51 protein-coding genes and 2 pseudogenes (2 of these 53 only partly in view) are annotated in these 56,861 nt (G+C 64.2%); 22 read left to right on the forward strand and 31 right to left on the reverse strand.

The genetic code is table 11. From position 1 onward, the window contains the following. A protein-coding gene (locus AC3WON_RS07135; protein WP_492318011.1) for an ABC-F family ATP-binding cassette domain-containing protein crosses the window boundary here: on the reverse strand, positions 1-396 show its start. The gene continues 1,269 nt to the left of window position 1, outside the view; only the first 396 of its 1,665 coding nucleotides appear in the window; it begins with the start codon at positions 394-396; its stop codon lies off the left edge, out of view. Between the two features lie 1,023 nt (positions 397-1,419). Between AC3WON_RS07135 and AC3WON_RS07140 the strand changes: the two genes are divergently transcribed. Then, positions 1,420-2,688, forward strand: a complete 1,269-nt coding sequence (locus AC3WON_RS07140) for a patatin-like phospholipase family protein (RefSeq protein WP_492351502.1) — start codon at positions 1,420-1,422, stop codon at positions 2,686-2,688. A 102-nt stretch (positions 2,689-2,790) separates the two neighbouring features. On the opposite strand, the gene AC3WON_RS07145 is transcribed toward AC3WON_RS07140, so the two are convergent. From AC3WON_RS07145 to AC3WON_RS07165, 5 genes are all read right to left on the reverse strand, one after another. Next, positions 2,791-3,714, reverse strand: coding sequence for an SMP-30/gluconolactonase/LRE family protein (locus tag AC3WON_RS07145; protein WP_492351503.1), 924 nt, complete (start codon positions 3,712-3,714; stop codon positions 2,791-2,793). Positions 3,715-3,726: 12 nt separating this feature from the next. Continuing rightward, positions 3,727-4,692 carry a Bug family tripartite tricarboxylate transporter substrate binding protein gene (locus AC3WON_RS07150; RefSeq protein WP_492351504.1) on the reverse strand — a complete coding sequence of 322 codons (966 nt, stop codon included), beginning with the start codon at positions 4,690-4,692 and terminating at the stop codon, positions 3,727-3,729. A 92-nt stretch (positions 4,693-4,784) separates the two neighbouring features. Further along, a complete protein-coding gene (locus tag AC3WON_RS07155; RefSeq protein WP_492318007.1) occupies positions 4,785-5,720 on the reverse strand; it encodes a hydroxyacid dehydrogenase in 936 nt (311 codons plus the stop codon). Continuing rightward, positions 5,717-6,400, reverse strand: coding sequence for an RraA family protein (locus AC3WON_RS07160; RefSeq protein WP_492351505.1), 684 nt, complete (start codon positions 6,398-6,400; stop codon positions 5,717-5,719). Before AC3WON_RS07160 ends, AC3WON_RS07155 begins: the two co-directional genes overlap by 4 nt. A 42-nt stretch (positions 6,401-6,442) precedes the next feature. After that, positions 6,443-7,423 carry a Bug family tripartite tricarboxylate transporter substrate binding protein gene (locus tag AC3WON_RS07165; RefSeq protein ID WP_492351506.1) on the reverse strand — a complete coding sequence of 327 codons (981 nt, stop codon included), beginning with the start codon at positions 7,421-7,423 and terminating at the stop codon, positions 6,443-6,445. 97 nt (positions 7,424-7,520) lie between these two features. Here AC3WON_RS07165 and AC3WON_RS07170 point away from each other — a divergent pair, with 97 nt between their 5' ends. Further along, positions 7,521-8,291: an IclR family transcriptional regulator gene (locus AC3WON_RS07170; RefSeq protein ID WP_492351507.1), complete on the forward strand. Its 771-nt coding sequence runs from the start codon at positions 7,521-7,523 to the stop codon at positions 8,289-8,291. Positions 8,292-8,579: 288 nt separating this feature from the next. On the opposite strand, the pseudogene gstA reads toward AC3WON_RS07170, so the two are convergent. Further along, positions 8,580-9,212 (reverse strand): annotated as a pseudogene (gstA, locus tag AC3WON_RS07175) (glutathione transferase GstA). A gap of 137 nt (positions 9,213-9,349) precedes the next feature. Here gstA and AC3WON_RS07180 point away from each other — a divergent pair. After that, entirely contained in the window at positions 9,350-9,742 is a 393-nt protein-coding gene (locus AC3WON_RS07180) for a winged helix-turn-helix transcriptional regulator (RefSeq protein WP_492351508.1), read from the forward strand. A gap of 217 nt (positions 9,743-9,959) precedes the next feature. On the opposite strand, the pseudogene yfcF reads toward AC3WON_RS07180, so the two are convergent. The 4 genes and pseudogenes from yfcF to AC3WON_RS07200 all read right to left on the reverse strand — a co-directional run bounded on the left by yfcF (position 9,960) and on the right by AC3WON_RS07200 (position 13,445). Continuing rightward, a pseudogene (yfcF, locus tag AC3WON_RS07185) lies at positions 9,960-10,592 on the reverse strand (glutathione transferase). Positions 10,593-10,654: 62 nt separating this feature from the next. Beyond that, positions 10,655-11,476, reverse strand: coding sequence for an ABC transporter permease (locus tag AC3WON_RS07190; protein ID WP_492317994.1), 822 nt, complete (start codon positions 11,474-11,476; stop codon positions 10,655-10,657). A gap of 1 nt (position 11,477) precedes the next feature. Continuing rightward, positions 11,478-12,326, reverse strand: coding sequence for an ABC transporter permease (locus AC3WON_RS07195; RefSeq protein WP_026163914.1), 849 nt, complete (start codon positions 12,324-12,326; stop codon positions 11,478-11,480). A 93-nt stretch (positions 12,327-12,419) separates the two neighbouring features. After that, positions 12,420-13,445 carry an ABC transporter substrate-binding protein gene (locus tag AC3WON_RS07200; RefSeq protein WP_354681836.1) on the reverse strand — a complete coding sequence of 342 codons (1,026 nt, stop codon included), beginning with the start codon at positions 13,443-13,445 and terminating at the stop codon, positions 12,420-12,422. 390 nt (positions 13,446-13,835) lie between these two features. On the opposite strand from AC3WON_RS07200, the gene AC3WON_RS07205 reads away from it, so the two are divergent. From AC3WON_RS07205 to argE, 4 genes are all read left to right on the forward strand, one after another. After that, the gene (locus AC3WON_RS07205) at positions 13,836-14,249 is read left to right on the forward strand and encodes a RidA family protein (protein ID WP_010812548.1); all 414 of its coding nucleotides are present in this window, start codon (positions 13,836-13,838) and stop codon (positions 14,247-14,249) included. A 6-nt stretch (positions 14,250-14,255) separates the two neighbouring features. Beyond that, positions 14,256-14,927 (forward strand): DUF1028 domain-containing protein, encoded by a 672-nt coding sequence (locus AC3WON_RS07210; RefSeq protein WP_492317993.1) that lies wholly within the window; start codon positions 14,256-14,258, stop codon positions 14,925-14,927. Positions 14,928-15,036: 109 nt separating this feature from the next. After that, on the forward strand, positions 15,037-16,011 hold the full coding sequence (locus AC3WON_RS07215) for a LysR family transcriptional regulator (RefSeq protein ID WP_492351509.1): 975 nt from the start codon (positions 15,037-15,039) through the stop codon (positions 16,009-16,011). 59 nt (positions 16,012-16,070) lie between these two features. Next, positions 16,071-17,246, forward strand: coding sequence for an acetylornithine deacetylase (gene argE / locus AC3WON_RS07220; RefSeq protein ID WP_492351510.1), 1,176 nt, complete (start codon positions 16,071-16,073; stop codon positions 17,244-17,246). Between the two features lie 46 nt (positions 17,247-17,292). On the opposite strand, the gene AC3WON_RS07225 is transcribed toward argE, so the two are convergent. Both AC3WON_RS07225 and AC3WON_RS07230 read right to left on the reverse strand, forming a co-directional pair. Beyond that, the gene (locus AC3WON_RS07225) at positions 17,293-18,438 is read right to left on the reverse strand and encodes an alpha-hydroxy acid oxidase (RefSeq protein WP_492351511.1); all 1,146 of its coding nucleotides are present in this window, start codon (positions 18,436-18,438) and stop codon (positions 17,293-17,295) included. 108 nt (positions 18,439-18,546) lie between these two features. Beyond that, on the reverse strand, positions 18,547-19,800 hold the full coding sequence (locus tag AC3WON_RS07230) for a flavin-containing monooxygenase (RefSeq protein WP_427309073.1): 1,254 nt from the start codon (positions 19,798-19,800) through the stop codon (positions 18,547-18,549). Between the two features lie 411 nt (positions 19,801-20,211). Between AC3WON_RS07230 and AC3WON_RS07235 the strand changes: the two genes are divergently transcribed. The 5 genes from AC3WON_RS07235 to AC3WON_RS07255 all read left to right on the forward strand — a co-directional run bounded on the left by AC3WON_RS07235 (position 20,212) and on the right by AC3WON_RS07255 (position 24,579). After that, entirely contained in the window at positions 20,212-21,360 is a 1,149-nt protein-coding gene (locus tag AC3WON_RS07235) for an ABC transporter ATP-binding protein (protein ID WP_492351512.1), read from the forward strand. A gap of 72 nt (positions 21,361-21,432) precedes the next feature. After that, on the forward strand, positions 21,433-22,431 hold the full coding sequence (locus AC3WON_RS07240; RefSeq protein WP_492351513.1) for an NAD(P)H-quinone oxidoreductase: 999 nt from the start codon (positions 21,433-21,435) through the stop codon (positions 22,429-22,431). A gap of 13 nt (positions 22,432-22,444) precedes the next feature. Beyond that, on the forward strand, positions 22,445-23,065 hold the full coding sequence (locus AC3WON_RS07245; protein WP_492351514.1) for a glutathione S-transferase: 621 nt from the start codon (positions 22,445-22,447) through the stop codon (positions 23,063-23,065). A gap of 16 nt (positions 23,066-23,081) precedes the next feature. Beyond that, entirely contained in the window at positions 23,082-23,543 is a 462-nt protein-coding gene (locus AC3WON_RS07250; RefSeq protein ID WP_492317988.1) for a type II 3-dehydroquinate dehydratase, read from the forward strand. A 79-nt stretch (positions 23,544-23,622) separates the two neighbouring features. Next, complete coding sequence (locus AC3WON_RS07255) at positions 23,623-24,579, forward strand: 2-hydroxyacid dehydrogenase (RefSeq protein ID WP_492351515.1); 957 nt, start codon at positions 23,623-23,625, stop codon at positions 24,577-24,579. A gap of 226 nt (positions 24,580-24,805) precedes the next feature. Here AC3WON_RS07255 and AC3WON_RS07260 read toward each other — a convergent pair whose 3' ends face one another. Then, the gene (locus AC3WON_RS07260; RefSeq protein ID WP_492351516.1) at positions 24,806-26,224 is read right to left on the reverse strand and encodes a DUF1254 domain-containing protein; all 1,419 of its coding nucleotides are present in this window, start codon (positions 26,222-26,224) and stop codon (positions 24,806-24,808) included. A gap of 793 nt (positions 26,225-27,017) precedes the next feature. On the opposite strand from AC3WON_RS07260, the gene AC3WON_RS07265 reads away from it, so the two are divergent. Beyond that, positions 27,018-27,974 (forward strand): hypothetical protein, encoded by a 957-nt coding sequence (locus AC3WON_RS07265; RefSeq protein WP_492317985.1) that lies wholly within the window; start codon positions 27,018-27,020, stop codon positions 27,972-27,974. A gap of 247 nt (positions 27,975-28,221) precedes the next feature. Here the strand turns inward: AC3WON_RS07265 and AC3WON_RS07270 are convergent, their stop codons facing one another. The 11 genes from AC3WON_RS07270 to AC3WON_RS07320 all read right to left on the reverse strand — a co-directional run bounded on the left by AC3WON_RS07270 (position 28,222) and on the right by AC3WON_RS07320 (position 40,531). Then, on the reverse strand, positions 28,222-28,452 hold the full coding sequence (locus AC3WON_RS07270) for a hypothetical protein (protein ID WP_492317984.1): 231 nt from the start codon (positions 28,450-28,452) through the stop codon (positions 28,222-28,224). Positions 28,453-28,769: 317 nt separating this feature from the next. Further along, positions 28,770-29,267, reverse strand: coding sequence for a hypothetical protein (locus AC3WON_RS07275; protein ID WP_492317983.1), 498 nt, complete (start codon positions 29,265-29,267; stop codon positions 28,770-28,772). Positions 29,268-29,498: 231 nt separating this feature from the next. Continuing rightward, positions 29,499-30,185 carry a hypothetical protein gene (locus AC3WON_RS07280; protein ID WP_492317982.1) on the reverse strand — a complete coding sequence of 229 codons (687 nt, stop codon included), beginning with the start codon at positions 30,183-30,185 and terminating at the stop codon, positions 29,499-29,501. A gap of 192 nt (positions 30,186-30,377) precedes the next feature. Further along, entirely contained in the window at positions 30,378-32,741 is a 2,364-nt protein-coding gene (locus AC3WON_RS07285) for an acetamidase/formamidase family protein (RefSeq protein ID WP_492351517.1), read from the reverse strand. Between the two features lie 97 nt (positions 32,742-32,838). Further along, positions 32,839-33,030: a DUF1427 family protein gene (locus tag AC3WON_RS07290; protein ID WP_010812533.1), complete on the reverse strand. Its 192-nt coding sequence runs from the start codon at positions 33,028-33,030 to the stop codon at positions 32,839-32,841. 32 nt (positions 33,031-33,062) lie between these two features. Next, positions 33,063-33,272, reverse strand: a complete 210-nt coding sequence (locus tag AC3WON_RS07295; RefSeq protein WP_492317980.1) for a XapX domain-containing protein — start codon at positions 33,270-33,272, stop codon at positions 33,063-33,065. A 32-nt stretch (positions 33,273-33,304) separates the two neighbouring features. Next, positions 33,305-34,330: an acetamidase/formamidase family protein gene (locus AC3WON_RS07300; RefSeq protein ID WP_035827381.1), complete on the reverse strand. Its 1,026-nt coding sequence runs from the start codon at positions 34,328-34,330 to the stop codon at positions 33,305-33,307. Positions 34,331-34,786: 456 nt separating this feature from the next. Next, a complete protein-coding gene (locus AC3WON_RS07305) occupies positions 34,787-36,121 on the reverse strand; it encodes a sensor histidine kinase (RefSeq protein ID WP_492317979.1) in 1,335 nt (444 codons plus the stop codon). A gap of 8 nt (positions 36,122-36,129) precedes the next feature. Next, a complete protein-coding gene (cqsA, locus tag AC3WON_RS07310) occupies positions 36,130-37,422 on the reverse strand; it encodes an alpha-hydroxyketone-type quorum-sensing autoinducer synthase (RefSeq protein WP_492317978.1) in 1,293 nt (430 codons plus the stop codon). 723 nt (positions 37,423-38,145) lie between these two features. After that, on the reverse strand, positions 38,146-39,441 hold the full coding sequence (locus tag AC3WON_RS07315) for a hypothetical protein (RefSeq protein WP_492351518.1): 1,296 nt from the start codon (positions 39,439-39,441) through the stop codon (positions 38,146-38,148). Positions 39,442-39,541: 100 nt separating this feature from the next. Further along, positions 39,542-40,531 (reverse strand): Bug family tripartite tricarboxylate transporter substrate binding protein, encoded by a 990-nt coding sequence (locus AC3WON_RS07320; protein ID WP_492351519.1) that lies wholly within the window; start codon positions 40,529-40,531, stop codon positions 39,542-39,544. A 153-nt stretch (positions 40,532-40,684) separates the two neighbouring features. Between AC3WON_RS07320 and AC3WON_RS07325 the strand changes: the two genes are divergently transcribed. Beyond that, entirely contained in the window at positions 40,685-41,614 is a 930-nt protein-coding gene (locus AC3WON_RS07325) for a LysR substrate-binding domain-containing protein (protein WP_492317976.1), read from the forward strand. Positions 41,615-41,631: 17 nt separating this feature from the next. Here AC3WON_RS07325 and AC3WON_RS07330 read toward each other — a convergent pair whose 3' ends face one another. Beyond that, on the reverse strand, positions 41,632-42,600 hold the full coding sequence (locus AC3WON_RS07330; RefSeq protein WP_492351520.1) for a Bug family tripartite tricarboxylate transporter substrate binding protein: 969 nt from the start codon (positions 42,598-42,600) through the stop codon (positions 41,632-41,634). Between the two features lie 62 nt (positions 42,601-42,662). Then, positions 42,663-44,276, reverse strand: coding sequence for a sulfatase family protein (locus AC3WON_RS07335; protein WP_492317974.1), 1,614 nt, complete (start codon positions 44,274-44,276; stop codon positions 42,663-42,665). A gap of 98 nt (positions 44,277-44,374) precedes the next feature. Between AC3WON_RS07335 and AC3WON_RS07340 the strand changes: the two genes are divergently transcribed. Next, positions 44,375-45,286 carry a LysR family transcriptional regulator gene (locus AC3WON_RS07340; protein WP_492351521.1) on the forward strand — a complete coding sequence of 304 codons (912 nt, stop codon included), beginning with the start codon at positions 44,375-44,377 and terminating at the stop codon, positions 45,284-45,286. A gap of 28 nt (positions 45,287-45,314) precedes the next feature. Here the strand turns inward: AC3WON_RS07340 and AC3WON_RS07345 are convergent, their stop codons facing one another. The 3 genes from AC3WON_RS07345 to AC3WON_RS07355 all read right to left on the reverse strand — a co-directional run bounded on the left by AC3WON_RS07345 (position 45,315) and on the right by AC3WON_RS07355 (position 48,521). Continuing rightward, positions 45,315-46,517: an acyl-CoA dehydrogenase family protein gene (locus tag AC3WON_RS07345; protein ID WP_492317972.1), complete on the reverse strand. Its 1,203-nt coding sequence runs from the start codon at positions 46,515-46,517 to the stop codon at positions 45,315-45,317. A gap of 35 nt (positions 46,518-46,552) precedes the next feature. Beyond that, a complete protein-coding gene (locus AC3WON_RS07350; protein ID WP_492351522.1) occupies positions 46,553-47,551 on the reverse strand; it encodes a Bug family tripartite tricarboxylate transporter substrate binding protein in 999 nt (332 codons plus the stop codon). 124 nt (positions 47,552-47,675) lie between these two features. Further along, complete coding sequence (locus tag AC3WON_RS07355; protein ID WP_013952140.1) at positions 47,676-48,521, reverse strand: IclR family transcriptional regulator; 846 nt, start codon at positions 48,519-48,521, stop codon at positions 47,676-47,678. A 125-nt stretch (positions 48,522-48,646) separates the two neighbouring features. Here AC3WON_RS07355 and AC3WON_RS07360 point away from each other — a divergent pair, with 125 nt between their 5' ends. After that, on the forward strand, positions 48,647-49,882 hold the full coding sequence (locus AC3WON_RS07360; protein ID WP_492351523.1) for a CaiB/BaiF CoA transferase family protein: 1,236 nt from the start codon (positions 48,647-48,649) through the stop codon (positions 49,880-49,882). Positions 49,883-49,916: 34 nt separating this feature from the next. On the opposite strand, the gene AC3WON_RS07365 is transcribed toward AC3WON_RS07360, so the two are convergent. After that, positions 49,917-50,717, reverse strand: coding sequence for an IclR family transcriptional regulator (locus AC3WON_RS07365; RefSeq protein WP_492317969.1), 801 nt, complete (start codon positions 50,715-50,717; stop codon positions 49,917-49,919). A 142-nt stretch (positions 50,718-50,859) separates the two neighbouring features. On the opposite strand from AC3WON_RS07365, the gene AC3WON_RS07370 reads away from it, so the two are divergent. The 6 genes from AC3WON_RS07370 to AC3WON_RS07395 all read left to right on the forward strand — a co-directional run. Continuing rightward, on the forward strand, positions 50,860-51,948 hold the full coding sequence (locus AC3WON_RS07370; RefSeq protein WP_492317968.1) for a cyclase family protein: 1,089 nt from the start codon (positions 50,860-50,862) through the stop codon (positions 51,946-51,948). A gap of 12 nt (positions 51,949-51,960) precedes the next feature. Next, positions 51,961-53,583, forward strand: coding sequence for an AMP-binding protein (locus tag AC3WON_RS07375; protein ID WP_492351524.1), 1,623 nt, complete (start codon positions 51,961-51,963; stop codon positions 53,581-53,583). Next, a complete protein-coding gene (locus tag AC3WON_RS07380) occupies positions 53,577-54,770 on the forward strand; it encodes an acyl-CoA dehydrogenase family protein (RefSeq protein WP_492317966.1) in 1,194 nt (397 codons plus the stop codon). Before AC3WON_RS07375 ends, AC3WON_RS07380 begins: the two co-directional genes overlap by 7 nt. Before the next feature lie 14 nt (positions 54,771-54,784). Next, complete coding sequence (locus tag AC3WON_RS07385) at positions 54,785-55,513, forward strand: SDR family oxidoreductase (RefSeq protein ID WP_492317965.1); 729 nt, start codon at positions 54,785-54,787, stop codon at positions 55,511-55,513. A gap of 76 nt (positions 55,514-55,589) precedes the next feature. Next, a complete protein-coding gene (locus AC3WON_RS07390) occupies positions 55,590-56,696 on the forward strand; it encodes a Bug family tripartite tricarboxylate transporter substrate binding protein (RefSeq protein WP_492317964.1) in 1,107 nt (368 codons plus the stop codon). A gap of 80 nt (positions 56,697-56,776) precedes the next feature. After that, positions 56,777-56,861, forward strand: partial view of an ABC transporter substrate-binding protein gene (locus AC3WON_RS07395; RefSeq protein ID WP_492351525.1) — the 5' portion only. 1,160 nt of this gene lie beyond the right edge of the window; the window shows 85 of its 1,245 coding nt (coding positions 1-85); the start codon lies at positions 56,777-56,779; the stop codon falls past the right edge of the window.

Genomic DNA, 56,861 nt, shown 5'->3' on the forward strand with positions numbered 1-56,861 from the left:
CAGCGCCTGGGCACGTGCGGGGGCATCGTGTGCACCGGCGTCGTGCAGGGCCATGTAGGCGTGCGCCATGCGCATGCCGTCGTCGCTGACCTCGGCGGCGGCTACTTCGGCCTGCGCGGCCAACAGCACGGTATCACCCTCGACTACGAAGTCGGTCGCGCTCTGCCCGGTCTCCGGCATCTCCTGCGCGACCTGGCCCATCTTCCATGCAGCGGGAATCGAGAACTCACCGCTGTCTTCGTGTAGCGTCCCGTTGAGAAGGCCGAAGAAGGATGACTTGCCGGCGCCATTGCGGCCGACAAGACCAATCTTTTCGCCGGGGTTGAAGGTGACGGACGCGCGGTCGAGTACGACATTGACGCCGCGACGCAGCGTGACATTACGGACGGAAATCATAGGGAGCTACTTCAGAGAGGATTCGCATGATAGCCGACCGGATGTGCAGCGCTGTAGTCTGATGCGTTGACGTTTGCGCTCATGGCTGAGATCCATCCTGTAGCGGGGGCATGGCCGCGGCGGAAGGTTTCCCCCGCGGAGGAGGCGATCATGCGATCAGCGCGTTGGCGACGATCGCTGCCGCCGCTACGCTGGACGTGCTGATGGCCAGCCAGCATCCCAGCAGGAGGGCGCCGTTGGCCACGCTTCGACCTGGAATCATCTTGTGTGCTCCGAGGGATGGGGGACTTCCAGCTTGGCGTTCGGCATACTGCTCTCTCCGATGAAATTTATTCAATGATTTTGAGTTCTCGTTGGGCGGCGCTTTGTTCGCTGTGTTGCATTGACGTGCCGTCTATGTGACGAACTATGTCGTATGAAAGTGCGGAGATAGCCAGCCAGAGTTGTAAACATTATTCAAAAAATTTGATTAATTCAGGACATGTAAGACCCTGGCTCCGGTGGGCGTTTGATGCCTGAAGCCGGCGCGCGTGGCGGCTCCGACAACTTGGAGGAGATTGAAAATGACCGCTGGCGGCGCGGCACCAGGCGAACCAATCAAGCCCGGTCGAGTTAGCATTCAGTACCTTGATCTTCGTCCGCCCTCCGACTTTCTCCCGACGCTACTCAGGCGCCATCTGCGGGTCGCGCGGCCCCATGGCGATGCCGTAAGATCCCGAGGGAGCCGGACACACCGGATCCTGGCGCCAACGAAACTCGACCTTCCCTTCCCGCGGGCCGCCACCACGCCGAGCACCTTTCTGACCTAGTCCAATGTGGAAGTTTCGACATGACCAGACTCTTCGCCGCAAGAGCAGCCTGCCTTGGCGAGTTGGGGGGGCAGGGAGAGAGCGGCACGCCCGCGGCAGGGCCTGCCACGCTCTGATGCTGCTTCTGCTTGCGGGACTCAGTGCCTGTGGGTCGCTTTCTCACAATGCTCCGCGCAATCTGCCTCAGGCCGCGGCTGGCAGCGCATCCGCGGCCATGCGCGAACCCACCGACGTCGCCGGCCCGACAACCGTCGCCATGTCGTTCTCTGGCGGTGGCACGCGAGCCGCAGCTTTCGCCTTCGGCGCGCTGCAGGGGCTCGACGCCATGAGAGGTCCCGGGGACGCGTCCCTGCTCGACGACGTCTCATTTATCAGCAGCGTGTCCGGAGGCTCCATCACCGCGGCGTACTACGGTCTGCACGGCAAGGCCAGCCTGGCGACCTTTCGATCCGTGCTCTTGAAGGACGGAGAGGCGGGGCTTCGCTTCAGTCTCCTGAATCCGGTCAACCTTGCGCGCCTCTTCGCGGGAGGCCTCAACAATCGGGAAGATCTCCAGACATGGCTCGATGAAGACGTGTTCAAGGGCGCGACGTTCGCCGACATGTTCCGCCGCGGCAAGCCGCTCGTCTGGATCAATGCCACGAACGTCTACTACCGGGTCGCGTTCCCGTTCAGCCAGCTGGCATTCGATGCGCTATGCAGTGATCTCGCGAGCTTTCCCGTTTCCGAGGCCGTCGCCGCATCCATGGCGGTCCCGCTCTTCTTCGCACCGATCGTCCTTCAAAAATATCCCGAGGTTTGCAGTACACCGCTGCCGAACCTTGACCACGCCCAGAGGCCCGGGCAATCGCTGCTGCTTGGCGCTTTGGCAACCGCCGTTCGCGGTCACCGGGACACTTCGAAGGGAAAGTACATCAAGCTGGTAGACGGCGGGGTGACCGACAACTACGGCCTGGCCACCATTTTGCAATCGCGCCTGCTGCTGGGCACGGCTTACGGTCCCATGAGCGAGAACGACGCGATCAATGTGCGGCGGCTACTCTTCATCGTTGTTGACGCCGGTCAGGGCCCGCGCGGCGATTGGAACCAAAGCCCGGGTGGCCCGTCCGGAATCGAAGTCGCAAGTGCGGCCATCGACGCGGGAATGGCGACCAGCGTTCGCATGACCTATGACGCCTTCGTTCCCATGATGCAGCGGTGGCGCGACGATCTCGTGGCGTACCGGTGTGGGCTGCCGCATTTCCGGCAGCAGGAGATCGCTGCACGCCGCCCAGGCTGGCGGTGCAATGAAGTCGAATTCTTCGTCACGCGGATCTCGTTTGAGGCCCTCGACAAGGAGCGAGCTGCAAGCCTGAACGATCTGCCGACCAGGCTTCGACTGCCCGAGAAGGACGTCGATCGCCTGATCGAAGCGGGAAGGGATGCCATCCTTGGCAACCCGGTGATCCGTAAGTTCGAGCGCGAATCGACCGAGGCGCGATAGTCCCGCGGCACGCGGCGTGGGTGAGGCCGCGTTCTTGCTGCTCGGCCGCGGCGCTCTGGCGCAGGCATGTGTCCGGCATGGCGAGAACGCCCGATACTCCGTTCACGCCAGCCGTCCTCCGTGCACCGGTGCACCGCCCACCGACATGTCGGCGCACAGGATCGTCCCGGTGGTCGACTCGGTCATGAGTAGCGTGGTGCCCTCGGTGCCGCCAAAGCACAGATTGGTCAGCGATGTGCCGCCGGGGCTACGAATCACCTCCACAGGCTCGGCGCGATGATTGAGCACCCAGACATAACCAAGTCCGGGATTCGCCACCAGCAGATGGCCATCCGATCTCATTGCCAGACCGTCGGGGCCGCTCGGGCCGTAAGAGGTAAAGAACTGCCCGACCTTGCTGACCGAACCGTCGGCCTGCAACGGCACGCGCCATACGCTGTTGCCGCGGGTCATCGCGACGAACAGCACCTTCTCGTCGGGCGCGAGGACGACACCGTTCGGGCTCGGTGCGTTGTCCAGCAGGACGTCCAGCTTGCCGTCGGGCGTCAGCCGATAGACGCGGCCCGTCGGATCGTGCAAGCCGGTCTGGCCCTGGTCGGTGAAGTAGAGATTGCCCTGCGAATCGAAGGTCAGGTCGTTGACGCCCCGGAAGCGTTCCGAATTCCTGCGCTCGAGAAACGGGGTGACGGTTCCCGACTTTGCATCCAGACGCACCAGGCCGTTGCGATAGTCGGTGATCAGGAAATCACCGCGGGCCAGGCGCTTCATGCCATTCGGTTCACCGTCGTACTCGGCAACCAGCTCCCAGTCGCCCTGCATCGAAACACGGAAAATGCGGCCGTAGGGGATGTCCGTCACCCAGAGATGGCCATCGGCCCAGACCGGCCCCTCCAGGAATGAGTCGATCGTCGCCCCGCCGCGATTGGCATGCGCCCACGCGTTGTCGGGGTCGTGCCGACGGAACGACTCCGGAAGCCGGGTGAGCACCTGTGCATCGCGTACGGCCGGTTGCTGAAGTAGGAACATCGCCGCTCCTGGTTATTGCTTCTCAATATGCGCCTTTTGCGCAACCGTTGCCCATTGCGCGGTTTCGCGCTGGATCAGCTGCGCGAACGCGGGACTGTCCAGGTTGCCCGGCTGCGACCCCATCTGCGCAAGGAACGCCTTCATGTCGGGCGCCTGGAGCGCCTTCTGGATTTCCGTTTGCAGGCGCGTAATGACATCGTTCGGCGTGCCCTTTGGCGCGGCAAGGCCTGACCAGTTGAACAGGCTGAAGTTGGGTACACCAGCTTCAGCGAACGTAGGGACGCTCGGGAATACATCCACCCTGGTCTTGCCACTGATGCCCAGCAGGCGCATCTGATTACCCTTGACCGGCGCCAGCGCGGTCGGGGTCGACACGACCAGCAGATCCACGCTACCGGACAGCAGCCCGACCATGGCCTCGCCAGCCCCCTTGTACGGCACATGCATCAGCTTGATACCTGCGGCCTGTTGGAACGCCTCGGCAGAAAAATGCGGCGAACTACCGGGGCCGCCGGTGCCAAACGTCACCTCTCCGGGATGTGCCTTGGCATAGCTGACGAGCGAAGCGAGGTCCTTGAAGCGCGAATCGGCCTTGACGCCAAGCACCACCGGCGAAAATGCGAACGGCGCGATAGGGACCAGAGCGGTCTGATGGTCCCAGTTCAGCTTCTTGAAGACATAGGGGAGGGTAGTGTAGGAGTTGTCGTTCGCCAGAAGCGTGTAGCCATCGGCGGGTGCGTTCACGACCTGGGACGTGCCGATCGTGCCGGACGCGCCCGGCTTGTTCTCCACGACGAAGCTCTGCCCCGTCTGCACGGAGAGCTTCTGCGCAACCTTGCGCGTCACGACGTCGACGGCGCCGCCGGGAGGATTCGGCACGATGATGCGGACCGGTTTGTCCGGGTACGCCGCCACAGCGGACAGGCTGACAAGCAGCGTCGTTGCTGCCACCAGGCAGCCAATGGTTCGATAAAACACCTTTGTCTCCTTGTGCTGCGGGGGAGACCTGACTGTCCGTCGGCTCCTCCCGCGACACTTCTGTTCTAGTTGATGATGCAGCCGTGCGTCGGTCAGGCCGGCGTAGCCACGCCTTGCAGCACCGCCAGGACGTTCTTTGCCGCTCCAACGCCCATGTTCACGTACGCCGCGTTGCTGACGCCGCCGATGTGCGGCGACAGGATCAGGTTGGGAATGTCGCGGAACGGATGCGGCACGGGCATCGGTTCCACGGCAAAGCTGTCCAGTCCAGCCGCATACAGTTTGCCGCTCTGCAGCGCTTCGGCCAATGCAGGCTCGTCGATGAGTCCGCCTCGCGCCGTATTGACCAGGATCGCGCCGTCCTTGAACGTCTCCAGCGTTTCGCGGTTCAACATGCCACGGTTCTCTTCCGTCAACGGGCAGTGCAGCGACACCACGTCCGATTCCCTGAACAACCGAGGCAGGTCGACAAGCGTTACGCCTTCCGGGACTGTCGCCGCATAAGGATCGAAAGCGGTGACATGCATGCCCATCGCCAAACCAACCACGGCGGCGCGGCGGCCGATCTCTCCGAGCCCGACGATACCGAGCGTGCAACCGTTCAGTTCGACGGCCTTGTAAGTCGCCTTGTCCCAATGACCCTGGCGCATGCGATCGTTGAGATGTGGAACCGCTTTGGCACACGCAAGGATCAGCGCCCACGCATGTTCAGCCACGGCGGCGGCATTGGCCCCGGCCGCGGCGGCCACCTTGATGCCGCGCGCCTGCGCAGCGGCTTTATCGATGGTGTCAGTTCCGGTGCCGTGTTTCGAAATCACTTTCAAGGCTGGTGCTGCGTCCATGACTTCAGCGGTCAAGCTGCCGTAGCGCACGATAATGCCGACCGGGTTGTGCTCCTTTGCCAGGGCTGCAATATCGGCGGTCTGGGGCGTTTTCCCCGCGAATACGATTTCATAGTCGCCCAGCAGCGCGAGGGCTTCCGGCGCGAGGTCGGCACCCGTGACGATAATGACTTGCTTGTTCGTCACAGTGCTTCTCCCTGCTTCAGGACGCCCGCCGTCACCAGCGATGCCAGCAGCCAGGGTGCGGTGGTATTGCCTTCCCTGATCTGGGCGATGCGCTTGGCTTCCGCCTCTTCCTTCTTTGCCGCCGCATCGAGCAAGGCTTCGATCTTCTCGCGCTCCACCACGACCAGGCCATCGGCGTCGCCGCAGATGTAGTCGCCAGGGTTCACCGTGACGCCACCAACAGAAATGGGGTGTCCAATGCGCCCGCCAACTTCCTTGGTGGGGCCGTTAGGGTTCGTACCCACCGAAAAGACCGGGAACTGCATTTCGTCGAGCTCGAGGCTGTCGCGGACCGCGCCGTCGATGACGACACCGGCAAGGCCGCGCTGGCGAGCGGCATGCATCATGATCGTTCCCATCAGCGCAGAGGTCTGGTCCCCTTTGCCGTCGACGACCAGAACATCGCCCGGCTGCGCCAGCGCCAGTGCTGCGTGGATCATCAGATTGTCACCGGGGCGAACCTCGACAGTGAAGGCGGGCCCGGCGACTTTCATGGCCGGGCGCAAGGCCCTGATCCGGCCATGCAAAGCGCCGCGGCGTCCGCCGACATCGGAGAGGATCGCCGGTTGGAACCTGGCAGCGCGCGCCACGATCTCGGCGGGCACGCGCTCAAACGATTTGATGATGTTGGGCAAGGTCATGATGGACTCCGGCAATATGAAATGGACAGGTAGATAAGGGCGTCAATCCAGCTTCGTGCCGGAGGTCTTGATGACCGATGCCCAGCGTCCGATGTCCTGCTTGATCAGCGCGCTGAACGCCTCAGGCGTGCCGGCCAGCACCGATGCGCCTTGTTCATTCAGCTTCTTGGCGAGCTCCGGGGATTTGAGCGCCTTGTTGAACTCGGTATTGAGGCGCACCACGATCTCCTTCGGTGTCGCGGCAGGCGCGACGAAGCCGAACCAGGTCGCGGTATCAAAGCCGGGATAGCCCAGCTCGGCGACTGTCGGCACCTGGGGCAGGTCTGGCAAACGCTTCGGCGACGTCACCGCGAGCGGCCGCAGCCTGTTGTTCTTGATATGCCCGAGCAACGTTGGCACGGATGCCATGTAGAGATCGACCTGGCCGCCCATCAGGTCGTTGACCGCCTGCGCTGCGCCCTTGTACGGCACATGGGTGAACTTCACCTTCGCGGTACCCTGAAGCAGCTCGCCGCCAAGGTGCGCCACCGTGCCGTTGCCCGGCGACGCGAAATTGATCGCTCCGGGCTTTGCCTTGGCAGCCTGAAGCGCGTCCTTCATCGTCTTGTAGGGCGAGTTGACATGCGTCACCAGGACGAGCGGCGCGGAGGCGACCAGACTGATAGGCGCCAGATCCTTCAATGGGTCATACGGCAGCCGTTCATACAGCGAGGGATTGATTGCAAGGTTGCTGGTCTGCCCCATGACGATGGTGTAGCCATCGGCCGGCGCCTTGGCTGCCGCGTCAACCCCGAGGTTGCCACCGGACCCTGGCTTGTTCTCCACCACAAAGACCCAGCCGGTCGACTTGGCCACCGTATTGGTGACTTCTCGCGCGATGATGTCCGTGCCCCCGCCGGCGGGAAAAGGCACGATGACGCGGATGGGCTTGGTGGGGTATTGCGGCGCGGCCTGGGTAGTGGCGGACGCCAGAACCAGACCTGCGGCAAGCATGAATATGCAGTGACGGGAAATTGCCTTCATTACTGTCTCCGAATCTCGGTTTCGTTGTGATTCGGATTGTGGTCGACCGTTTCACGGCATACAATGCCGTTTCATACCGTGCACCTCGTTTCATTCTATGAATGCGAATAGTGATCCAAAGGGCGCCTCAAAAGGCGACGATGGCGCCGGGGGCGTCATAGCGGTCACCCGCGCCCTGCGCGTGCTCGAGGCGTTCGGGGTGAACGACCCCCAGCTCTCACTTGCCGAACTGAGCCGGCGAACCGGCATCCACAAGACCACCGTGCTGCGGCTGGCGCGCACGCTGGCGGCGGACAACTACCTGGTGCAGAAGGAAGACGGCAGCTGGCGGCTCGGCCGCGCAGCAGGGTGGCTGGGCGCGTGCTATCAGGCAACCTTCAACGTTCAGGAAGTGGTGGAGCCAGTCCTGCGGGAGCTGACGATCAAGACCGGCGAAAGCGCTTCGTTCTACGTCCGGGAGGGACAACAGCGAACCTGCCTGGTCCGGGTCGAAGGACCGCAGGCCATCCGGCATCACGTCAGGATCGGGGCGGCCCTGCCGCTGGACAGCGGCTCGCCAGGCCGCGTCATTCTGGCGTTCTCGGGAGAGCCGGGCGAGCTTTATGAAATGATCCGCCGCCGTGGATTTCATCTGTCGCTCGGCGAGCGCGAGGCCGAAGTCTCGAGCGTGTCGGCACCGGTGTTCGGATTGCACTGGCGGCTGCTGGGCTCCATGTGCATTTCGGGACCGACCGCCCGGCTAAGCGAAGACCGTCTGCTGGAGCTGGCGCAGACAGTCGTCGATGCCGCAAACAAACTTTCGTATGCCATGGCGGGAAGCCAACGGCCTGCGATGCCAATTGAAAGGCCGTCGACCTGGCACCCTTGATTTTTGGCGGTGAAAACCAAGCGGGGCGCGGGCATATCGAGCTGCTACGGTCCGTGCTTGGCCGGCACGCGGAACGCGGGGTTCGCGCGGGTACCGCCGAAGGCTCCAATTGCCGGCGCCCTGGTGATGACTGGCTGCGCGGTTCACCACCCTGTCGACGTCTCTGCAACCGAAGGAAATTTGGTGTCGACCCGAGGCGCGAAGGTTACGTCAGTTTCCAGGGTGACCGTCCGAAACATCGCACCCGACGCCGAACGCGAAGGCAGGTTTCTTAGGTGAACCGAAGCCTTACCTGAGGCCTTCGGTGTCCAGGGACTTGCGCACAGCCGGCCGCTCCCGCATACGGAGATACCAGGTCCTGAGGTTCTCCAGGCCGTCGAAGTGGATGTCGGTATTGTAGACCGACTCAAGCCACTCGGCTTGGCCCCATTGGGTCAGGGAATAAAGGTAGGCGTCGGCGACAGTGTAGGTGTCACCCATCAGATAGTCGCGGCCGGCGAGTTTCTCGTTAAGCCAGGCGTAACGCTTTTCCAACTTCGGCTTCGCAGTCTCGACGCCGTACTTGCCCGCCAGCCTCGCATAGAGCAGCGGAATGAAGCCCTTATGGATCTCGGAAGTCAGGAAGCTCAACCATTCCTGCAGACGATAGCGGTCGATGGTCCCGTTCGCAGGGGCCAAGTTCGACTCGGGTTTCAGATCTGCCTAATACTGAACAATGGCCGGCCCCTCGCACAGCCGTGTGCCGTCGTCGAATTCAAGGAGTGGGACGTAGCCAAAAGGACTGAGTTCGAAAAAATCGCGACCATCTTCAGTTTTGTGAGTTTTGTAGTCCACCTTCGCGAGGGTCACGTCCAGCCCCAATTCATTGAACACGATGTGGGGCGACAGCGAGCAAGCACCCGGAATGTAGTACAGCTTCATTTCATATCCCTAAAGGTCATCGCAAAGCGGTGTGCCTTGCTGATGGATCGAATGATGCTGAAGACGGTATAGAAAAGGAAGAAGGCACTAAAATGTGGTGTAGGTACATTTTTTATACCTATGACTGAGAGGCTTCCATGAAGACGGCTGTGTCGGGATGTTCGGTAGAGGAAGCAATGCGCCTGCTGGGCGGCCGGTGGCGGCTGCTGATCGCCTCGTACCTGCTTGAAGGGCCGAAGCGTTTCAACGAACTGCGAAGAGAGATGCCAGATATTTCGCAGCGCATGCTCACCCTGGACCTGAAAGCACTTCAAGAAGTCGGCCTGGTGAAGAGAACAGCGTTTCCGACTGTTCCAGTTACGGTGCAGTACGAACTGACAGAGGACGGTGCGCGCCTTGCGCCTGTTGTGGAGGTGATGCGGGAGTTTGGGCTTTGGGTTAAGAGCCGGCCAATGCCACCGCAGGCGCCAGAACCGTATCCGTTAGCTCACGAAAATCCGGCCAGTGGCGTCGTTGCTAAAGTCGGTTAGGGAGGTAAGCGTGCCGCACGTAGGCGGTAACCGACCCCGCAGATTGTCCGACCTGGCATGGTCGTCTGTTTGTTGCAGCGAAATTGAGCGACCGTTACTGGCTGTGGGCTCAACCGGTCGCATCTTCAAAGAGCGGACACTCAGCGGCGCACCCGACGGTGTGCCCTAAATCAATACGCCAGCTTGAACAGAAGCCCCCGCCGAAAGTTCGACGGTTTCACAGCGGGGGACGATTCAGGGCAACCCAACGTTGAACAGACGGCCTTTGCCACTGGTGGGCAGCATAGTCAGCAAACCTTGCCGGCACCGTATCACCATTCAGGACGAGCCGGTTCAGCATCAGCGCAAGGTCGGCGTCTGCGATGCACCATTCGCCAAAAGAGGTTCGGCGAGTGGTCGGTAAGCAATATCTCGCACGCAGAAAACAGTTTTCCTGCGGCCGTTCGTGCTGTAGCAGATAGCGGCGCGGCGGAAGCGCCGTAAAAGACTACCTCAGTGGAGCGCTCTTGCAGGATGGGCAAGAGATCGCTTCGCAGCCACGCTCGGACTTGACGCGCCCGAGCGCGGCTGATCGCATCTTTTGGGTACAGTGAGGTTCCCGGAAAAACCTCGTCGAGGTACTCAGTTATTGCTGAGGACTCGGACAAAGCGAAACCGTCGTGAACCGCGCAGGAATACGCTGCGTTAGTGAAGTCGCTGCATATTCGGGCTCGAGGTTTGAATTGTTGCCCAAGTCGATGGGTACAAGCTCAAACGAAAATCCTTTTTCGTGAAGGGCCACGAAGGCGGACATCGCATATGGACTTGCGAATTGAGCATCGACGTAGAGACGCAGATTCGTTGGAGGCAAAGTGGGCTCCTGTTTGCTTACGCAAGGAAAACGATAGCACGGCTTTCAGCAGCGCATGCCGGTCAATGCCCTTGCTCGATATTGAGGATTTTCCCCAAGCCCAGAAAATAGTTCGCAAAGGCAAGCACGCTAGCCGTCACGGCAATATAGACGACTGACAGCGCGGCCAGCGTCGGATCGGCAAACTCCCGGACATAGTTGTACATGGAAACGGGCAGGGTCTGCGTGTCTTGCGTTGTGACGAAAAGCGATGCGGTGAATTCACTGAACGACATGATCGCTGCAAACAACCAGCCGCCAAACAGCCCCGGCGCGAGCAGCGGAATCGTAATCGTGAAAAGCACCTTCAGCGGCGACGCACCGAGGCTTGCTGCCGCCTGTTCCAGCTTTGCGTCCAGGTTTTCCATCGAAACATAGACGCTCTTCAGCACGAACGGCAGCACCAGCATCACGTGACACAGGATGACGACGTCATATGAGCGGTGTATGGAGGCCTGTGACACCAGGATGAGCAGGCCCAGCCCCAGCGTGAAGTGCGGCACCACGAGCGGAGAATGCAGGATGGCCAGCAGCGTCTGCTTGCCGGGGAATTCCAGCCGTTTGACGGCAATCGACAGGCAGGTCCCGATCACCAGCGCAATGAACGAGGACCATCCGGTGATGACGAGGCTGGCACGGAATCCATCCTGGAAATCCGGATAACTGAAGACGCGTGCAAACCATGTCAGCGAATAGGATTCAGGCGGGAAAGTGATGATCGCCTTTTCGTTGAAGGCGGCGATGGTCACCACCACCACCGGCAGCAGCACGAATGCAAGCAGGATGGCGACGAGCAGCGGGCCCGCGACACGCAGCGGCAAAGGCAGAGCGCTTTTGATTCTCATTTTAGTGGCCTCCAACGGCTTTCAGCCGCTTGGTGAACAGCCCCAGGGAAAAGAGCGCTGCGGCCGTGAGCAGCAAGCCCATCACACTCAGGCTGGCCGCCAGCGGGAAGTTCATGGAAGCAAAGCCAAGCTGGTACACCAGCGTCGAGACCGTCGGCACGCGGCCTCCGCCAATCATCTGAGGCGTCGCAAAGGCGCTGAAGGTCCAGGCGAACGCAGTTGTGATGCCAGCCAGGATACCCGGCATCGAAAGCGGAAGCGTGACCGTGAGGAAGGTCCTGACCGGGCCGGCACCCAGGCTCTGGGCGGCTTTTTCGTAGTCGCGGTCGATATGCGAAATTGCCGTGGCTAGCATCAGGACCACGACGGGAATCGTTACGTGCACCAGCGCGACCAGCACGCCCAGGTGTGTGAACATGAGTTCCAGTGGCCAGTCGATCAGGCCGAGCTTTCGCAGCGTGCCATTGATGAAGCCATTGCTGCCCAGGACGGCAATCCAGGAGTAGGTCCGGACGATTTCCCCCAGAAACAGGGGCGTGATGGACACCACGAGAATGAAGGACTTGAGCGCCCGGCTCCTGACGCGCACCAGGGCATAGGCCAGCGGGTACGCAACCAGCAGCGAAAACACGGTCGTCTCCACGCTCAGCCACAAGGTGTTGGAGAACGCGTCGAGATAAATCGACTTGGTCAGGTCGCTGAAGTTGGCGAACGTGAATCCGCCGACATCCAGGGAGCCGGGCACATACGCCCGGAAGCTGAACTGCAGGACCGCAATCAACGATACTGCGATGCACAGCGCGACAAGTACTGCCGGGGAGACCAACCAGGCTCGTGAATCGGGGCGCATTCTTAAACCTTATTCCAGATGCTCAATCGGCGAGGGAGGATCGGCGCGGTGCATTGCCGCGGCGACCCTCCCTCCATACTCTTACTGTCGGGTTCAGTTCATGACGTTTTCAGTGAACCACTTGCGCCATTCCGCAGTCTTCTCGGCGCGCAGCTTGTGGTCCACGAGGATGGCCTTGTCCCACTGCTCCTTCGTTGTGAACACGCCGGGCAGCTTGGCGTCTTCAGGCGAAACCTTGGCGTCGTCGACGACGGGGCTGGCCTTCTTCAAGGCCACGATCTTCGACTGGACTTCCGGGGACAAGGCGATGTTCATGAACTTGTAAGCCAGATCGGCCTTGGTGGAGCCCTTCGTGATGGCCATGGTATCGATGCCGAGCACCGCGCCTTCCTTGGGTGTGACCAACTTGACGGGAACGCCCTGGCTGATCATGTGATAGGCGTTGATCGACAGGATGACCTGCACGGGCGTTTCGCCGGTGGCGATCAACTGCTGCGCATTGGCGTCATTGGTATAGAACGCCTTGAAGTTGGGCTTGAGCGCCTTGAGCTTGTCCTGCCCCTTTTCCCAGCTTTGCGCATCGCCACCCGACAGCATGGCCGAAACCGCGACCACATGGCTCGGATCGAAGTCGGGCACGCCGATCTTGCCTTTCAGGGCCGGGCTCCACAGGTCGTTCCAGCTCTCGAACTTGACGCTGGGCGGCACCAGGTCGGCGCGATAACCGATGGTGTAGACATAGGCCCAGCTGCCGATGTGATACGGGCTGATCCTGGCGCGCTCGACCAGATGCTTGTAATTCGGAATCTTGCTCGTATCCAGCTTTTCAAACAGATTGCCGTTGGCGTAGAGCCAGCCGACGTGGGAAGTCGTGAAGGTAACGTCGCTCTCGGGCTTGGAGGCAAGCTTCGCCTTGTTCAGGCGGTCGATGGTGCCGCCCGTGATGTACTTGACCGGCACCCCGGTTTGCCGCGTGAATTCCTTGCCGATGCTTTCATCGATGAGGTCGCGGAAACTGCCGCCCCAGGTGCTCACCACCAAGGCTTCCTGGGCCCATGCCGCCGTACTGCCAAGCGTGGCGGAGAGCGCGCAAAGTGCCAAAAGCTTGCGAATCGTCATTTACTAACCCCCAATCGAAAAGATAAACATCTGATAGAACTGGAAATACGCTGGAACGTGCCACCAGGCAATGCAATCACAAGCAGCGACGCGTTGCTGACGCAACGACGTTGACGCAATGACTTCGAATTACGGAGCCTATGATGTGAAAGTCGTACCAGGCGGCCAAGTCGGCTTTTTCGTAGGGGTGCCTCACATTTCCCGATGGGGTTGTGGATGGTTCCGCCGTCTGGAGCAGGTTAGCGGCCGTGTGAGGTTCAGTGGTATTCGGAAATTCCTTAACGGCCGGCAGGAAAATACAAATGGCGCCGCCAGCGGCTGCACATGACCATGCAGTCGGGTGCATCGCCCCCAATCTCCCGCCACTTGCCGAATCGATCCGAATCGACCATGAAGCATACCCGCATCCGCACCTTCAACACCAAAGTCACCTACCCGGAACAGAACCTGGACAACGACCTTTGCCAGGCCGTTGTCGCGCGCGGCCGTACCGTTTTTCTGCGAGGGCAGATCGGCCAGAACCTCGACACCTCGGAGAGCGTGTGCATCGGGGACGTCGCCGGACAGGCGGAGCAGGCCATGGCCAATATCGCGATGCTGCTCAAGGAAGCCGGCGGCGAGCTCGAGGACATCTGCAAGATCACGATCTACATCATCGACCCGCGCTACCGCGAGGCGGTCTATCGCGTCGTGGGCCGCTGGCTGAAGGGTGTCTTCCCGGTCTCGACCGGCATCGTCGTATCGGCTCTGGCCCGCCCCGAGTGGCTGGTAGAGATCGACGCCACCGCTGTCATCCCCGACTGAGCTGCCATGACCTTTTCCATCATTGCACGGTGCCCCGCCACCGGCCAGTTCGGCGCTGCCGTGGCGTCCTCGTCACCGGCGGTTGCCTCGCGCTGCATCCGCGGCCGCAAAGGGGTCGGCGCAGCCGCGAGCCAGAACATTACCGACCCGGATCTGGGGCCCCTCGCGCTGGACCTGATGGCCAGCGGCCTGACGCCGGAACGCGCCCTCGCGGAGCTGCAGAAGCGCCCCCATATCGAGTATCGCCAGCTCATGGCCATCGACGCGCACAACCCGCCAGTGGTTTTCACCGGTGCCAAGGCGCTGGGCACCCTGGCAAGCGTGGTCGGCAGCCATGCCGCATGCGCGGGCAACATGCTGGCGACGCGTGACGTGCCCCAGGCCATGCTGTCGGCCTTCGAGCAGACCGAAGGCGCGCTCGCGGAACGGCTGATGCAGGCCATGCTCGCCGGCCAGGCCGCCGGCGGCGAGGAGGGTCCGGTGCACTCGGCAGGCCTGCTGGTGTACGATGCGCAAAACTGGCCTGTCGTGGATCTGCGCCTGGACTGGGTAGAAAACGATCCGGTCGAGGCCCTCCATGCCGCCTGGGAGGTTTATGCGCCGCAGCTGAAGGACTATGTCAAGCGGGCGCTCGATCCCCGTGCGGCGCCCAGCTTTGGCGTTCCCGGAAACCTGTGACCAGTCCGACGCATCGAATGAAGCGTGACAGCGCCGGCCAGGCAGCCGGCACTCGAAAGGGCAAACCTTCTCCAGTACACTGGACCGTTCCCCTTTTCCTGATCTCGACATGCTCAATCGCATTTCCCTGCGCCAGATGGAGTATTTCGTCGCAACGGCGAAGCATGGCAGCATCGCCGCTGCGTCGACGCAAATCCATATCTCCTCTCCCTCGATCTCCGCAGCGATCGCCCATATCGAGGCCGAACTGGGCGTGCAGCTGTTCGTGCGCCATTCTTCCAAGGGCATTGGACTGACCACCATCGGCAAGCTGGTCCTGCATCACTGCGAAGATATGCTCGGACGGTCGTCCCGACTCTATGAAATCGCCTCCGATTCGAGCGACGTCATCCAGGGCACCTTGCGGGTGGGAAGCTTCCAGTCGCTCACGGCAATGATTGCGCCCGAGGTCATCTTCGGCTTTTCGCGCGCCTTCAATAGAATCGAGCTGCAGATGGTCGAAGGCGATCAGGAAGTCTTGATGAACAAGCTCCATGCGCTTGAGATCGACGTGGCGATCACCTACGACCTGCACCTTGAGGACGACATCCAGTTCGAGAGCCTGGCGACAATGCCGCCCTATGTGCTAGTGAGCGAGGTTCATCCGCTGGCGCAGCAGAAAGTCGTCTCCTTCGAAGAGCTGGCGCCCGAACCCTACGTCCTGCTCGATATGCCGATGAGCCGGGACTATTTCACCTCCCTGTTTGAAAAGGCCGGGGTGACGCCGAACATCGCGGCGCGTTCGCAGTCCACGGAAGTGGTCCGGTCCATGGTCGCCAACGGCATTGGCTACGCACTCTTCAATGTGCGCCCTAAATCCGATCAGTCGCTCGATGGAAAGCGCATGGTGCGGGTCCGCCTTGCCGGTACCCATCGGCCCATGCTGCTCGGCCTGGCGACTTACAAGCCGATGAAACAGTCAAGATTGACGAGAATCTTCATGGAACGCTGCCGCGCTTATATCTCCGACCAATACATCCCCGGAATGAGCGCTCCAAGTTTCTTCGATCCCCATATAGCAGCGCCGCTGAAATCGGCGTCCTGAAGCGCCAGCCGCATCGGCCATGCCGTGTTTTGGCAATGCCCCCTCAAGAAGGGCCAGAGATGGAAAATCAAACCTCCTCAGCAAGCGTCGCTCTCCTGGAAACGCTCATTTCTTTCGCATCGGTTTCCCTGACGCCAAACATCGCGCTCATCAACAAGGTCCAGGACATCCTGGCGGAAGCCGGCATCGAATCGATGCTCGCGCCCGACCCGCAAGACCCCAGCCGCTCCAATCTGTTTGCGACGGTCGGTCCGGTGGGCGTTCCGGGCGTCCTGCTCTCCGGCCATACCGATGTGGTGCCGGTGGAAGGCCAGCCCTGGACTTCACCCCCTTTTGAGGCAACGCACCGGGATGGCCGCATCTACGGACGCGGCACAGCCGACATGAAAGGCTTCGTGGCCTGCGCCGTGACCGCCATGGTGGCAGCCGCCCGGCGGCGGCTCCAGCGCCCCTTGCAGCTGGCGCTGTCCTTCGACGAGGAAATCGGCTGCGTTGGCGTGCGCCACCTGCTGCGCCGCCTGGAGAACAGCCTCCCCGCACCCTACCTGTGCATTGTCGGCGAGCCGACCTTGATGCGGATCGGCACCGGTCACAAGGGCAAGGCTGCCTACCGGGCGGTCTGCTGCGGCCAGGCCGGCCACTCAGGCCTGGCGCCCAGGTTCTTCAACGCCATCCACATGGCCAGCGACCTCGTCGCATCCCTGCGGGACGTGCAGCGTGAACTCGCGGAAAGCGGCCCGCGCGAGGAGGGCTATGGCGTGCCCTACAGCACGGTCCACACCGGCGTCATCCACGGCGGCCGCGCCTTGAACATCGTGCCCAGCGAATGCGAAGTCAGTTTCGAGATTCGCAATGTCTCGGAAGATAAACCCGAGGAGATCCTGAAGCGCGTCCTGGAACGCCTGGCCGAGCGCGTCAAAAATGAGGCGCTGGATCCTGCGGCGCCCTTGCCAGACATCCAGATGACAAACAGCTATCCCAGCCTGAACACGCGCGAGGATTCGCCTGCTGTCGGCCTGCTTGCCTCGCTGCTCCCCGCGGGCACCCCATGCGCCAGGGTGGACTATGGCAGCGAGGGTGGATTGTTCCAGCAGAGCTGGAACGAAACGCCAGTGCTGATCTGCGGGCCCGGGAGCATTGAAGTCGCACACAAGGCCGACGAGTATGTGGAGCTGGCGCAGATCGAAGCCTGCGACCGCATGCTGGCCGGCCTCGTCGAGTTTCTCTGTCAATAAGTCCTGGCGTCCTGGCCGGCTTCGGCCCGGACGCCTCAGGACGCTATCAAAATGAAGTCAGCAGGATGCTGCGGTCGACCGACTGGATATCCGTCTTGCCGCAAAACGCCATGGAGAGATCAAGCTCGTTCTGAATGATGTTCAAGGCCGTGGTCACGCCTTGCTCGCCGAGGGCGCCCAGGCCATACATCATGGCGCGACCGATATACGTGCCACGCGCCCCGAGCGCGATAGCCTTGAGCACATCCTGGCCCGAGCGGATGCCGCCATCCATATGGACTTCCACCCGATCCCCGACGGCTTCCACGATGCGCGGCAATGTGGAGATCGATGACGCGGCGCCGTCCAGCTGGCGCCCGCCATGGTTCGACACAATGATGGCATCGGCGCCGCTTGCCACCGCCAGCCGCGCATCCTCGGGGTCCTGGATGCCCTTGACGATCAGCTTCCCATCCCATCGCTTCTTGATCCATTCAACATCCTGCCAGGACAGACGCGGATCGAACTGCTCCTGAGTCCACTCCACCAGCGACCCGATATTGTCGACGCCCCTGGCATGCCCGACGATATTGCCGAACTGACGGTGTCTGGTACCCAGCATGCCCATGCACCAGCGCGGCTTGCTCGCCATGTTCACAAGGTTGCGCAGGGTCGGCTTGGGCGGCGTGGACAGACCGTTCTTCTTGTCCTTGTGCCGCTGGCCGAAGACCTGCAGGTCCATCGTGACCACGAGCGCCGAACAATTGGCATTCCTGGCACGGTCGATCAGGCTTTCGACAAAGGTCCGGTCGCGCAGCACATACAGCTGGAACCAGAACGGATGGCGTCCGGTCGCTTCCGCCACCGCCTCGATCGGGCAGATGCTCATGGTGGACAAGGTGAACGGGATGCCGTGCCGCTTCGCCGCGCGCGCGGCCAGGATTTCTCCATCGGCGTGCTGCATGCCGGTCAACCCGGTGGGCGCGATCGCCACCGGCATGCTGACCGGCTGGCCCACCATGGTGCTGGCGGTGCTGCGCTCGGCAATGTCAACCGCCACGCGCTGGCGGAATTCGATACGCTGAAAATCCGCCTCGTTGGCACGGTAGGTATATTCGGTCCACGAACCGCCGTCGACATAGTCATAGAACATGCGCGGCACGCGCTTTCTCGCCAGCCTGCGCAGGTCTTCAATGCACGTCATCTCGGCCATGGGAACTCCCTTGAGAAAAACAAAAAGCTGCCGGATCACCCGATCCGGCAGCTCGTGCGTGCAACCTCGTTACCAATGACAGGTCACCGTGCAGCCTCAAGAACAAGCTCAAGACCGCTCATACGTCATGTAGCCGTTCTGGAGCACGATATGGTCAGCGATGTATTTCGCATCGTGCCAGACGCCATAGATGAAGGACGACGCCCGGTTGACCAGATTCGGCAGGCCCAGGAAATAGATGCCGCTTTCCGCGGAGATGCCGCGCTTGTGGAACGGATCTCCCTTCTCGTCGAAGGCATTCTTCACGTTCAGCCAGTTGAAATCAAACTTGAAACCGGTCGCCCAGAGAATCGTGGTGATGCCGGCGTCAGCGAGGTCGAGGCTGAGGATCGGGTGCTTGAGGCACTCCGGGTCCGGCAGCAGCTCCCAGGCGTCAGGTTCCGGCGGAAACGGCAGGCCATTCTCTTCGATATAGGCATCCGCTTCGCGCAGCACGTCGAAGTAGGCGCGGTCGCCTTCGGCGATGTTCTCGGGCAGGCCTGGCTCGAACGTCATGACGCCATCCTTGTAGGATTGGGTCAGGCCGACCAGGTTGATGCCCGCGTGCGCCAGGCGCCGGAAATCGACGGTCTTGCCGCCTTCATAGCCGCTCACGGCGAAAGCGACGTGCGCCTTCTTGGGCCGGATCCTCACTTCATCCCACAGCCCGAGGGCGCCCAGCCACCAGCAGTAGTCCCGGCCACGGTACGCGCGCGGCGGACGGTAATGCTCGCCGACCGAGAGATAAACCGTCTTGCCGGCCTGGCGCAGCTCTTCGGCGATCTGTGAGCCGGAAGCGCCCGCGCCCACCACGAGCACCCCGCCTTCCGCCAACTGGCCCGGATTCTTGTAGGCCGAGGAATGCAGCTGCCGGATTTTTTCGCTCTCGGGCACGATCTTCGGATAGGCCGGCGTCTGGAACGGGCCGGTTGCGGCAACGACGTTGTCTGCGTCGATGATGCCGTCGGATGTCGTCACCCTGAAGCCGGGACGTCCTTGATGCCGTTCCACCCGCCTGACTTCCACGCCGGTACGGACCGGCGCCTTCAGCATGGCGGCATAGCTCTCGAAATACTGGGCCATGCGCTCTTTCGACGGAAAGGTCTCCGGCGAAATGCCCTCGAATTTCATCCCGGGAAAACGGTCATGCCAGGCCGGTCCATTCGCGACCAGAGAATCCCAACGTTCCGAGCGCCAGCGTTCTGCGATTCGGCTGCGTTCCAGCACGACATGCTGCACACCCATGTGCGCGAGATGCTCGCTCATCGCGATGCCCGCCTGGCCAGCACCGACCACCACGGTGTTGATTTTTTCCACTGACATTTGAATTTCCTAAGAATGATCGCCCCGGTCAGTCGCCCCGGCACGGAAGCTTCGACGGCAAGGCGTACTGGCGCCCTGGAGACATCGCTCATCGACGGTGGCCAGTTTGATGAAGCCCACCTCGTTTGAAAATCACGTTTTTCAAACTCAGGACTTAGGAAAAAGTAAAGCGCCGGCCGAAGGGTCCCGCACCGCCCCCCGCACCCGCGCACCACAAGGCGTTCCCGGCCATCGCATCCGCGCCGCCTGCGCCTGAAAACAGGCATTTCGTTTTTTCCGAGGGACCGCATCAGTTTCGGCAAAGTCCCGATACTGGCTGTTTGACTTATCCTGCTTGCCAGTACCAGCTCGGCCTCGATGTCATTGGGCCCAAGCCTGGAGCACGGCATACTCCTCAATCTCTGTACACCTATGAACGTAGCCAACTCCGAGCCTGCCGCACAGCAACACAACGCACAGCCCGATACCGCAGTCAGCCTGGAACGGGTGGTCAAGAAGTATCACGACCACACCGTGCTGCACGAGCTCTCGCTGAAGATACGACGCGGGGAGTTCCTCACCCTGCTGGGCCCGTCCGGGTGCGGCAAGACGACGCTCCTCAACCTCATTGCAGGCTTTGCGGAAGCCGACACCGGCGAGATCTTCATCGATGGCCAGCCGGTGACCTGCGAGCCGCCGCACAAGCGGCAGATCGGCATCGTCTTCCAGAATTACGCGCTCTTTCCCCACATGACCGTCGAGCGCAATATCGGCTATGGCCTGCGTATGCGGGGCGTGAGCAAGGACGAAATCGCACAGCGCGTGAAGCAGGTGATGGACCTGGTGAAGCTGGACGGCCTCGGGCACCGCAAGCCGCGCGAACTCTCGGGCGGCCAGCAGCAGCGCGTGGCGCTGGCGCGGGCACTGGTGATCCAGCCCAAGGTACTGCTGCTGGACGAGCCCTTCTCGGCCCTGGACAAGAACCTGCGCGGCTCCATGCAGGTAGAGATCCGGGAAATCCAGCGCCGCTTGCGCCTGACCACGGTATTCGTCACCCACGACCAGGGCGAGGCGCTGGCCATGTCCGACCGGATCGCGGTGATGTCGAACGGCACCATTCGGCAGATCGCGTCGCCGGCCGATCTGTATCAGAACCCGCAAGACCCGTTCGTGGCGTCCTTCCTGGGCGACGTGAATATCCTGCCAGCGCATTATCACGGCCAGACGGCAACGGACGTGCAACTGCGCCTGGGCTCGGGGCTCATCAGCTTTCCGCATGCCCGCCTGGCCGACGCATCGCACGACGGGGAAAGGCTGGACGTGTACGTGCGCCCGGAGCACATCAAGCTTGAGCATCTGCATGCCGAATCGGTGTTGAGCGGCACGGTGATCAATCACGTCTACCAGGGCGATCACATCAATACGTTCATCGACGTGGACATTCCGATGACGGCCCGTCAGGTCGTCACGGTGCGCAGTGCGGGCCTGGGCGCCATGCAGCAATGGCCCATCGGCTCGGTCGCGGGACTTGCGCTGCCAGATGAGGGTGTCAGCATTTTCAGTCCGCAGAAGCGGACGTAAGAGCAGATGCAAGAACGCAACGTGAAGGCATGACACAACGCGTCAGACAACGCCGCCTGAGAGAACACACCCATGACCAGTCTTCCCCGCTCCATGCAAGCCATCATCGCCCGTGAACCCGGCGACGCCGGTGTGCTAACGCTGGCCGAGCGCCCCATGCCCGAGCCCGGTGCTGGCGAAGTCCTGCTACGCGTGCTCGCCGCCGGCGTCAACCGGCCCGACATCATGCAGCGTCAAGGTATCGCCAAGCCCGCGCCCGGCATCACCGACGTGCTCGGGCTGGAAGTCTGCGGCGAAGTGGTCGCCTGCGGTCCCGGTGTGGACAGCCAGCTGATGGGCCAGCGGCTGATGAGCCTGGTGCCCGGCGGCGGCTATGCGCCGTGGTGTACGGCGCCGGTCGATCAGTCCTTCATCGTGCCCGGCACGCTTTCCGATGTTGAGGCAGCCGCCTTGCCCGAGGGGCTGTTCACCGTGTGGCACAACCTGTTCGAGCTGGGCCGCCTGGCCATGGGCGAAACCGTCCTGATCCACGGTGCAGCCGGCGGCATCGGCACGCTCACGATCCGCATGGCGCATGCCGCCGGCGCAACCGTCATCGTCACGGACAACGACGAAAGCCGTTTTCCGGAACTGCGCGCCATGGGCGCCGATGCGACGATCTGCTGGCCCACCACCGATTTCACCAAGGCCTGCCTGGAGCACACCGATGGGCGCGGGGTCGACGTGGTCATCGATATCGTCGGCGGCGACTATGTCCGCCGCAATCTTGCCGCCATGGCCTTCGGCGGCCGCCATGTCAGCCTGTCCTTCATGCAGGGTTCGGCGGTCAATGTCGAACTGCTGACGCTGATGCAGCGCCAGGTGAGCCTGCACTCGTCCACCATGCGCCCCCAGAGCCATTACGAAAAGACCCGGATGGCCCAGAGCCTTGCCCGCCATGTCATGCCGCTGCTGAAGAACGGACGGGTCAAGCCGCGCATCCACGCCACCTTCCCGCTCGCGGAGGCGGTCGCGTCCCACCAGATGCTGGAAAGCGGCAAGGTCTTCGGCAAGCTGGTCCTGATCCCATAGAGGCCAATTAACCATGCTGAAACTCCTTTTCGCTCCGACCTCGCCATTCGTGCGCAAGGTCATGGTCTGCGCACACCTGACGGGGCAGGCCGAATCCATCGAGCTGCTGGACAGCGCCGCCCATCCGGTGCGGCGCGACCCGCGCATCGCGGCCCACAACCCGCTCGCCAAAGTCCCGACGCTGATCCTGGAAAATGGCCAGTCCATCTATGACAGCCGGGTGATTTGCGAGTACCTGACCAGCCGGGCAGACGCCGCGGACATCTTTCCCGCCTCCGGCCCCGCGCGCTGGACGGCCCTGACCCGCCAGGCGCTCGGCGATGGCCTGCTCGACGCCGCGCTGCTCGCGCGCTACGAACGGACGGCGCGCCCCGAGGAAGTCCAGTGGCCCACGTGGCGCGAAGCGCTGCTGACGAAAGTCAGCGCCTGCCTCGAGTCAATCGACGCCATCGCACCGGACCTGGCGGAAGAACAGCCCACCATCGGTGAAATCACCATTGGCTGCGCGCTGGGGTATCTGGACTTCCGGTTTCCCGAACTCGACTGGCGCGCCCAATACCGCAACGCGGCACGCTGGAATGAGGCTTTCCAAAGCCTGCCCGCCATGCAGGCCACGCGCCCCCACGAAGGTTGAGATACAGAGGCAGAACATGAGCGAGAGAATCACCATCTGGTTCCTGAACGGCCCCAACGCCAATCTATATGGCCTGGACGCCAACAAGACGTACGGCAGCGACAGCTTTCCGGTGCTGCAGTCTCGATGCGAGAAAAAGGCCGCGTCCCTGAATGCCGACCTGCGCTTCTTGCAGTCGAACTACGAGGGACAGCTGGTCGACTGGATCCAGGAAGCGCGCGGCGTGGCGGACGGCATCATCATCAATGCGGCCGGCCTGACCTACTCGTCGATTCCGATCCTCGATGCCTTGCTGTCTTTCCCCGGCAAGATCATTGAAACCCATATGAGCAACATCTGGAAGCGCGAGCCGTTCCGCCACCACTCCTACATCTCCAAGGTGGCGGATGGCGTGATCGCCGGGCTGGGCGGCGACGGCTACGAATTTGCCATCGAGGCCGTCACGCGGCTGGTGCAGAAGGGCAGAGCAGCGGTCTGATTTCCCATGCGCACGCGGAACGGCAGCAAGATGTACTCTCGCTGTCGTCCTTGCCATTATTCTCAATGCAGTTGCCAAGATGCCAATTTCTGAAGACACCCCGTCGGGCGCGCTGGCCTTCTACAGCGCATTCGACGATTTCGACACGTGGAAGCGCGCGCTCCAGGCCCAGCTCCCGAAGCTGAAGGTCATTCACTCCAGCGAAATCACCCGGCCGGCCGACATTCACTACGCGCTCGCCTGGAAACCGCCGGAGAATTTCTTTGCCGGGATGACGAACCTGCGCCTGATCGTCAATTTGGGGGCGGGGGTTGATTCACTGGTTCAGCGGCAGGACCTTCCCCAAGGCATTCCGATCACACGGCTCACGGACCCGCAGATGGCGCGCATGATGGCGGGGTACGTGCTGTTCGCTGTGCTGCGGCACGCCCGGGACATCCCGTACTTCGAGCAGGCGCAGCGGCGGGGCGAGTGGGCCTACCGTCATCCCCGTTCTCCGGAAGACATCCGCGTGGCGGTTCTGGGGCTCGGTCAGCTGGGCGCGAGAGCGGCCCACGAACTGCAGCGCCAGGGGCTCAAGGTGATCGGCTGGTCGCGCAGCCCGGCGCAGATCGAAGGCGTGGAATGCTTTGCCGGACTGGAAACGCTCGACACCGTGCTCGGACAGGCGGACATTGTCGTCGTGATGCTGCCGCTCACGCCGCAGACGGCTGGCATCCTGGATCGGGCGCGACTCGAGCGGCTGCCGCGAGGCGCGGCCTTCATCAACGTCGCGCGGGGCGCACTGGTCGATCAGGCGGCGCTTACGGACCTGCTCCAAAGCGGCCACATCGGCGGGGCAACCCTGGATGTTTTCGAGCGCGAACCTTTGCCTGCCGGGGATCCGCTGTGGAGCATGCCTAATGTGCTGATCACACCCCACCTGGCTTCGGTGGCGATTCCGTCGTCTGCGGCGAGGCAGATTGCGGAGAATATTATTCGCGTTTCTGCCGGGGAATTGCCGGAGAGCATCATCGATCCAGCACGTGGATATTGAGGTATGGACTACGTCCGGCGTAATGCGCCGGACACGTGGAAGGGGTGAGAGACGCGATCAAAATGGAGCGAAGCGGTTCTGGCTTGGCGGCGAAGAAGGGACTCGGGTCGCGAGCCCGGCTTGTTCCAATCAGGCAAGTAACCCTGACCGGCTGCTTTCTCCATAGCGGGCGTCTACATCAGACTGCTGTTTCGCTGGGTGACATGTCATCACGCAGAGGGGCACATCACCCGACACGTTGGATATCCGGCAGCTTCCAGGTCTTGTCGAACCAGGGCTGCAGCGGACCGTAGAGGCGGAAAATCGTAAACCAACTCTTGCCCGGAACCGTCTGTACCCAATTGTCAACATTCGTGGGTCGCTTAGGGCTGAAGTAGACATCCACGCTGCCGTCCGGATTCGCCTTTGGTTTGGTCTGGCTGGAGAGGCTGGGGAAGCGCTGATCAGTTTGCAACATGGAGCGCGTCTGTGTGTCATACAGGACAACCGACCAGAAATCTTTGGCCGGCACATCGGCGGGAACGCGCAAACGATAGGTCTTTGCACCATCGAAAGCCTGGCCGTTCGCATCCAGATTGGCCGATGCGTATTGTGACCCAACCCCCGGCATCGCTACGGCCATTGCGGGTGTGTTGACCGTGGCCGCATAGAAGAACATGGTTCGCGCGTCGAAATTGCGCGCCCCGCCCTTGGTCAGCCATTCGTAGCTGCCGCCAATGAACGGTGTATTCCAGTGGGCATTAGGATAGATTCTTGCTTCCTTGGCTCGGCTGCGAAAATCAATCGAACGGGCAATGGCGTTCCCGGTGGCGACTGCGTCGGTGAGGATCTTCTTCATTCGGGCATCGGGCGCAAAGGGCTGGCCCTTGACCAGTCCGATGTCATTAAAGATGCCCATCATGTCGGGGCCGTACGAATCCTCAGGTTCTTCCTGGACGATCTGGTTAAGCTCGGAAAAGAAGCTGAAATCGTTGGCGTGCACCGTATTCATTTCCCGGCCAGAAAGTTCGACGAAGTTCGGCTCGTGCGGCCGACCAGCCTCGGAGAGCGGGTAGACGCGCATATGCTGCCGGATGCTGTCCACTGCCGCCCGGGTCGACCCGTCCTTCATAAAGCCGCGACCCAGCACCAGGTTGCCGTAGGTCGGGGATTTGAAGGTGAAATAGCCTTCCGGCACGGCGCCCTTGTAATCCGGAGGCAGGATCAGGTACTTCCCGCCCTTGCCCTTGTCAGGGCCGGCATTGCCAAGGTCGGCAACATAGCGGAACCAGAAGTCGTTGACTACGCCCAGCACGTTAGGAGGACTCTCGATGACGACGGGGCCGTTCTTTAGGTCAATCCACGTTGCGTAGTAAATGCTTTCGGTATTGGCCGTCAGGTACAGCGACCTTGAATCCATCAGGTCCTGAAAGATGCCGATCGTTCCGTTGACTGCGCCGACGGCGCGACTGCCAGTGCGCAGGCCCACCATGGAGGCGCCGGGAATACCGTTGAGAAAAGCTTCGATGCCGCGGCTGAAATCCAGCTGATCATAGACCTTGGAAGCGGTATCCTCTGTCGGCACACCATCGAAGAAGCGCAGCGTGCCGATGCGCGTTTCAACCAACGAGTCGGCGACTCGACAGGTGCCGAATGACTGGTTCAACGACAGCAGACGTAGTCTGTCGGTCTTCGAGGGGGCAGCAACTAGCTTAAGGAGCAGTCACTCAACTGTAATTTCCCGATGACCGCTACTGGCCGTCTGCGGGCATAGTCGGCACGAACTACCCCCGGCTCAAACGCGTCTTTGGTTCCCGCGAGGCGATCATGGAGGCTAACGACTCCGACTTGTTCGACGCCTTGGCGACCCTTCATTCATTCCACGATCGATTCCGCTTCTTCGACGGAGGACTTGCCACGTGGAAGCGACAGTTCCCAACATTCAACGACCCAAAGCGGGTGCGAGAAACTTTGGCATATTTGGTCCATGGGGCCGGTGACATTGTGGAACGCATGGCAAATGCCATTTACTCCCCTCGCTACAAGCTTGACGAATTCGGCTGACGATGAGGACTGGCCATTTCCCACGCTCACGGAACTTGTGAAGTTACGGTGGTAAGGGAAACCCAGGGTCGCCTATCGACCCCAAATTTCTCCTCACGCACTCCATAACCGGTTTGCAGCGATTGCGGTCCATCGAGGAGGAATGGTCCTGTAATCGGCCAGACCCGGAAGCTCAGAAGAGTCAACCAGGCGGCGAACAGCCGCGCCTGCTCCGTGCGCGGGTCGTGGCGCAGGAAGCGAATGCGCCTGCGCACCTGGTCCAGCAGTCGAACGGTGCGCAACGGAGGTAGTCTGTCTGGTGCGCTGGGAGGGGGGTTCCGCGCAGGTGCGATTGACGTGACAGACATGCGGTATAAACGCGTCGGCGGTTAAGCAGCCATAGAGGAGGAGCAAAAATGAGAAACCTGAATCGATACGTTTTGGTGTTTGCAATGCTTGTTCTGCAAGGGCATCAATCTCTCGCGCAGGTTCCGCCAGACCTGCCACAGGCGTTAGTCGACGCAAACGAGGCGTACGAGAACATTGTGAGCGTCGAGAAGATTCTTCGTCGCATTGAGAACGGCGAAGACCCTGGAGCCGAGCATTTTGGAAGCGACTGGAGCAAGCTCGTCGACGGCTACCGGCGAGCAGGACAGAAACTCGACGCTGCAAGCGAGGGCGACTACAAAGATGTAGTGCTCACACCTGTCTCAGCCGAGGCGTTGGCCAAGTGTTCATCGCGACCTGCAGCCGTGGAGGTGCTCAGGGAGAATGCGAAGGCGCTGAGCAGTAAGGCAGCCGCTCACAAGAGCGAATTGCGCGATCTAGATGAGCAGAAGAAGCGCATCGACAGCAATCGAGAAGCGCTTAAGTACATGATCGACATGACGAGGCAAGCCGCCCATGTCCCGGTGATCGGATCAACCTTTGTGTGGGACTGGTATGCCTTGGAAGCTGGGGTGCGGCCTGCGCTCGGCGCCTATGACCAATCGGTTTCGCGTTACCGAAGGAAGGTGGTGCGCGCACGCGATAGAACGGAAAGCCAGCTCGAGAATCTCAACCACAACTGGATGATGCTTCCGGCATGCGAACCGAACGCCCATCCAGCCGCAGGAACGTACGTGGGAAACAAGGGTAGTAGTCAGCAACACCGGCTCGTTATCAATGCCGATGGCCGAACGGGACTCTACGTCGTCAGGAATGCGTCGGGCTACACGGCCAGCGATGCAGTTCGCAACATTTCCATCAATGGTACTTCGATAAGCTGGATGGATAGTGCGCCAAGGAGTGGCACGATAAGCGCAAACTACAAGACGATCTCCCACAAGTCCTGCTCGCAGTGTACCCCGGCAGTGTTGAAGCGGATCAACTGATCCCGCACCGCGCGATTCTCAATGCAATGCAGGAACCTTAAACGACAAAACCCCGAGACGCTGGGCCGCCGGGGTTAAGTCTTTCTTGAAACATAGATCATCATAGAGGTCGTCGTAGTAATCGTCGTCAGGCGACTGCTCTCGTGGCTCCTCGCAGGCAGCCAGCCTCGTACCGTCCCCCCCAAAAAAATAACCGCAGCCGAAGCTGCGGTTATTCCATCCCACCGGAGCTACACCCCCGGCCACATCAGCATCCCCACGCCACCGGACAAATCTCCGCCGCCGTCCGATCAAACTTCGCCTTGATCATCTCCACCAGGCACCGGATACCAAAGCAAGCATCCGAACATTCGCTTTCCACTTCCAACAGAACCAGCACCCTGTCCAATCCAGCACTGATGCAATTCAGCGATTCGCGACAATCTTCCAGATTGGCGATCAAGACGGTTTGTTGTTTCGACGCGGTTTGTTCTTCCATTGCGAGCTCCTATCAAAGTTGGAAGTCCCGCCTGATACCTGCATTAAAAGGGTGGCGGGCCTGACAGCGGGGGTACCAATACCGGCTCATTAACAGGATAGTCCGGCCAGCCTTGCGGCTGCCCCGCCCCGGCCCGCCATTAAACTGAGGGATGTGGACGTGCGACTTTGGCCGCATGAGACGGCCACCTGTAATGAGATCCGGGTTGGTACGCCCGATCACCGTTGTCTCGGTGATGGCTCTAGTGTCCCCATCTCTGTCGTCTATGGCGATCAGACGATTCGCAATCTTCCGGCGCTTCGTTGTCAGGCAGTTGCCTAGCGAATCCTGTCGAACCCGCCAGCGGCCCAGCGCTCGGCGCTGTCCCGCGTCAGCCGAAAGTCGGGCCGCACCTTCACAGTCGCCAGCACATCGCCGAAGGCATCTTCAGCCGTGAGCGTGCCAAAGGGCTCGAATTCGTCCGGCGTAATGACGAGCTTCACAATCACAGTGCCGGATTCAGACTCGATACTGACCTGCTTGTTGAGCTGCGCATGCAGTTGCTGCTCATGCCGCCGGATCACCTCTGAAGCGGTCTTCACCAGCGTCTGGTGCGCGGTGGCATCCAGCGGCTTGGGATCGACCTTGTTCCGTCCCATGGTCCAGGGCCCGACCAGCGCGGGCTCGGCGCTGCCGTCGCGGATCATTTCGACTGCCCAGCCGTCGCCATCCTCGTTCTTGATGACGCGGGCGGTCCAGCCCTTGTCGCGCCAGAGGCGGGGTTCGTGGATGGCGGTGGATTCGTGCTCGGGGAGCGCGTCGTCGGTGTGGTGCATCAATCTCGTGGTACGGGTCGGGGAACCCGCGAGGATACTATAGGGGCCGGCAGGCAGCGTTCGGCCGTGCGTGTTGGCGCCCGGCAGTTGCTGAAAGGCCGGCCGGCGGCGGGGTTGCTCCCCTCTTAAATGAGTTCCTTCATCAAGCGCTCGACAGTCATCGGTCGATTGAAATTCAGGAGTAATGCTCGCATTGCGGACGCACCTTCAGGAACATGCCGGAAGGTCATGCTATCCCTGATCCTTCTCAAACAGCGCGCTTTCCAGTAGCTCACGTGCCTCCCTTCCATGAAGCCAAATGCAACGCTTCCATTCTTCGGTGGCTCCGTGTCTTCCTAAATATGCCTCGCGCTCTTCGGCGGTTAAGGATTCCCAGAATGGAGACCAATAGTTATCCCACCAATATTCAAGGTCGCCTTGCAGGAATCCCAGCTTAAGCGGTTCGCTAATCTCCGGGAAGGCGACCCACGGAGGCGGTGGACTTGAGTTGGCCACTACTATGCGATCAAACACCGAAGTATCGTTGGTCATCACTGACACTATTGATCCAGTAAACTCATTACTGAACGCAATGGAAATGAGAAAATCTACAGCCTCATTGCCGCTGCGTTTTATATACAAGTGCTCATCAATTTTATCGAATCCGATTTTAATGTCTTCGATAAACCCATGCACCTTATCCGACTCCAGCTGAAAGTGAGCGTAAAAGGCATTTATGCCCGCTCCGGGTAATAAGCTGGAAATTTCAGGGTACTTAGATGGCCTCTTTTCAGTCACTGATAGTTGCATCGCATCTAGCGGACGAGCAAATAAACGTTGCAATTCTTCCCGCGAGCGTCCGAAGCGTGCTCGGAGAGCTCGATTCCGCTCCTCGGCGATACGCCTGTGAGTCAACATGTCGCGCAATTTCTTGAGCACTTATCTCACTCCATTTGATCGACCACCCAGTCCGCGCCCCAATAACCTAGGCTTCCGCCGATGATGCCATGGCTAGCGCCGCGCCGGCAGTAGCCGGGGCGCTTGCGCTATCGATCACGGGACAGCCCAGCAGGCTGCCGTTCGCGGCCAGCGTCGGATACGCATATGGGTCTTGCGCCGTGCGACAGCCTGCTAGGCGCGGCTGAACATCGACTTCCTGATAATGGCATGCACGCCCCAGTTGCCATTGACCACCTGCGTGATACCAAAATCCACCGCAACCGAGATCAGCGCGACCGCCTCATCTTCACTCAGCCCCTTGACCGACATGAGGAAGCGGCGTGTCTTGCGGAAGGCGTCGCGCATGGCGTCGTCCAGGGTGGACTTCAGGTAGATATGGCTCTGCGCCATCTGGCCCAGTTCAGCCAGGTGGTTCGGCGAGCTGAAGCCGTGCAGGATCCATTCGTCGGCGGTTTCCACCAGCGGGTAGCTCAGGTCGGCGAAGGGAGCGTCGCGGTCGATCAAGGTGCTCTTGTGCAGGATGAGCTGGAAGTCACCGGTGAGCGAGCATTCGATGGCCGTGCCGCACAGCTCGGAGTCTCCCTGGGAGGCATGGGGATCGCCAATCGACAGCAGGGCGCCCGGTACGGCTACCCTGAGGTAGACGCTGGCGCCGCGGGTGACGCGCCAGTTGTCCAGGTTGCCGGCGAAGCTGGAGGGCGGGATGGAGTCGATCAGGCCGTCCTGCGCCGGCGCCACGGCGATGACGCCGAAGTGGGGGCGGACCGGTATCTCGATATCGCGCAGCACGTCGTAGTTCTTGACGATGGTGTCGTGATCGACGGGCACGCCGGGATAGTCGATGGTCGGGTGCAGCACGCCGAACGGATCGCGCTGCGGCGTCCAGCGGAAGTTGTAGACTGCGCGCGCACGGCTGTCGGCGCGTTCGCAATCGATCTCGAAGACGGTGACCACTTCGCGCTCGCGCGGCTCGGTCAGCATGTCGCGGTAATGAAAGCCCCACCAGGTCGCGGCGTTGCTGCCGAAGGCCCTGCCGGCAAAGCGCGGGTTGCAGCACGGGCGCGGGCGCACGTCCAGGATGCGCACCTCCAGCACATCGCCGGGCATGGCGCCGCGCACCGCGACCGGGCCGGTGCAGATATGCACGCCAAAGCCTTCGCCCGCGCCGCGGCCATAGACCGAGGCGTCGATGGGGCCCGCGCCGCGCCGGTTGACGTTCTTTTGCTCCGCGGTCCAGTGAAAGACGCTTTCGGCGCCGGCGTCGCCGTCGATCATGCGTTCCCGGTCGTCAGAGGCGTGCTGCGTCAGGGTTTCGATGGTGACGGTGTCGCCGGGCATGACCTCAAGCACGGGCGGCAGATCGTGGCTGAGATAGCCCCAGTGCACGGTCTTGTCCGTGGCCTGCAGCCAGTGGTGCCGGCCTTCCGGGCGCGCGGCGTGCGAGCGGGCCTGGGTGATGGGGACGATGGTGGGCGCCGCTTGCAGGCGCGCAGCAGAGCCATCGTTCGCGGGCGCGCCAGGACTGGCCGGAGCGCGTTTCGCATGGGCCGGAAGCCCGCGGGAGACATTCTGCGGTGGGCGATGCTCGGGCGTGTTCGCGGCCTGCTCACGGTAGGCGCGGGGCGAGATCCCGAACTGTTCGCGAAACGCGTGGCTGAAGTGCGAAGGGTCGTTAAAGCCCCAGCGATAGCAGATGTCGGAGACCGAGAGCTTGTCGTATTGGTGGTTGGCCAGGTCGGCCCGGCATCGCTCAAGCCGGCTGGTGCGCAGGTAGGCGGAAAAGCTGCTGCCGGATTTCTCGAAGAGCTTCTGCAGGTAGCGGGCCGACATGCGCTCGTCTGCGGCGATGGCGGCGAGGCTGAGCTCCGGCTCGGCAAGGCGTGCGTCAATGCGGCTGCAGACGCGCGCAAAGACGGCCGCGCGCGAGGGCGTCATGTCCGGCGGTGCGCTGGGCTGGCTGTCGGCCAGCGCGGCGTCAAGGCAGGCGGTGATGGTGTTGTCGAAGGGCTGGATGGCCTTGGCGTTTGCGGACACGATGGTGTCGAAGCTGGCCGCCATGGACTGGAGCAGGCGGGCAAACAGTTCCGCGGCGTCGCCGCTCAGCACCAGCGCGGAGCGAGGCAAGGGGGCGGTGATGCGTGCGCTCAGCAATGCCTGGCCGATGTGCACGATCAGCATCCGGAAGCTGGTGGCCAGGGCCAGCCTGCGGGCGGCGTGTTCCGGCACGCAGACCACCTGCCCCGGCCGCAGCGGTTCACGCAGTTCCGGCGCAGCGAGGTGCGCTTCGCCTTCGGTCAGCATCAGCAGCATCAGGCCGCGGCCGTCGCCGCTGGTGATGGCCAGCGTCTGGGGGACCGATGCAATGCAGGTCAGCTCGATGCCCGCGGGGGTGGTCCGCGACTCGATCGTGCCGTGCAGGGTGTGATCCGCGCACAGGCTTTCGCAATGCAGGCGTGCGGCGCGGAGTTCGTCACGCCAGGCTGCGCCGCGCCGGTTGCGTGGATAGGCTTCGGTGGAAAAACGCAAAAGGTGCAATTGAGCCTCCCTGGCATCACGCTGCAACAGCGAAAACGGGCGGACATTGCTGTCCGCCGCGCATCCAAAGCATTTCTTGCGAAGGCCAGGCCCTCCGCTAGCCGAACAGCAACTGCCCCCGCATCGCGGCCACCAGTACGAATCCCGCGAACGTGCCAAAGATGGCGAAGATCCCGCCGAGCACGTTCGGGGCCGGTATCGGCGCACGTACCGCAGTGTAGATAACGCCAGTCACCAAGCCAACGGCTGCGGCCTGCAGCTCGGTGCTGCCCAATGCAATTTCCACCATGTCATTCCCCCATCTCATGAATTGCGCGTGATTCAGCGGCTTTCCGGCGGCCGCCCGAAGGCGATGGTCCTGCGCCACGCGTGCACCATCAGATAGCCGATGTAGGTGAAGAGGATGGCGCAGATCCCGCCGGTGACGTTTGGCGCGGGGATCGGCAGGTTCAGCCAGGAATACAGCGTGCCGGTGACCAGGCCGACAATCAGTGCAACCAGTTCGTTGCGTCCTATATAGACGTATTGCATGCGGCGCTCTCCCTTTGTATTGAGTTGACGGCTCAGCCCTTGTCCTTGGGCGGGAAGATCGAGCGCGGCATGGTGCAATGGATGCCCTGGGTGCCATCGACGACCTGCGTCACGCCGAAGTCAGCCGAGACGCTCATGAGCGAATAGGCATCGTCGCGCGAGAGTCCCTGTTGCTCGGTCAGCAGGTGGATCATGTCGCGGGCCGCGTTCTTGCCGGCTTCATCCAGGTCCTCGTGGAAGCCATGGACGACCCAGCAATCCGGCGTTTCCAGCAGCGGCGACGGGAAGTGGAAGTCCTTGCGCAGGACGATCTGGAACAGGACGTTCAATGAGGCCTCGATGGCGGTGCCGCTGATCTCGCCGTCGCCTTGCGAGATATGCGGGTCGCCGATCGAGAACAGCGCGCCATCCACCTGCACCGGGTAGTACATGGTGGCGCCCGCGCCGATGCGCCAGTTGTCGATATTGCCGCCATGCAGGCCGGGCTCGACGGTGGTGACGCGGCCGCGTGCGTCGGGCGCGACGCCAGCCGTGCCAAGATGCGGGCGCACGGGAACGCGCACACCGGCCAGCGCGGGCTGCCGGCAGCATTCCCGGTCATCCACGAGCTTGCCGGGGATGGTCATCTTGCCGGGGTAGTCGAAGGCGTACAGGGCATGCGCGGTGTTGGAGCGCTGGTCCAGCTCATAGATGGTGACCCGCTCCTTCTCGAACTCCTTGTACAGCTGGCCCCAGTGGGCCGCGGCATTCGCCCCGAAACGGAAGCGCGGAATCATCTGCAGGTAGCGCACCTCCAGCACGTCGCCGGGCTTGGCGTCTTCGACATAGATGGGGCCGGTCATGATGTGCACGCCGGGGTTGCGGTCGTCGTGGGGAATCGCCCGGAAGATCTCGCGAATGGCGTCGTCCATCATCAGGTCGGGGGCATCGCCGGCATGGTGGGTCACCGCTTCGGCGCGGATGAGGTCACCGCTTTTCACGGTCAGGGCGGGCGCCTTGGCGGCATCGAAGTAGCCCCAGTGGACGGTCTCGGGGCGGGCGGGCAGGTCGTGCAGCATGTTGTCTCCTATGTTTTCTTGCAGCCGTGTCCGCAGCCGTTCACCCGGTGAGCGGCTGGATTCGATGAGGTAATCAGGGACACTGGCTATGCGTGGCAGGCGGGGTATGCCTGGTACCGCGCGGCAGTCCTGCTCGCGCCGCGCGGTGAGTCAATACTAGGGACAGGGCGTTGCGGGGCAGTAGGGCGATTCACCCCAAACTCTTGTGTTGCTGCGTACTAAGGTAAACCCGCTGCGCGATGCAGGGTCGCGGCGGACTGTTAATTCTTGGTTGACATCGTGTCAACGATCTATGGAATTGTCGACAACGCCTTGACAGTGCAGAAGCCCGGCAGCGCCCGGGGCTGATGCTGAGGATGGCAGGGGCCCCGGGGATGGATGCCGCGCAGGTTGCGGGGCTGAAGGCCGCCGGGGGTGGTGTAAGTGGCTGTGCGGCGCCGGCAATGCCGGCGCCTGCTATTGCTGTTGCGATGGCGCCTCGGGCCATTTCCCCTTGCGGGGAAAGCGCATATCGAACTCGGTGAACACGTGCTCTTCGGAGCGGCAGCTGATGCTTGCCCCCCAGCTGTTCAGCACCTTCTGGCAAAACGCCAGTCCGATGCCGGTGCCGCGATGCGCCGGGTAAGAGAAGAAGGGCTGGAACATCCGGGCCAGCACTTGCGGCGGCACGCCAGTGGCGGTGTCGCGGAACATTACATGGACGGCGTCGGGCCGGACCTCGCAGCGGATATGGATGGTGCCCTTGCCGGCCCGCTTGGTCGCTTCCAGCGCGTTCTTCAGCAAGTTGGTCGTGACCAGCCCGAACAACTGGGCGTTGCCCATCACGTAGGCGGGGCCAGGCAGGTCGACGGTGACCAGATCCAGGTCGCTGTGCTCGAACGGAAACCGGCCGACAGCGTCGCGGATCACACCGCCCAGTTCGAACAGCTCCTGCGTGGCGTTGTCCGGGTTCTTGGAGTTGGCGACCAGCAGTTCAATGCTGTTGCTGATATGGGCCAGGTCTGATTCCATCCGGGCCACGGCCTGCATCAGGCCGTCGCGCTGCGGCGTGTCCTGGTCCAGGGCCGCCGGCAGCCGCGCCTTGAGGCCCCTGGCAGTCATGGCCAGGCTGGTCAGCGGCGTGCGTAATTCGTGCGCGACGGTGGCCAGCGCGGCGGCCATCCCGCGCCGCTTCTGTTCGGCCAGCAACTGGCGGTCCAGCTTGATCACCACCAGCACCGCGATGACAAAGCCGATCACCGGCAGCTGCAGCAGTACCGGCTCCCACGGGATTACGCCCATGGAGTTGCCCGCCAGCACGAACAGGGCGATGGCTGCGGCGGCCCCTGAGAACAAGGCAATGGTCGCGAACGCGGTGTTGAAGTGATACAGGATCACCACCGCGATGATGACCGATTCGGCCCACACCATGGAGCCGCCGTTCTCCAGGTAGAAGAAGATGAAGGCGAACGGCAGGCCTACGGTAATGGCAAAGAGCGCATAGGGCGGCAGCCAGCGACGGTCCGAGAAGGCGGAGGCGAACAGCAGCGGCACGAACAGCGCGGTGCAGACCAGGCGCAGCCAGAGGTTTTCATAGGGCTGCGGGAAGATGTAGGACCAGATCACGTAGTACAGCGGGTGTCCGATCACGCCCAGCGCGCCCACCATCTGGATCCGGCGCAGCCGGATGACGCTCTCCTCGTCCAGCAGGGTGGCCCGCGCGGCGGTCTCGAACACGGTCTGCCACGCATGGCGGGCGACGCCGGCAAGTGAGGTGCGGCCGTCTTCCGCTTGCGCTACCTTTGCATCCATCTCCAGGACTACTCCTCGCGGGAGCCTGCCAGCGGCCCGCTTGTGGGATTTTGAGACTTGCGCCGGGCCCGGCGCGTCGAGGACCATTCATCCAGCCGGACTTCGTCGCGGATACTGGCGAGCACGCCGACCAGGCGGTCGATTTCATTGGCGGCAAGTTTCGCATGCAGCGTAAGTCGCATCAATGCCCGATTCTTGGGTGTTGCCGGCGCACAGAATACCGCGCCGAAGATCCCGCGGCTCTGCAGCGCATCGCGCAGCACCTTGACCTGCGGCTCGGTTCCCGCCTCCAGGCCGATGATCTGCTCGGAGCCTTCGCTGATGTTGTAGCCCAGTTCGGCAATCGCAGCCCGGGTGTCGCGGGTGATGGCGTGCAGGCGCGCACGGCGCTCATCCGCCGTGGCGACGAAATCCGTCACGGCATCGAACCACGCAACCTCATGGCGCAGCAGCCCGGAACTGAAAATGGCCGGCCGGGACTCAACCGCGAAGAAGTCCTTGAAGTCGGTCGAACAGGCAACATAGCCGGCGCGGCCGGCAAACGCCTTGGCCAGCGAGGCCGTGCGGAAGTGTACGCGCTCGGACAGCCCGAGCGCGCGCACCAGGCCGCCGCCAGATGGCCCATGGGTGCCGAGCGAGTGCGACTCGTCCACCACCAGCACGCAGCCAGACGCCTCCGCCAGGTCGACATAGTCCTCCAGCGGCGCCACGCTGCCGGTGGTGCTGTAGACCGAGTCCACCATGATCACGCCCGGGCCGAAGCGCTCCAGCTGGCGGCGCACGTGCTCGCAATCGTTGTGGCGCACCGGCACGGCCTGCGCGCCCGCGGCGATGATGCCCTCCCAAAGGGAGGCATGCCCGTTCATGTCGATATAGACCGGAATGCCGGGGCCGGCAATGCACTGCACCAGGCCGACGTTGGCGGCCCAGCCGGACTGGGCGATCAGCCCGTCCTCGGCCTGCATCAGGTCTGCGATCTTGCGCTCGACCCGCCGCTGCGGGGTGTCGCCGTGCTGGAACACGGACGACATCAGCAACTCCGGCTCCTCATTGAGGAAGGCCCGCGCCTGCGCCTGTACCAGCGAGGATTCGCCGAGCAGGCAGAGATAGTCGTTGCTGCTCAGGTGCAGCGCATCGGGCCCGGGCGTGCGTCCGTGAAGCAGATGATCGCCGCCCCAGAGCTTGCCCATCCGCTCGTCGAAATGTTGTGCCATCCGCGCCGTGATCCATGGCGGCAGCGTGGGGGCTTTGGCGCGAGAGGCGTGGCGCATCGGGTGCGGAGGCTCGGCTTCGGAGAACATCGGCTTTCCTTCTACAGGTCGGGTAATCAGTGAGATCGGTGGCAAGGCTCTGCATGGCGGTTGCGGCAAAAGCTGCCGTCCGCGCGCGACGCGGCCGCACCCAGTCCTTCCGGCGAGGTGCCATTGCTGACAAGTCGGGGGAGTCCTGTTGACGTAGCGACCACTGTGCCAGCCTTGCTCAGCGATTGTGACCGGACTTCCACCAATCCAACGTCCGTTTGGAGTGGGGGGTGCCGGGTTGAGACAGCCGCGTCGTGGCCGCACCTTCGCCGGCCAATAGGCCGATTCCTCACTGCAAAATGCTTTTTGCATCACTTATGTGATGCTTGCGCTACCTGTTGCGCCGCTCCTTGAAGCCCGGACCGGGCGTGGCTCGCGCTTGGCGGGACCTTGTCAGGCCCGGGACTGCCGAATGCTCATCACCAGTTTTGGTGAAGAACGCCCTTTTTGCACGCCCTGTTTACAGGCAGGCGGCTGCGGCAGCGCGCCATAGCCAGGAAGCGGGGCAACATCGGACTTGGCACCAAGGGCGGGAGACAAGGGGACTGCCAGGTACGCAGGTTGCGGCCGGCGGCAATTGTCGCCAGCGTGACCCGGCTGGCGGCGTGTGGGGGAGGGGGGCTTCGGAGAGAGGGCGCTGCCCATGCGCTTCCAGGCTGGTGCCTTTGGCGCAGGGGTACAGGGCAGCAGCGTGCTGCGACGCTTGTGTCGGGGGGGGGCGCCTTACGCCTGGCCTGCCTCGTCGGTCAGCGCGGAAACGTCGACGATATACATCTGCCGCTCGGAGTCGTGGATCGAATCGATGCACACGTGCCACCCGTCGCGGCTCCAGCGTGGGTGCAGGTCGCAGCGGTTTTCCTTCTTCAGGACCGGGCTGGTGTAGTAACTGCCCAGGTCATGGCGCACGCCCTGCGCCATGTCGAAGAGAAACAGCACGCGCTCGTTGGTGTGCGCGTCGGGATAGGTGTCGCTGAGCAGCCAGCGCTTGTTGGAGGGCGAGAAGGTCATGTGACCGTTCTCGGTCAGGATGCCGTCGCCGATGACTTCAACCTTGCCGCCGGGGCTGTCGTGGTAGAGGTGGTAGTGGATGCTGCCCGCGTGCGGTCCCCACACGATGATATTGCTATCGTCTTGCCAGAGCGGATGGGAGATCTGGTACTCGGACTTCTCATAGTCGAAGGTGCCGACCGCGTTCGGATCGAAATCTTCGGCAAGCTGCGGCAGCGGATGGTCGGAGCATTCGAGCAAGCGCATGTCGCTGCCGTCCGGATTGACCGTGATCAGCCGGTGCAGGAAGCAGGTTTCGTCCTCGACCCGTTCGGTCCAGCGGTGCAGCAGCAGCACGCGCGATGAGGACGGGTTAATTTCGATGTGGCTGACCCAGTGGATGGCCTTGTCCATCGAGGCGCGCGGATGGAAGTTGCGCAGGTCAGCGTAGCTCACGATCAGGCGCGTCTGCCCGGTGCGCAGGTCCATGTAGTGGATGCCGTCGTCGGCGGGCGCATTGTCCAGCGCGCGCTGGGTGCCGTGGTCGCTGTAGCCGATGGTCTGGTGCGTGACGTAGAGGCGGCGGTAGTCCACGCACAGCGCGTAACGGCTGTCCGGCGCGACCACATAGACCGGCATCGGCAGCTGGCGCGCTTCGCCGGTGTCGAGGTTGAAGATGGTGGCGCCCAGGTGGGGATAGAAGGCCTTCGCGTCCCGGCTGCGGCAGTTGTAGACAAGCTGGCGCTGTGCTTCGCCATCCAGCCATTGCAGCTGCGAGCCCATCTGCCAGTTCCACGCGGTGGTTTCCCCCACGCGATGGAAGCGGTCGTTGTCATGCAGGTCGAAGTAGCCGATCTCGGCAACCAGGCCGGGCGTCAGGTCGGCATCGGCCATCGGCACACGCTGCGCCAGCAGGTAGCGGCCGCTGCGGTCCCAGTTGGTCTTGTTGTAGTAGCCGAAGAAGTGATGATGCTCGCCCGCGCCGACGCGGCGGCAGGGCAGCGGCGTGGCAATGATGCGTTCCGTTGACATGAAGCGTGTGTGTCCGTGTTGAAACTGAAGTCTGGAAAGGTCAATGGCTGGCCGCGCGTCCAGCCATGAAGGGGAGTGTCCGTGCGCGGATGGAAGCCGCTTATTCGGCGGTGATCTTGCCCTTCAGGATCACCTGGTCCCAGCGCACTTTCTCCGCGGCGACGAACTTCTGCGCGGCATCGCGCGTATTGGCCACCGGGGTCATGCCCTGCTCTTGCAGTCCCTGCCGGAACTCCGGCGTGGCCACGATCTGGCGGATATCGGCGTTGAGCTTGTCCGCGATCGCATCGGGCACCCTGGCGCCAACCGCAACCGTGGTCCAGGAAGTCGCCACGAACGACGGGTAGCCGGCTTCGCTGGCAGTGGGCACATCGGGCAGCGCGGCCGAGCGGGTCTTGCCGGTCACCGCCAGCGCCTTGAGCTTGCCGGAGCGGATATAGGCCAGCGTGGTGGGCGGATTCTCGAACATCATGTCGATCTGGCCGCCGAGAAGATCCGTCATGGCCGCTGAGCTGCCCTTGTATGGCACGTGCGTGATCGGCGCATTGGCGTTGAGGCGGAACAGCTCGCCCATCATGTGCACCGAGGACCCGACGCCGGCCGAGCCGAAGGTCCGCGTGTCTGGCTGCTGGCGCGCCAGGCTGGCCAGTTGCTGCAGGTTGTTCACCGCCAGCTTCGGGTTGACCACCACCACGTGCGGCATCTCGGCCAGCACCGTCACGACCTTGAGGTCGGTGGCGGGGTTGTAGTTCAGCTTCTTGAAGGTGGCATAGGTGGCGTGCAGGCCCAGCGAGCCCAGCAGCAGCGTGTAGCCGTCGGGCGCCGCATCGACCACGGCCTTGCCCCCGATATGGCCGCCGGCGCCGGGCCGGTTCTCGACCACTACCGATTGCTTGTAGAGCTTGCCCAGCCGGTCGGCCAGCATGCGTGCCTGCAGGTCCGAGCTGCCCCCCGCGCTGAACGGCACGATGATCCGGATCGTGTGGTCCGGATAACCCGGCTGGGCGAGCGCGCTGCCGGTGCCGGCGATGGCCAGCACGGCCGCAACGATCCCGCCTTTCCAAACATTCCGGGGCGAATGCCGCTTCATCACTTTTCTCCTTGGGTTCTGGTCCTGCCGTCTGGAAGCGGCAATGCGAAGCGAGTGTAGAGGAGGGGTTGGCATTCTGAATAATTCTTTGTTCAATGCACCCTATGCAGATTTGATATACATTGCCCGACTCGCCCGTCCCTTGCCGATGCCATGTCCCGTCCCCTTAACTTCCGCCAGATCGAGGCGTTCCGCGCGGTCATGCTGACCGGAACCACGACCGCGGCCGCTGCCATGCTGCATACGACCCAGCCGTCGGTGAGCCGTTTGCTGGCCCAGATGCAGGCGGCGACTGAACTGAAGCTGTTCGATATCCAGAAGGGCCGGCTGCGGCCGACGCAGGAGGCGCGGCGCCTGTTCGACACGGTGCAGAACCACTTCCAGGGGCTGGCGCGGATCGAGCAGGACGTGGCGGTGCTGCGCAAGTCCGGCACCGGCGTGCTGCGTATCGGCTGCACGCCTTCGCTCGGGCTGGGGGTGATGCCCAAGGTGATCCGGCCGTTCACGGAGCGGCACCCGGACGTGCATATCAGCCTGCAAACGGTCGGCGGGCACCAGCTGCGTGAAGGGTTGCTGCATGGCCTGTACGACCTGGTGCTGACCACCAGCGAGATCGACCATCCGCACCTGGATGTCAACGTGGTGCATCAGTCGGGAGCGGTGTGCGTCATGCACCCGGAACACCCGCTGGCGGCGCGCGACACCCTTCGCGTGCGCGACTTGCGCGGGCAGTTCCTGATCCTGCTGAACGCAGACGATGCGCTGCACCTGGCGGTGCAGCGGCTCATGCAAAAAGCCGGCGTCGAGCCGTCGGCGACCATCGAGACCACTTACTCAGGCACGATTTGCACGATGGCGGCCGAAGGGGCGGGCATAGGGATCGTCAATCCCTATGTCGCGGCGGTATTCGGGCACGGCTTGCGGGTGGTGCCGCTCGCACCGCGCTGCCCGGTGGAGGTGCGCATGGCGTTCTCCGGGCATTCCGCGCCATCGGAGATCGCGGAGGAATTCGCGGCGCTGCTGGCGGCGCATTTTCGCGTGCGCTCGCCGCTGGCGGAGAAGGCGGGGCGGGGGCGGGGCTGAAGGCCCCGGGCAGTCGCTCAGTCCAGGGACACGCCGAGCTTGCGGATCAGTTCGCCCCAGCGCGTGCGCCCCGCGGCGAGCCATTGCGTTGCCGCTGCGCCGTTGCTCGTCTGCGGCCGCACGCCCTGCGCCAGCAGCTTCTTCTGGAAATCCGCGTCCGCGAAGACGGTCTTGAGCTGCTGCTCCCAGCGTGCACGGATGGCTGCGGGCGTGCCTGAGGGCAGGAACATGACGAAGGCGAACTCGGCATCGAAGTTGGCGATGCCGGTCTCTGCCACCGTCGGCACGTCCGGGAGCAAGGGGTCGCGCTTGAGGCCGGACACCGCAAGCGCGACCAGCTTGCCGCCCTTGATGTATTGCACGGCGGTCGGCGTGGCCAGGAATCCTGCCGGTACCTGGCCCGCGAGCACGTCGCTCAGCGCTGGCGCATTGCCCTTGTAGGGGACATGGGTGCCCCGGATCTGCGTGCGTGCCTTCAGCATTTCGAACACGATATGGCCCGGCGATGCTACGCCAGCCGATGCATAGGACAGGTCTTTGTCCTTGCCGGCAGCCAGGAACTGCTTCAGGTCGCGGATTTTCAGGCCGGGATGCGTGACCAGCACCTGATTGAAGGTGCCGGCCAGGCCAACCGGCTCCAGGTCGCGGACCGGGTCGAACGACATCTTGCGATAGGCGAACGGGTTGACGGTGACCACGGTGTCAGTCGACATCAGCAACGTGTAGCCGTCCGGCGTCGCATGCGCGACGGCTTCGGCACCGATGTTGCCGCCGGCGCCGGAGCGGTTCTCCACCACGACCGGCTGCTTCAGGTCGCGCCCGGCACGCTCGGCAATGAGCCGTGCCACGGTGTCGAGCGGGCCACCTGCAGGAAAGTTGACGATCAGGCGGACCGGCTTGGCCGGGTAGGCATCCTGCGCGCAGGCGGGGACCGCGGCCGCCAGCATGGCTGCGGCGATCAGCATTCTGAAGGGACGGGGTGTCATGGTTGTCTCCGTGGATATTGTTGTCATGGGATGCTGCCGCTGGTGGTGCGGGCGGACCAGATTCAGGCAAGCGCGGTTGGATTGGGGCTGGCGTCGCTGTGCGAGATCATCGTGACCAGCAACTGGTGCAGCAGCGCCTGGCGCGTGCCTGCCAGCGCCGGCGCATCCCACAGGTTGTGCGATTCGGTTGGGTCGCTTTCAAGGTCGTAGAGTTCGCCCCACGGCGCGCCTTCGTACACACTGAGCCGATAGCGCGCGGTTTGCAGCGTCCGCATGCGCGTGCGCATCGGGAAGCCGAACATGGTGCGCTGATTCTCTTCCTCGATCAGCAGGGCTTCCCGCGGCAATGCCTCGCCGGCGATGGCGGGCAGCAGCGACAGGCCTTGCATGCCGTTGTAGGGCGCGCAGCCCGCGCGCGCGAGGATCGACGGCGCGATATCGATGCTCGAGCACAGTGCCTGGCTGCGCGCGGCGCGGGCATCGGTGGCCGTGCGCGCTGCGGGTTCCGACCAGATCAGCGGCGTGCGGATCAGGCCCTGGTAGTGCAGCGGCCCTTTCCAGAGCAACTGGTGATCGCCGAAGAAGTCGCCATGGTCGCTGGTGAACAGGACCACAGTGTTGCGATCCAGGCCGAGCGCGGCCAGGTGCGTCATCACGCGGCCGATGGTGTCGTCGATATGCGCGATCGAGCCATAGTTCAGCGCCAGCGCTTCGCGGGCCTCGCGCGCCGTGCAGGCGAACATCGCCGGCGTATGCTTGACGGCGCGGCCGGCGTCGCGCTGCGCGTGCATCCAGCGCAGGTGCGGCGGCGCCAGCGCCGGATCGGCGTCGAACGAGGGCGGCAGGGCCATGTCCTCGGGCCGGTACATGTCCCAGAAGCGGCCGGGTGGCGTGAACGGGTGATGGGGATCCGGAAACGAACACTGGATCATGAAGGGGGCGTCCTCTTGCGCGTATTGCCCGAGCAGGTCAATGGTGCGATCGCCGATCCATGCCGTGGTCGACAGCGTTTCCGGTACGCGCGTGCGCCAGGCCTGCCGCGCTTCAGCCAACACATAGCCAGGTGTCGGGATGGCATGCTCCTGGCCGCACGCGCGCGCTACCTCGGGATGGCGCTGCTCCAGCCAGCGCCGGTAATGCCCGCCGGCCGTGTCGCCATGGTCGGTCACCAGCTGCACGTCGGCAAAGCCGTAATACGGCAGTGACATGGCGAAGTCAGGATCGTCGCGCCAGGCCGGTCCCCATTCCTGGTCGAAGCGCCCGCTTTCAGGCCGGCGCGCTTCGCCCTCCGTGCGCGGATCGCCGGGACGTGGCCAGACTGGCGCAAGGCCGGTCATGTTCTGCAGATGCGATTTGCCGACCAGCCCCGTGCGATAGCCGGCATCGCGCAGCCGCTCGACAAACGTCGTCTGTGACAGCGGCAAGGGAATGCCATTGTGGCGCGCGCCATGGACCGACGGCATGCGCCCGGTCATCAGCGATGCGCGGTTCGGCATGCAGATCGGCGAGGCCACATAGCAGCGCTCTGCCACCCAGCCATGGCTGCCGAGCCGGTCGATATTGGGCGTCTGCACCACGGCGTTGCCATAGATGCCGAGATGGTCGGCGCGATGCTGGTCGGTGATGAACAGCAGGAAATTGGGGCGGGCGCTGGCGGGAATGCTGGACGGGGGCATGGCAATGGCGGCTTGCGGGGGATGGAAAAATTATTGCATCGTCCGCGATTCCATTGAAATGATTAATATGACCTCTGCTATAACCTGAAACTCATACCATGGATTGGACCCAACGGATGCGTATCCGCCAGCTGCATGTGCTGGTGGCGCTACATGAAACCCGCAATGTCAGCCGTACCGCTGCGCGCCTGAACATGACCCAGCCGGCCCTGTCCCGCTGGCTGGCCGAGCTGGAGAGTGAACTGGGGGTGGCACTGTTCGAGCGGCATTCGCGCGGCCTGGTGCCGACCCGCTTCTGCGAAGCGCTGGTGGTGCATGCCCGCACCATCCTCAATGAGATCGAACGCACCCAGGCCACCATTCGCGTGATGGCGGAAGGCGCGGCCGGGCAACTGGCGATCGGCGCGACGCCAACCGTATCGGTCGATCTGCTGCCGTCGGCGATCAGCCGGTTTCGCGAGCGCTTTCCCGATGCCCACCTGACGCTGGCAGAGGGCACCGTCGAAGAGATGCTGCCGGCCCTGCGCGAAGGGCGGCTGGACTTCGTCATGGGACGTACCGAAGTGCAGGGCATCGACGGCGCGCTGCGCTGCGACCTGCTATATCCGGAGACTATCCGCGTGATCGCCGGCCCCACGCATCCGCTCGCGCGCAAGCGCAAGGTCGGGTGGGCGGATACGCGCGCCTACACCTGGGTGGGGCCGCCCGTGACCAGCCAGATCCGGCGCGAGCTGGACTACGAACTGGCACTGGCCGGCGAACCCGCGCCATGCGTGCGGATCGAGAGCGCGACGTTGCTTGCCAACGTGTCGCTGCTGCAGCAGGGAGAGCTGCTGGCCGTGATGTCAGGCCGGATGGCAGCATTCTTCAGTCGCCTGGGGCAGGTGGCGATATTGCGGCTGCCATACCGGCGCGAGGGCATGGTCGGCGTGCTCCGGCGCCGGGACACCGAGCAGACGCCGCTGCGGCAGGCGTTCATGGACGCGCTGGCTGCCAGCGCGCTCGGATAGTCAGATAGTCAGCAAGGACGCCATCCGGCTACCGCGCCGGTTGCCTCGCATCTGGCTCAGGCCCGCTCCCCTCCAGCGCTGCCCCACGCGCCTCCATCGTCCTGCGCGCAATATTGAGCTGGTGGATCTGCGTCGTGCCCTCATACAGCCGGAACAGCCGCACATCGCGATAGAAGCGCTCGGCCACGGTGCGCGCCATATAGCCGCTGCCGCCAAATACCTGCACCGCGCGGTCGGCCACGCGGCCGGCCATCTCCGAGGCGAACAGCTTGCACATCGACGCCTCCATGGTCACGTCCTCGCCGGCGTCGCGCTTGCGCGCGGTGTCGAGCACCAGTGCGCGGGCGGCGTGCAGTTCCGTATTGCTGTCGGCAATCATCTGCTGCACCAGCTGGTAGTCCGCGATCGGCTTGCCGAACTGCCGGCGCTGCGCCGCGTAGCGGACCATCTCGTCGACCAGCCGGATGGCGGGCCCCACGCACAGGCCGGCCAGGTTGATGCGCTGCTTGTTGAGCGCCTTCATCGCCGTCTTGAAGCCGACATTGGGTTTGCCGCCGACGATGGCGCTGGCCGGCACGCGGCAGTCCTTCAGGTAGACATCGCCAACCGGCGAGCCGTGCTGTCCCATCTTGCGTTCCGGTTCGCTGGTGCTGAGGCCGGGGGTGCCGCGCTCGATCAGGAAGGCGCTGATGCCATGCGCGCCGGGCGTATCGGGATCGGTGCGGGCGAACACGGTGAACAGGTCCGCGATCGGGGCATTGGTGATAAAGCACTTGCTGCCGTTCAGCACGTAGTGATCGCCGTCTTGCCTTGCGGTGGTTTGCAGCGATGTCGCATCGGAGCCGGCTTCCGGTTCGGTCAGCGCAAAGCAGCCGGTCACTTTGCCGGAGGCCAGTTGCGGCAGGTAGCGCTGCCGCTGCGCTTCGGTGCCGTCGGCCACCAGCGATTCGGAGGCGATGCCGGTGTTGCCGCCAAAGCGGGCACGGAACACGGTGGCGGCCTGCGAGACCTCGATGTTCACCAGCGCCAGTTCCTCGGTGGTCAGCCCTGCGCCACCGTACGCTTCAGGGATGCTGTGGCCGAACAGGCCGAGGCGGCGCATCTGCTCGACCACGGGCTCGGGGATGACATCGGTGCGGTCGATCTCCGCCTCTAGCGGGATGCAGGTTTCGAGCACGAAGCGGCGGATATCGGCAAGCAGCGCTTGCTGGCGGGCGGAGTCGCGGATCATGGGATGTTTCCGGTAGGTTGGATGAGCGTATGCGGCTACTGTGCCGTGATGCCGGCGGTCTTCAGCACGCCGGTCCATTTCCTGGTTTCCGTGTCCAGGAAGCGGTCGAATGCGGCGGTGGATTGCGGTGCCAGGTCCATGCCGAGTTCGGCCAGGCGGCGTGCCGTGGTGGGGTCCGATGTGGCCTGCGCGGCGGCCTCGGCCAGCTTGCGCACCACCGCGTCCGGCGTGCCCTGCGGCGCGACCAGGCCGAACCACCCGCCCACTTCATAGTCGGGCAGGCGCGCGGCTTCGGCCACGGTGGGCACGTCGGGCATCACGGCCGAGCGCTTTGCCGAAGTCACCGCCAGCGCGCGCAGCTTGCCGCTTTGCACCTGCTGGCGGGCAATGGCCGAGGTCAGCGCCATCATCGAGACGCGCGCGCCCAGCAGGTCGCTCATGGCCTCGGGCTGGCCCTTGTAGGGCACGTGGGTGAGCTTCACGTGCGTCATCTGCGCCAGCAGTTCGGCCGACAGATGGTTCGAGGTGCCGACGCCCGCGCTGGCGTAGGTCAGCGTGCCGGGCTTGCTGCGCGCGGCATCGAGCAGTTCAGGCAGCGTGCGCAGCGGCGACGAAGCCGGCACCACGATCACGTTGGGTACGGCACCAATGCCCGCCACCGCGCGGAAGTCCTTGCCGCTCTTGCCCTGGATCGACGGGTTCAGCAACGGCCCGACCACATAGCTGGGGCTGACCGCCAGCAGCGTATAGCCGTCGGCGGGCGACCTGGCGACGAAGTCCGCGCCGATGGCGCCGCCGGCGCCGGTCTTGTTCTCGACGATGACGGGCTGCTTCAGTACCTTGGCCATGTTCTCCGCGGTGATGCGGGTGACGGAGTCGACCACGCCGCCCGCCGAGAACGGCACGATGATCCGTATCGGGTGGTCCGGGAAGCGCGCCGCATTGTCAGGGGCGGCCAGCAATGGCAGCGGCATCAGCGCGGCGCAGGCCAGCATGCCGGCAGCGAGCCGGCGCAATGGTTGGATGGCATCCATCTTGTCTCCTTGGGTTGCCTGCGCCGGGGGATTTCCCCGCGGCGCGTTTTCATGCGGGCCTCTGGCGGGCCGCTTGTCATTGCCGGCGACATCGCCGGCGGACTGCATTGCTGCATCCTGTCGCTTAGCGCGCGCAGCTCAGTTCGATCTGCCGCACCGCCTCGCGCAGCCTTGGCGCCACCTCGCGCTCCAGCATGTTGTCGCGGTTGCGCGATGCGGCGATGGTGCAGTTCAGCGCAAACGGGTCTTCGTGCAGCGACTGGCGCACGGGTGCCGCGATCGCGTGGATCTCTGGCCGCCACTCGCCGCGGCTCAGGCAGTAACCGTGCGCGCGGAAGTGCTTCTGGTCGTCCGCCCACATCTGGCGCTCGACGTTGAAGCGCTCCGGATCGTCCACGCGCAGCCGGTTCAGCAGTGCCGTGCGCTCGTCGGCGCTGCAGGCCAGCAAGACCGCGCGGCCGATCGCGCTGGCCAGCAGCGGCCGGGTGCTGCCGATGTCCGGCTGGTAGAGGTTGCCGGGATCCAGCCGGCAACTGTCCACGTACACTACCGACAGCCGCTCGCGCATGCCCAGGTTCACCGTGCAGCCGGTTTCACGCGCAATCGCCTCCATATACGGCCGCGCCACCTGGCGGATCGCCAGCCCGGCCAGCATCGGGTAGGCCAGCGCCAGCACGCCGGCGCCCAGCCGGTACTTCTGGTTGCCGGGCACGCGGCTCAGGAAGCCGAGCAGCCCCAGCGTGTAGGTCAGCCGCGACACCGTCGCCTTGGGCAGCCCCGTGCGCGCCACGATGTCCTGGTTGCCCAGCACCGGGCTGGACGGCGTGAAGGCACGCAGCACCTCCAGCCCGCGCGCCAGGTTGGTGGCGAACTGGCGGTCAGTGGCCAGTGCATCTTCGCTGGCCAGGCCTGGCAGGGGCAGGTGTTCCGGGTTGCGGTCCATGCTGTGCGGTGGTTGCTTGGGTTCCATGCTGGGATCCGGAGATGGGGGCGTCAATGTTGTAGCACGACCGTTCCGCACAGCGAAACCGTGCTTGCATCCGGGCCAGCCGCCTGCCACCTTGCAGCAGACGCCAATGCCGCCGGAGGCCCGCCATGCAAGACCAGGACACACACGCTGTATCGCCAGACGCACACTGCACGGGCCCGCTGGGCGGACTGCGCATCCTCGACATGGCCACCGTGGTGGCCGGCCCGTTTTCCGCCACGCTGTGTGCCGACATGGGCGCCGATGTGGTCAAGCTGGAGTTGCCCGACGGCAGCGATCCGCTGCGCGGGCTGGAGCCGGTTACCGAGGACCACGCCCTGTACTGGAAGGTGACCAATCGCGGCAAGCGCGGCATCTCGCTCGACGTGCGCACGCCGCGCGGCCGCGAGATCTTCCTGCGCTTGCTGCCCCAGTTCGATGTGCTGGTCGAGAACTTCCGCACCGGCACGCTGGCGCGCTGGGGGCTGGATCTCGACACCCTGCATGCGGCTAACCCGAAGCTGATCGTGCTGCGGCTGACCGGCTTCGGCCAGACCGGGCCCGATGCGGCGCGGCCGGGCTTTGCCCGCATCTTTGAAGCCAGGAGCGGCTTCACCAACCTGGCGGGCACCGCGCAGAGCGGGCCGATGCATATGAACTACCCGGTGGGAGACATGATTGCCGGGCTGTTCGGCGCCTTTGCGATTGCCACTGCGGTGGCAGAGCAGCACGCCAGGCCCGGCCAGCGCGGCCGCGAGATCGACCTGGCCGCCACCGAGGCGTTGTTCCGCCTGCTGGATCCGCTGGCCATCGAATATGAACAGTTGGGGCATGTGCGCCAGCGCGCCGGCAACCGCACCACCTACGCGGCGCCGTCCAACATGTACCGCACCGCGGACGAGATCTGGGTCACGGTAGTGGCCTCCTCCGACGCCACCTTCCGCCGGCTGGCCGAGGCCATGGGCGCACCGCAACTGGCGCAGGCGCCGGAATACGCCACCAACGCCGGACGCGTGCGCAATATCGAAGCGCTGGACGGCAGCATTGCGGAGTGGTTTGCCGCGCAGCCCTATGCCGCCGTGGCGGCGCGGCTGGTGCAGTGCCAGGTGCCGTTCAGCAAGGTATTCAGCATCGCCGATATCGTCGACGATCCGCAGATGGCGGCGCGCCAGGCCATCGTCCGGCTGCCCGATCCGGATCTGGGCTCGGTGCCGGCGCCATGCGTGGTGCCGCGCTTCTCGGGCTATGCGCCGCCGTCACCGCGTACCGGGCCGGATGTGGGCGAACACAATGCCGAGGTCTATGGGCGGCTTGGCATCGGGGATGAGGAGCTGGCCCGGCTGCGGGCAGAGGGCGTGGTCTGATCGGCGCTCGGCGAGTTCAGCGGCGCGGACCGTTTCACTGCAGCGCCGCGCGCAACTGCATTTCCGCCTTCCGGACTTCCTCAAGCACCAACCCGGCCACCCATGTGCGCCTGGCCTTGTTCATCCGGGACATCACCGAGGCGACACTCAAGGCGGCGTAGTGCCCCTGGCTGATCTCGAACGCGGCGCCAACCCCACCGGCGCCCGCGGTCACCAGGTTTTCGCTTTCCGAATAGCCCTGGCGCCGCGTGCGCTCCACCAGTTCGAGCAGGCGCAGCCGCGTCAGGCCGGCGGCGTCGTATTCGTCGCGATGGCGCCGGTATAGCGCGTCGATCTCCGCATCGGACAGCCTGGCCAGCAAGGCCAGCCCGGCGGTGCCGATCCCCAGCAGGCGCAGGCTGCCGACCATCAGGGTATGGGCCTTGATCGGGTAGCTGCCTTCTTCCATATGCAGGCAGTGTCCGTAGTCGCCGTTGCGGATGACCAGGAACACCGTGTCCTCGGTCTGGCGGGCCAGCGACTGCAGCATCGGGCGGCAACTGACCAGCACTGGCGCCCGGCTCATCGCAGTCAGGCCAAGCTGCATGGATTCGATGCCGAGGCGGTACTTCTTGGTGTCCGCCTCGCGCTCGACAAAGCCCGCATGCACCAGCCCCGACACCAGCCGGAACGCGGTACTGCGGTCCAGCCCGGTTGCCGCCAGCAGTTCCGCCAGTTCGATGCCGCGCTCATGGGCGGCGCCGATGCACTTGAGCAGAGCCAGTGCGCGCGACAGGCTCTGGGTGCCTGCCACGCCGGTTTCCGCCGGCCCCTTGGCAGCCTGGTTTTTGGTCATGATCACAATGTAATCAAACTAATCAAAATTGCTTGTAGTGTAATCGACGTTCCGCTGGAATAGAAAACAGAGACCACGGCCAGCGTCCGGGAGCCGCGCCCGGCACCGGGACGCCAGTGGCCACCATTCCAGAGGAGACGACATGACCCAGTACAAGTACGTGCACGCCCCCCATGCCCGGCCGGTTGAAGGTGCCGCAACCCGGCGCACGGCGCGCTGGCAGCAACGGCCCGAGCAATCCAACTGGGGCGATTTCGGGCCCGACGACCAGTTGGGCCGCCTCAACCTGATCACGCCGGAGAAGGTCAGGCAGGGCGCGGCGGAGGTCAGGGAAGGGCTGCGCTTCTGCCTGAGCCTGCCGCTGGACTTCCCGGGCGGCAACGCCCTGAACCCGCGGCGCCACCCGCCCGTCATCAAGCCGACGCCGCGCGCGCTGGGGCTGGGCATGAACTTCGCGCTGGCGCGCGAAAACGCCGACCTCACTGACGTGGTCTGCGACGACTACGTGCACATGTTCCTGCAGTACTCGACGCAATGGGATGCGCTGGCGCACGTGGGCGGGCATTTTGACGCCGACGGCGACGGCGTCAGCGAGATGGTCTACTACAACGGCTTCCGGGCGGGCATCGACGTGCAGGGGCCGGACGATGATCCGGCGCTGGACGGCCAGTCGCGCGCACTGGCGCTTGGCATCGAGAAGATTGCCGAGCACGGCGTGCAGGGCCGTGCGGTGATGGTGGACCTGCGCGCGCACCTTGGCGACGGGCATACCCGCGTTGGCTACCGGCAACTGGCGCAGATCATGCGCGACGATGGCGTGACGGTCGAGCCGGGCGACATCCTTTGCCTGCACACGGGGTTTGCGCAACTGCTGCTGAAGCGCAACCGCCAGCCTGAGCCGGACATGGCCGAGCGTTTCGGCGCGGCGCTTGACGGGCGCGACCCCGAGCTGCACCAGTGGATCATCGACAGCGGGATCGCCGCCATCGTGGCTGACAACTACGGCGTGGAGGCCATCCCCGCGCGCCCGCAGGCGGGCCCGTGCGCCTTCCTGCCGCTGCATGAGCTATGCCTGTTCAAGCTGGGCATGCCGTTTGGAGAGCTCTGGTACCTGACACCCCTGGCGCAATGGCTGCGCGCCAACGGGCGCAACCGCTTCCTGTTGACCGCGCCGCCGCTGCGGCTGCCTGGCGCGGTGGGCTCGCCGGTGACACCGGTTGGCACGGTCTGAGCGGGAGCGATCATGGTGGAACGTACCTTGTTCGACTTGCTTGACGCCGCGCCTGCCGATGCGGTGGCGCTGCGCTTCGAGGGCAGCGCGATCACGTACGGCGCGCTGCGCGAGCGCGCCTTGCGCATCGCCGGCGGCCTGCGCCGGCATGGCATAGGCCGCGGCGACGTGGTGGGCCTGTGGCTGCCGAACGTGCCGGACTGGCTTGGCGTTGCCTTTGCCTGCGCCCGCATCGGCGCAAGCGTCATGAGCCTGAACATGCGGTATGGCGCAATGGAAGCCGGCGACTTCATCCGCCGTGCCCGCTGCAAGGCGCTGGTGTACATGCCGGCGTACCGGGGCAAGGATTATGACGCCCTGATGGGCGCGGTGGAGCCGCACAGCCTCGCCACGCTTGCGCTGGCGGTGCCATTGCTGCAGACGCCGGTGCACGCGCCCTTGGGCCGCGCCGGCGCGGTGGCGCACCCGTGGCCACGGCTGGCGCGCGTTGACCTGGATGACCTGGCTGGCGCTGCGCCAGATGCTGTTGCCGGTGGCGAGCCCGGCGATGCGTGCATCATCCTGTCCTCGTCCGGCACCACCAGCCAGCCCAAGCTGATCGTCCATGGCCAGGGCCGGGTGGCGCGGCACGCGGGCGACGTGGCGGCCGCCCTTGCCATGCAGGGCGGCGACGCCAGGCTGCTGCTGGCGATCCCGCTTTGCGGCGCCTTCGGCTACACCGTTGCCATGACCGCGCTGGCCGCCCAGGCGCCGCTGACGCTGGTCGAGAACTTCGAGCCGGCCGAGACCGCGCGCCTGCTGGTGGCGGACGGCATCACGCACATGTTCGGCACCAACGACATGCTGGACAAGCTGCTGGACGCGGGCGGCCCGGAATGGAAGCCGCCTGTGCTGCGCATGTACGGGCATGCCAACTTCACGCCGGGGCTGACGGCTTTGCCGCAACGGGCGCAGCAGCGCGGCATTGCCATGCGCGGCTGCTATGGCCTGAGTGAAACCCTGGCGCTGTTCGCCAGCCAGCCGGCACAAGCCCCGCTGGCGCGGCGCGAGCAATCGGGAGGTGTGCCGCTGGCGCCGGCGGCGCGCGTGCGCGTGCGCTCGCTGGAGACCCGCGAGTGCCTGCCGCCGGGTGAATCCGGTGAACTCGAGCTGCTCACCCCCGACGTCATGCTTGGCTATCTCGATGACGCCGCGGCCACTGCCGCCGCCTTTACCGACGATGGGTACCTGCGTACCGGCGACCTGGCCTACCTGAACGGCGATGGCGGCTTCACGCACCTGTCGCGCATCGGCGATGTGCTTCGCATCGGCGGCTACCTGGTCAATCCGCTGGAGATCGAAGAGGTGGTGCTGTCGGCCAGCGGCGCCGCTGCGTGCCAGGTGGTCGCCGTGGAGGCCCACGGCAGCGCCCGGCCGGTGGCCTTCGTCATGGGCCGCAGCGGCTATACCCATGCCGAGGCCGCGGTGCTGGCCGCATGCAAGGCGCAGCTGGCGGTGTTCAAGGTGCCGATCCGCGTGTTCCGGGTCGATGCCTTTCCGGTGACCCCGAGCCCGAACGGCGAAAAGGTCCGCAAGAACGAACTGCGCACGATGGCCCAGCAGATGCTGGCGGCCGAGGAGACTGCACGATGCTGAAATGGACCCATTGGGATCTTCCCTTCTTCGACGCCAGCCATGCCGCCCTGGCGCGCGAACTCGATGACTGGCAGCAGCGCCAGGCCGCGCTGGCGCCGGAACTGGAGGCCCTGCCGCTGCCGGCCCAATGCCGCCGCCTGGCCGCCGAGCTGGGCCAGGCCGGGCTGCTGCGCTACTCGGTGCCTACGCTGCAAGGTGACGCACGCCCGGCGCTGGACCTGCGCTCGGTTTGCATGGTGCGCGAAGCCTTGTCGTATGGCTCGGCGCTGGCGGATTTTGTGTTCTCGATGCAAGGCATCGGTGCCGCCCCGCTGTGGCTGCATGGCAGCGCCGCCTTGCGCGAGCGATTTCTGGACGGCTGCCGGCAAGGCGGGCAGATTGCGGCCTTTGCGCTGACCGAGCCCGAGGGCGGATCGGATGTGGCCGCTACCGCGACCACCGCCACGCGGCGCGGCGATGTCTATGTGCTGGACGGCGCCAAGACGTATATCTCCAACGGCGGCATTGCCGACTACTACGTGATCGTGGCGCGCTCCGAACAGGCGCCCGGCGCCAAGGGGCTGTCCGCCTTCCTGGTCGAAGCCGGCAGCCCCGGGCTGACCATCGACACCAGCCTGGAGATCGTCGCGCCGCACCCGCTGGCCACGCTGCACCTGCGCCATTGCGAAGTGCCGGCCGCCCACCTGCTGGGTGCGCCGGGCGACGGCTTCAAGGTGGCGATGTCGGTGCTGGACATCTTCCGCTCGTCGGTCGGCGCCGCCGCCGTCGGGATCGCGCGCCGCGCGCTGGACGAGACCGTGGCGCGCATGGGCAGCCGCTCGCTGTTCGGCAAGCCCATGGCCGAGATGGACACGGTGCGCATGCGCGCGGCCGACATGGCGCTGGACATGGAAGCCGCCGCGCTGCTGGTCTATCGCGCCGCGTGGCTGCGCGACGTGCGCCAGGCCACCATCACCCGCGAGGCCGCGATGGCCAAGCTGGGCGGGACCGAGGCCGCGTTCCGCGTGGTGGACAGCGCCGTGCAGCTGTTCGGCGCGCTCGGGATCACGCAAGGGTGCGTGATCGAGCAGCTGTTCCGCGACGTGCGGCCGATGCGCATCTACGAAGGGGCTTCGGAGATCCAGAAGCTGATCATCGGACGCAAGGTGCTGGGCGCACAGCGCCAGGGACCGCACCGCATTTCTTAATACAAGGAGTATCGATGGCTACGAGACGACGCGTGCTGGTCACCGGCGCGAGCAAGGGTATCGGGCGCGCCACGCTGGCGCGCCTGCGCGAGGATGGATATGAGGCCATTGGCCTGGCACGGACCCGGCCGGCAGACCTGGCTGACGACCCGGCCTTTCATTGCTGCGACCTGAACGACCTGGCGCAGACGCGGGCGCTGGTGTCGCGGCTGGCCGCGCAGGAACCGTTCTATGCGCTGGTCAACAATGCGGCGATGGCGCCGACCACCTCGCTGGACGACGCCTCGCTCGCCGACATGGACGACGCGATGCGCGTCAATGTCAATGCGGCGCTGGTGTGCGCCCAGGCGCTGCTGCCGGGCATGCGCGCGCAGGGCGCCGGGCGCATCGTCAACCTGTCGTCGCGCGCGGCACTGGGCAAGGTGAACCGCACCGCGTACAGCGCCAGCAAGGCCGCGGTGATCGGCATGAGCCGCACCTGGGCGCTGGAGCTGGCGGCGTCCGGCATCACGGTGAACGTGATCGCCCCCGGGCCGATCGCCACCGAGCTGTTCCGCACGGCCAGCCCGCCGGACGACCCCAAGACCCGGGCGCTGATGGCGGCGGTGCCGGTTCAGCGCGTGGGCGCGCCGGAAGAGATCGCGCATGCGATCGCCTTCCTGCTGGACGAGCGTTCCGGGTTCATGACGGGGCAGACGCTGCATATCGACGGCGGCCTTACGGTCAGCGCGGTCCGGGTCTGAGCCGGGCCGGGCGCCAGTGATTTCCCGACGCCGGCACCGAACCGTGCGCGGGCCACGCAAAGAGAGGAGACACGACATGAAAGTGCTGGATGCAGAGGGCCGCGGCCAAGGCGGCACCGAGACGGGTGGCGATCATGATGTGGGCGCCGCGAGCGGCAAGGGGAGCGCGCGGGAGCGCGGTGTGTCAGCGCGGCGGCGCAGCGTGCTGCGCGGCCTGTCCGCCGGCCTGCTGGCGCCGCTGGGCTGGCCGGCCACGTCGGCGCTGGCTACGACCGGTGCCGGCGCCTATCCGAACCGGCCGGTGCGCCTGGTCGTTCCGTTCGCCCCCGGCGGCGCCACCGACACGCTGGGCCGGCTGCTGGGCCGCGCCATGGAGTCCTCGCTGGCCCAGCCGATGGTGGTGGACAACCGCGTTGGAGCGGCGGGCGCCATCGGGGCCACGGCCGTGGCCAAGAGCCCGGCTGACGGCTATAGCGTGCTGCTCGGGGGCGTGGGCACCAACATCGTGCTGGCCTACACGCAGCCGTCGCTGCCGTATGACCCGGTGCGGGACCTGATGCCGGTGGCCTACCTCTGCAATGTCGACTATGTGCTGACGGTCGCAGCCGGCAGCCCGTACCGCTCGCTCGACGATCTGCTCGCGGCGGCGCGCAAGCGGCCGCGGGCGGTTTCCTACATGTCCACCGGCATGCTTGGTCCGCTGCATGTCGCACTCGAATACCTGAGCAAGCGTGCCGGCGTATCGATGGTGCACGTGCCGTACAAGGGCGAAAGCCCGGCGCTGGCCGACCTGCTGGAAGGCCGCATCGACGTGGCCGTGATGACCGTGCCATTCACGCGCCCGCTGGTGCAGGACGGCCGCGTGCGCGTGCTTGCCACCATCAGCGCCGAGCGCACGGCCAGCATGCCGGACGTGCCGACCGTGGCGGAACTGGGCTTTCCCGGTTATGCCGTGCCGATCTGGAACGGCCTGTTCGTGCCGGCCGGGACGCCGGCGCCGGTTGCCGAGCGCCTGCACACGGCGGCGGCAGCGGCCATCGGCGCGCCCGCGATGCGCGAGCGCATGGTGGCGCTGGGGGTCACGCCCACCGGCGGCACCATTGCCGGCTATGCCAGGTTCCTGCAGTCCGAGCGCGAGCGCTGGACCGCAATGATCCGCGACACCGGACTGATGGCCGGGTAGCCGTCCGCACCAGCGACGCAAGACGCTCCCACCCCATCGCAAGACCCGACAACGCCGCATCGTACGGCGAGGAGACAGCTATGCAACTTCAATGGCAGGGCCTGGCACGCGCGCGCCGATTTGCCGCGGCATGTGTATGCGTGACGGTATGGTCCGCGCTGGGCC

The sequence above is a fragment of the Cupriavidus sp. FW305-46 genome, from assembly GCF_058787075.1.

Coding starts and splice junctions, on each gene's coding strand:
- AC3WON_RS07140 (WP_492351502.1), top strand. CDS start 1,420: ATGCGCGAACCCACCGACGTCGCCGGCCCGACAACCGTCGCCATGTCG.
- AC3WON_RS07145 (WP_492351503.1), bottom strand. CDS start 3,714: ATGTTCCTACTTCAGCAACCGGCCGTACGCGATGCACAGGTGCTCACC.
- AC3WON_RS07160 (WP_492351505.1), bottom strand. CDS start 6,400: ATGACCTTGCCCAACATCATCAAATCGTTTGAGCGCGTGCCCGCCGAG.
- AC3WON_RS07165 (WP_492351506.1), bottom strand. CDS start 7,423: ATGAAGGCAATTTCCCGTCACTGCATATTCATGCTTGCCGCAGGTCTG.
- AC3WON_RS07170 (WP_492351507.1), top strand. CDS start 7,521: ATGAATGCGAATAGTGATCCAAAGGGCGCCTCAAAAGGCGACGATGGC.
- AC3WON_RS07180 (WP_492351508.1), top strand. CDS start 9,350: ATGAAGACGGCTGTGTCGGGATGTTCGGTAGAGGAAGCAATGCGCCTG.
- AC3WON_RS07190 (WP_492317994.1), bottom strand. CDS start 11,476: ATGAGAATCAAAAGCGCTCTGCCTTTGCCGCTGCGTGTCGCGGGCCCG.
- AC3WON_RS07195 (WP_026163914.1), bottom strand. CDS start 12,326: ATGCGCCCCGATTCACGAGCCTGGTTGGTCTCCCCGGCAGTACTTGTC.
- AC3WON_RS07200 (WP_354681836.1), bottom strand. CDS start 13,445: ATGACGATTCGCAAGCTTTTGGCACTTTGCGCGCTCTCCGCCACGCTT.
- AC3WON_RS07205 (WP_010812548.1), top strand. CDS start 13,836: ATGAAGCATACCCGCATCCGCACCTTCAACACCAAAGTCACCTACCCG.
- AC3WON_RS07210 (WP_492317993.1), top strand. CDS start 14,256: ATGACCTTTTCCATCATTGCACGGTGCCCCGCCACCGGCCAGTTCGGC.
- AC3WON_RS07215 (WP_492351509.1), top strand. CDS start 15,037: ATGCTCAATCGCATTTCCCTGCGCCAGATGGAGTATTTCGTCGCAACG.
- argE (WP_492351510.1), top strand. CDS start 16,071: ATGGAAAATCAAACCTCCTCAGCAAGCGTCGCTCTCCTGGAAACGCTC.
- AC3WON_RS07225 (WP_492351511.1), bottom strand. CDS start 18,438: ATGGCCGAGATGACGTGCATTGAAGACCTGCGCAGGCTGGCGAGAAAG.
- AC3WON_RS07230 (WP_427309073.1), bottom strand. CDS start 19,800: ATGTCAGTGGAAAAAATCAACACCGTGGTGGTCGGTGCTGGCCAGGCG.
- AC3WON_RS07235 (WP_492351512.1), top strand. CDS start 20,212: ATGAACGTAGCCAACTCCGAGCCTGCCGCACAGCAACACAACGCACAG.
- AC3WON_RS07240 (WP_492351513.1), top strand. CDS start 21,433: ATGACCAGTCTTCCCCGCTCCATGCAAGCCATCATCGCCCGTGAACCC.
- AC3WON_RS07245 (WP_492351514.1), top strand. CDS start 22,445: ATGCTGAAACTCCTTTTCGCTCCGACCTCGCCATTCGTGCGCAAGGTC.
- AC3WON_RS07250 (WP_492317988.1), top strand. CDS start 23,082: ATGAGCGAGAGAATCACCATCTGGTTCCTGAACGGCCCCAACGCCAAT.
- AC3WON_RS07255 (WP_492351515.1), top strand. CDS start 23,623: ATGCCAATTTCTGAAGACACCCCGTCGGGCGCGCTGGCCTTCTACAGC.
- AC3WON_RS07265 (WP_492317985.1), top strand. CDS start 27,018: ATGAGAAACCTGAATCGATACGTTTTGGTGTTTGCAATGCTTGTTCTG.
- AC3WON_RS07270 (WP_492317984.1), bottom strand. CDS start 28,452: ATGGAAGAACAAACCGCGTCGAAACAACAAACCGTCTTGATCGCCAAT.
- AC3WON_RS07275 (WP_492317983.1), bottom strand. CDS start 29,267: ATGCACCACACCGACGACGCGCTCCCCGAGCACGAATCCACCGCCATC.
- AC3WON_RS07290 (WP_010812533.1), bottom strand. CDS start 33,030: ATGGTGGAAATTGCATTGGGCAGCACCGAGCTGCAGGCCGCAGCCGTT.
- AC3WON_RS07295 (WP_492317980.1), bottom strand. CDS start 33,272: ATGCAATACGTCTATATAGGACGCAACGAACTGGTTGCACTGATTGTC.
- AC3WON_RS07300 (WP_035827381.1), bottom strand. CDS start 34,330: ATGCTGCACGACCTGCCCGCCCGCCCCGAGACCGTCCACTGGGGCTAC.
- AC3WON_RS07305 (WP_492317979.1), bottom strand. CDS start 36,121: ATGGATGCAAAGGTAGCGCAAGCGGAAGACGGCCGCACCTCACTTGCC.
- cqsA (WP_492317978.1), bottom strand. CDS start 37,422: ATGTTCTCCGAAGCCGAGCCTCCGCACCCGATGCGCCACGCCTCTCGC.
- AC3WON_RS07315 (WP_492351518.1), bottom strand. CDS start 39,441: ATGTCAACGGAACGCATCATTGCCACGCCGCTGCCCTGCCGCCGCGTC.
- AC3WON_RS07320 (WP_492351519.1), bottom strand. CDS start 40,531: ATGAAGCGGCATTCGCCCCGGAATGTTTGGAAAGGCGGGATCGTTGCG.
- AC3WON_RS07325 (WP_492317976.1), top strand. CDS start 40,685: ATGTCCCGTCCCCTTAACTTCCGCCAGATCGAGGCGTTCCGCGCGGTC.
- AC3WON_RS07330 (WP_492351520.1), bottom strand. CDS start 42,600: ATGACACCCCGTCCCTTCAGAATGCTGATCGCCGCAGCCATGCTGGCG.
- AC3WON_RS07335 (WP_492317974.1), bottom strand. CDS start 44,276: ATGCCCCCGTCCAGCATTCCCGCCAGCGCCCGCCCCAATTTCCTGCTG.
- AC3WON_RS07340 (WP_492351521.1), top strand. CDS start 44,375: ATGGATTGGACCCAACGGATGCGTATCCGCCAGCTGCATGTGCTGGTG.
- AC3WON_RS07345 (WP_492317972.1), bottom strand. CDS start 46,517: ATGATCCGCGACTCCGCCCGCCAGCAAGCGCTGCTTGCCGATATCCGC.
- AC3WON_RS07350 (WP_492351522.1), bottom strand. CDS start 47,551: ATGGATGCCATCCAACCATTGCGCCGGCTCGCTGCCGGCATGCTGGCC.
- AC3WON_RS07355 (WP_013952140.1), bottom strand. CDS start 48,521: ATGGAACCCAAGCAACCACCGCACAGCATGGACCGCAACCCGGAACAC.
- AC3WON_RS07360 (WP_492351523.1), top strand. CDS start 48,647: ATGCAAGACCAGGACACACACGCTGTATCGCCAGACGCACACTGCACG.
- AC3WON_RS07365 (WP_492317969.1), bottom strand. CDS start 50,717: ATGACCAAAAACCAGGCTGCCAAGGGGCCGGCGGAAACCGGCGTGGCA.
- AC3WON_RS07370 (WP_492317968.1), top strand. CDS start 50,860: ATGACCCAGTACAAGTACGTGCACGCCCCCCATGCCCGGCCGGTTGAA.
- AC3WON_RS07375 (WP_492351524.1), top strand. CDS start 51,961: ATGGTGGAACGTACCTTGTTCGACTTGCTTGACGCCGCGCCTGCCGAT.
- AC3WON_RS07380 (WP_492317966.1), top strand. CDS start 53,577: ATGCTGAAATGGACCCATTGGGATCTTCCCTTCTTCGACGCCAGCCAT.
- AC3WON_RS07385 (WP_492317965.1), top strand. CDS start 54,785: ATGGCTACGAGACGACGCGTGCTGGTCACCGGCGCGAGCAAGGGTATC.
- AC3WON_RS07390 (WP_492317964.1), top strand. CDS start 55,590: ATGAAAGTGCTGGATGCAGAGGGCCGCGGCCAAGGCGGCACCGAGACG.